Raw genomic sequence first — 57,671 nt, forward strand, 5'->3', positions numbered from 1 at the left:
TCCCAGTGCTGAAAAGAGTCTGTAGTCTGGTGTTACTGCTCACCAGTAGTCTTGCCAATGCCGCCGTTCCCGATCCTTTGGTACGGGAGTTTGAGCAGTTTTTTCAACAACAAATGGCGGAGCAAAACATTCCCGGCGCCGCCTATGCCATCGTGTATAAGAACCGCATTATCGCTGCCAATGGTTATGGTGTGCGTGAAGTGGGCTCGAATTTGCCGGTAGATGCCTATACCGTATTCCGGATTGCTTCCGTATCCAAAACCTTTGCTGGCGGTCTGGCGGCAATACTGGCAGCGCAAGGCCATTTTCGCTGGGACGATCCGGTGGTGCGTTATGTACCGGAACTAAGCTTTAAAACCCGCTCCTTTAACAATAAGCTGAAGGTTGAACACCTGTTATCGCAAAGTACCGGGGTGATAGCCAATGCCTACGATAACCTGATTGAGGCTAATTACCCGCCAGAGCGGATTATTCCGCATTTTAATAAGCTCGATCCGCTGTGTAATCCGGGGCAGTGTTATGGCTATCAGAATGTGTTATTTAGCCTGATTGAGCCGGTGCTGCAGCAAACGACCAAGCAGGACTATGCCACCTTGCTGAAGCGAAATATTTTTGAACCGTTAAAAATGCCGACCGCATCGGTGGGGTTACAGGGCTATCTGGATAGCCCAAACCGGGCCACACCCCATGTTAAAGCACGGGGCCAGTGGCACGCCCGCGCGGTGAATGAGAGCTACTATCGCTTTGCGCCGGCAGCCGGTGTTAATGCCAGTGCGGTTGATTTAGGCTACTGGTTGATTGCCCAACTGGGATATAACCCGGACGTGCTGCCTGAACCCTTGTTGGAGCAAATCACCAGCCGTAAGGTCAGGACACCGCGCTACTTAAATCGCCAGATGTGGCGGCCTCACCTGAAGGATGCACACTATGGTCTGGGTTGGCGCCTGTATAAGTTTGGACAGGAACAGCTGGTATTTCACGGTGGCTGGGTGCAGGGTTTTCGCGCCGAACTGGCCTATTCCAAAGAGCGCGAATTGGGGTTGGTGATCCTGATGAATGCCGAGTCCAGAGTGATCACCGAATTAACGACCCATTTCTGGTCCACGATGTTTACGGCTTTGCAGCAGCAGGACCGGCAGCTGATGCTGGCCGGGTGCAAAGCGCCAGCTTCGCAATCTCAAGCCTCGCCACCTCAAGCCAAAGCGGCAGATTGTTAACTGTTAAAGCGCTGCTGCCGGTTCAGGGCAGCGGTTTTTGATAGCGATCCAGATAAAAGTCACAGCTTATCGCCGGTGCGCCGGCGATAAAGTGCTCCAGCGCCGGCGGACTGAATTTCCAGCCCAGTGGTACCATGGTAATCAGCGCCTTCAGATCATCGGTCGGCAGCTGTAAGCTAAAACTTAGCCGCTGTCGCTGCACATGTTGTAAGCCGTCGATGGCGACCACCTCAGCGCTGTGTAACCGTACCTGCGGGTAAACCGCCGCCTTGACTTCCTTTAGATGCTCCGGCGCCGGACTGACACTAAACAAAGCGCCACCGTCACGCAATACCCGGCATAGCTCTGCATCCAGCGAAGGGGCGTAGATGCGCAAAATAGCATCAAAACTGGCGGCTGCGAAAGGTAACTGGTAACTGCTGGCAACGGCAAAGCTAACTTGCGGATACTGTTTGGCAGCGGCTTTAATTGCTGCTTTAGAAATATCTACGCCATTGATTGCCAACGCCGGCAGTGCCTGCTGCAGTTGACCGCTGTAATAGCCCTCACCGCAACCCAAATCCAACAGTTCGCTTACTGCTAAGGCTGACAGCTGCTCAATCAGAGCCGTCACGACAGGCCGATACCAGCCGGCTTGCAGGAACTGACGTCTGGCCTGCATCATTAACTGATTATCACCGGGATCTTTGGATTTTTTTTGCTGTACCGGCAGTAAGTTCACATAGCCTTCGCGGGCCAGATCAAAGCTGTGGCGCTGTGGACAGCAAAACTGCTGTGCCTGTTGTAGCAGTGGCGCCTGACAAAGTGGACAGATATACATAACCAAGCCTGATTCTGGGATCTGACCCTCAACCTCGTTGAGGGTCAGATCCCCAAAGTTACCCAAAGTTGGCTGCAATTATACACTTATTACCTGTCTGATAATGCGTTGTTTGGTGGCAAAAGCTGTTTGCACCGGGCAGCAGTGTTATACTGAGGTACACCAAGCAGGAGACAAAGATGCAACACCTAGAACTCTGGTCGCTGGATGAATTGTGCGACCATGCCTTTGATATTTTTGATGAACTGGCGCCGGATAATTTAAGCGCCAGTGATTATCAGACCTATCAGCAACACTATGAAGACCGTAGTTATGTCGATTTGCTGCCGCCGGGTGCCGGCTGGGAAGAATTAGCCGGCGGCGAGCTGGATCCGGAACTGCATTTTGAGGCGCAAATTGGTCTCAGTGGTGAAGCAGGCGCGGAAGATCAGATATTGGCGCGCATTCTGCTAAGCCGTGATAAAGACGAAACCCTGTGTCATGCCTTATGGCGCGGTCAGTTTTAAGTTAGCTGTTTTAAGTCAGCCGAATCAGTTCAGGAGTACTTCATGTTACTTAACGCCGGACAATGTCAGCTACTAGTGATCGATTTACAAACCAAACTGGCACCCGCTATAGATTTGACTGATGAAGTGGAACGCGCAGCGATTTGGTTGTTACAGGTCGCCGGTTTATGTCAGGTGCCGGTACTGGCTACTGAGCATTACCCCAAAGGCTTGGGACACAGCTTACCTTCGGTACTGGAATGGCTGACGCCCGATGCGGTGCTGGAGAAAATCCATTTTAGTGCCTGTCGCGAAGCCCATATTCAGCAGCGCCTGGCAGAGAGTGGTCGCCGTCAGGTGGTGGTAATAGGCACTGAGACCCATGTTTGTGTGCTGCAAACTGTTATGGATTTGCTGACGGCGGGCTATCAGGTATTTGTGGTGACGGATGCGGTAGGCTCCCGTACGGCTGAAAACAAGCAACTGGGGTTAAACCGGATGCAGCAAGCGGGAGCAGTGCTGGTCAGTCGTGAAATGGTAGCCTTTGAATGGCTGGAGCGGGCCGGCACCAAGTTATTCCGGCAAATTAGTAAAGGCTGGATCCGCTAACAGCGACACTAACAGCGAAACCAAAGGTATCTGACCCCGAACCAGGGTTCGGGGTCAGATACGCCAAGTTATTCACCGAAAATCAGCTCCAGAACCAGCGCCAAGCGCACTGCTGCCTGCTGCAAGCGGGTTAGCAGCACCCCTTGGTATTGTTCCAGATAGGCATCGTCAATCAACATGCCGGGGCGGTAATGTTGATAAATATCATAGGTAATGGCCGCCGACTCATTGGCCCAATCGAGTACCTCGCCCTGTTGCCAGCTGGCGCGCTGCTCAGCGGTAATTTGTTCAAATAACTGCTCCTGCAGCAGAAAATCTTCGTCATAGCCAAGCTTATGCAGCATATTGCTATCCCAGACGCCATGCAGATTGGTTGGCAGTTCATGGCTGTAGAAATAGACTGCAGTGCGGTTGCCGCCAAGGTCATCAGCATAGCTGACATGCAATGGCTGATGCAGATCACCCAGGTGGTGGGCTAAAAAAAGCAGTGCTTGCCAGTCGCTGCTATCGGCGCTCAGGCGCTGCTGCATCATGCTAATCGCCGATAAAATGCAGCCATGCTCCGGGCAATATTCGGCCTTCACCTGTTTTTCGCCGCGTGGCATATTGACGTAGTGGTGCGGTGCCGTCCAACGAAACTCCTCCTGACTACGCACTTCATCCGGCCAGGCACAGGCGGCACCAAACTCATGGTGCGGCGAGGCTTCAACCAGGCTGGCGACTTGCTGCTGTGCCTTAGCGGACAACAGCTGCAAGGCCATATCACACACCATGGCATGACCGGTGCGGCCAAAGCCATAGCTATAGCTACTCAGGGTTAACAATAAAACGATAAGCGCCAGGCGCATGGTTATTCTCCAACAAGTTGCATAATCTGATAATGACTGGCTGGGTTGCCCAGCTGTTGCTGCACTTCGGAAAGTGCCGGCGCCAGGCTTTGCGCCAGGGTATAGGGCGGATTAATCACCAGCATACCGCTACCGGTCATACCATGGCCTGGGCTGTCGGCATGCAGGTTAAATTCAATCCGCAGCTGATTCTTAATGCCGGTGGCGACAATGGCCGCGATAAACTGTTCAATACTATGGCGCTCAATCACCGGATACCAGATAGCATAGGTTGCTTGTGGGAAGCGTTTATAGGCTTCCTGCAGGCCTTTAATCAGATCCTGATATTCGGTTTTCAGCTCATACGGCGGGTCAATTAATACCAGGCCGCGTTTAACTAAAGGTGGCAGCATCGCCTTAATACCGGCGAAGGCATCAATATTCTCAATCCGTGTTAAACGGCGCTGTAAAAACTGGCTTTGCAGCAGCGGAAAATCACTTGGATGCAGCTCGGTGGCCTGCAGCTGATCGCCGGCGCGCAGCAGCATGGCGGCAATCTTAGGTGAACCGGGATAGAAATTCAGTTCGCCATCCGGGTTTAACTGCTTTACGACATCCAGATATTTGCCAAGTAATGGGCTTTGCGGCTGATAGTGCCACAGCTTGCCGATACCCTCAGTATATTCGGCAGTTTTCTGCGCCTGGCTGCTTTGCAAGCTGTACAGGCCGGCACCGGCATGGGTGTCGTGATAGCACAGCGGTTTATCTTTTTGCAGCAGGTAATCCAGAATGGCAACTTCGGTCAGATGTTTTAACACATCGGCATGATTGCCGGCGTGAAAACTGTGGCGGTAACTGAGCATGCATTAACCTTAGAACGGGTTCAGGCTGGCAAGGATACTGCGTTAGCGTAAAAAAACAAGTATCATAGCCGCCGGTCTTAAGCTTAGTTAATCCGTCAGGACTCCGCATGTCTGTCAGCAACAAGAAATCATCCGCCGCCAAAAGCCGCGACCCACTGCAAAAGCCCTGGCAGCGCCAGACAAAAGCGAAAGCCGCAGTTAGCCAGAGCGCTACGGTTGGGCTAAGTTCGCCAAAAGCCGCTGCTAAAGAAACGGCAAAGGCGCCGCGGCAGGAGGAAACCAAGGTATATGGCGAAAATGCCTGTCGCGAGCTATTCCGCCAGCGCCCGGAAGCGATTATCCGGCTTTATATCAACAGCGAGTTAGCGCCCAAATTTTCGGACTTAATGAAATATCTGGCGCAGCAAAAGCGCGCCTATCATCTGGTGGATGAGACTGAGCTGGAAAAAGTAGCCGGCAGTCAGCACCACGGTGGCATAGTGCTGCTGGTGAAGCGCAAGCCGGTCACCAGCCTGGCGCTGTATTTGCGGGAAAAGCGTAAACAGGATTGTTTACTTGCCTTAGATGGGGTCGGCAATCCGCACAATCTGGGCGCTATTACCCGTAGCTGCGCCCACTTTGGCGTAAACGGCATTATTATGCGCGAGCCGCAGTTATTACAATCCGGTGCCGCTTTACGCACAGCTGAAGGCGGTGGTGAGTTTGTCGATGGCCTGGCATGTGATGATTTACCGCTGGCGCTTAAGCTTTGTAAAGACGCGGGCTATACGCTGATTACCACCTCCAGCCACGGCGGCAGCTCACTTTATAACACGGCCTTGCCAGCCAAAGTGGTGATTGTATTTGGCGAGGAGATGTTTGGCGTATCGAAAAATGTGGCTAAGAGTGCCGATATTGCGCTGCAAATTCCGGGCTCGGGCAAGGTAGAGTCACTGAATGTCAGTGTCGCGGCCAGCCTGATTTTAGGCGAGTGGTACCGGCAGCAGCAAGGCTAATGCTGGCGGCCTAATCGGCAACTGGCAGGGTTAAACCTGCCGGCGGCTCAGTGCCGATATACTGAAAACGCGGGATCAGCTCACCGGCAATTTCAACGTTTTCGGCAAACATGGTGGCAGGGCGGGCCCAAAGGCCAAAGTCAGCATACAGTGCCCGGTAGATCGCCAGCCACTCCTCAGTTTCACTGTGCCTGGCCAGGTCCAGCAACTGATAATAAGCGCCTTTATAATGCTGATAATAACCCGGCGCTAACGCCGGTTTAGCCTTGTTGTTCATACCAGCCTTCAAAAATAATCTGCGCTGACAGGCTATCCACCTTATCCTTGCTTAAATTGCGATAACCGCCCTCGGCAAATAAGCGGCTACGCGCATCGGCGGTGGATAAACGCTCATCATGATAAGCGATAGGTAAACCAAAGCGGCCATGTAAGCGGTTGGCAAATTTGCGGGTACGGGCGGTAAACTCCTGCTCGCTGCCGTCCATATTTAGTGGCAAGCCCACTAACAACAGCTGTGGTTGCCATTCCTGAATTAAGCGTTCAATGTGCTGCCAATCCGGGATCCCGTCTTTGGCCTTTAAAGCCGCGAGCAAGGTGGCGCTGCCAGTAAGCTCTGAGCCTACGGCCACGCCGATGCTTTTTATACCATAATCAAAACATAAAATGGTGCGGGCGGTCATCAGGCGTGTCCTGCCTCACCGGTTAGTTGCCATGGTTGAATACCGATACTGGCAGTGGCCTTTTGCCATTTCTCGGCATGGCTGAGATCAAAAATAATCCGGTTGTCGGCCGGGATCACCAACCAGCTGTTATCGGCGATTTCCTGCTCCAACTGGCCGGCAGTCCAGCCAGCATAGCCCAGCGCCAGTAAGAACTTCTCCGGTGCCTGCTCGGTAGTCAGATCCTGCAAAATATCTTTCGAGGTGGTAACCATTAAACCATTTTCCAGCTGTAAACTGCTGTGATAACCGGGTTTGGCGGTATGCAATACAAAGCCACGGTCATGCTGTACCGGCCCACCGGCAACCACCTTGGCCTGTGCCGCCGGACTCTTGGCATCGTAGCTGATTTCCAACTGCTCTAACAGCTCAGCCAGTGACACATTCATCGGATGATTGATCACTATGCCCATGGCGCCTTCTTCGTTATGTTCACACAGGTAAGTGACACTGCGTTTAAACATCGGATCGTCCAGTGATGGCATTGCGATTAAGAAATGATTCTGGAAACCTTGCATACTGTTCTCCTTGATCAACCTGTGGTGCGACCAACTAACTACGAACCTGCTGCCAGGCGACGCTCGATAGCATCAAATAACATACCGGTAATACTGATCGGGAAGGCGGCTTCGATTTCCCGGATACAGGTCGGGCTGGTGACATTAATTTCGGTCAGTTTGTCACCGATCACGTCCAGACCGACGAAGATTAAACCTTTGGCCTTTAAGGTTGGGCCTATGGCTTTGGCAACGGCCCAGTCGCTGTCTGACAGCGGACGGGCTTCGCCACGGCCGCCGGCGGCTAAATTACCGCGGGTTTCACCCGAAGCGGGGATCCGTGCTAAGCAGTATGGCACAGGTTCGCCGTCAACCACTAAGATTCGTTTATCGCCATCGACAATTTCCGGAATATAGCGCTGCGCCATCGCATACTGACTGCCATGGGCGGTGAGCGTTTCTAAAATTACACTGACATTCGGATCTTCAGGTTTTAAGCGGAAGATCGAGGCGCCACCCATGCCATCCAGAGGCTTTAAGATTACGTCCTGCTCTTGCTGATAGAAGGCTTTTAAGCGCTTAGGATCGCGGCTGACCAGGGTTTTTGGCGTAAACTGACTAAACCAGCTGGTATAGAGCTTTTCGTTGGCATCGCGCAGGCTTTGCGGTTTATTGACAATCAGAGTGCCGGCATCTTCGGCACGCTCCAGCATATAGGTGGCATAGATATATTCGGTATCAAAGGGCGGATCTTTGCGCATCAGAATCACGTTGAGCTCGCTCAGCGCCAGATCCTGTTCGCTACCAAAGTGATACCAGCGCTCCGGGTTGGGTTCGACGCTCAGTAAGCGCGTACGGGCGCGGGCCTGACCTTGCAGTAAATACAGATCCGCCATTTCCATATAGTGAATTTCATAGCCGCGGCGCTGCGCTTCCAGCAGCATGGCAAAGCTGGAGTCTTTTTTGATATTGATGTCCGCAATCGGGTCCATCACGATGCCAAGTTTAATTGCTGTCATGCTTATCCTCAGGCGAGATCGCCAAATTGCAGTTGCAGGGCGCTGATCGCGGTCAGCGCTGCCGTTTCAGTGCGCAAAATTCTCGGACCCAGCGTAATACCGGTAAAACCGGCGGCCGCGGTCTGGCTGACTTCAGTATCGGTAAAGCCACCTTCCGGACCTATTACCAACTGAATATCGCTGGCCGAAGTTAGGGTCTTAATGGTGGCGGCAGCGCGCGGATCCAAGGTCAGCCGTAAAGCTTTTGTTGGGGTGGCCAGCCATTGCTGCAGACTAACCGCGGTATGCACTGTTGGCACCACACTACGTCCGCTTTGCTCGCAGGCGCTGATCGCAATCTTTTGCCACTGCTCGGTACGTTTCGCCAAACGCTCGGCATCCAGTTTTACGCCGCAGCGCTCGGTAAACAGCGGGGTGATTTCGGTCACGCCAAGCTCTACCGCCTTTTGAATGGCGAAATCCATCCGGTCACCACGGGAAATGCCCTGACCTAAGTGGATACGCAGCGGGGATTCGACCGGATTGTCGCTGCTGCTGTCGATAGTGACCAAAAGCTGTTTCTTACCGACTTCGCTTATGGTAGCGGTATAGTTTTTGCCATCGCCATTAAACAATTGTAACGGCTGTCCCGCTTGCATTCGCAGCACCCGGCCAACGTGGTTGGCCGCATCGTCACTCAGGGCAAGCTTAGCGCCGGCTGGCAAGGCTGATGGCTGGTAGATTCGTATTGTTCGCATCTTGTGGTTCTGTTTAACTGAAAAAAGCCTGAGGCTAATATTACCAGTGTTTTGTCTTAACCCGGCGCTAATCGATAAAAAAAGGCCCCGCAGGGCCTTAGTCAAAACGCTTGTTGCTTAGCGGTTAGGAATATACTCGTATGAGGCACCTAAGCCCAGCGGAATATCCAGTGCCCAGAAGCCAAGCAGGAAGGCAGTCCAGAGTACCAGCATCGCAATAGAGTAGGGCAGCATTAACGCTACCAGAGTACCAATGCCGCTGTTCTTCACATACTTTTGACAGAACACAACGATCAGCGGGAAGTACGGCAGCAGCGGGGTGATAATGTTGGTCGACGAGTCACCAACGCGGTAGGCTGCCTGGGTCAGATCTGGTGAAATACCCAGTTCCATCAGCATCGGTACCATGATAGCGCCAATCAGAGCCCATTTGGCAGAAGCTGAGCCGACAACCAGGTTAACTAAACCGGATAAAAACACGATACCTACCAATGTCATTGCCAGTGGTAGTCCCATGGCTTTTAACGCATTGGCGCCTTTTAACGCCAGTAATACCCCCAGATTCGACTGGTTAAAGGCATACAGGAACAGCGCACAGAAAAACGCCATCACGATATAGTAGCCCATACCACTCATCGCATTGCTCATACCTTTGATGATATCACGGTGAGTTTGTACCGTGCCGGCGACATAGCCATAGACAATACCTGGTACCAGGAAGAACACAAAGATCAACGTTACAATCGACTTCATCAGTGGCGAGGCAGCAACCAGCAGCGGGTTCATCCCCTCGGCAACTTGCTCAGCGGGTGCTGCCCAAGGCGTTGCGGCAGGTACAACAATACTCAGAGCCAGCAGGGCTGCCACGACAAACATCGAAATCACCGCAGCGCGTAAGCCTTTCCGCTCTTGTGCACTTAGTGCATCCATTTTCACCATCTGTGACGTATCGCCATCAACCTTAGTGGCTTGCAGGCGCGGTTCAATCACTTTATCCGTTAAAAACCAGCCGACTAATACGATCAGGAAGGTAGATGCGGTGGTAAAGATATAGTTATTTAGCGGGTTGATGGTAACAGTTGGATCCAGCAACTGAGCCGAAACCTGAGTCATACCGGCCAGTAACGGATCCAGGCTGGAAGGGACAAAGAACGTTGCCGAGAAACCACCGGAAACGCCGGCAAAGGCTGCTGCTATACCGGCCAGTGGGTGACGGCCTGCAGCGTAGAAAATCACGGCACCCAGTGGGATCACCAACACATAGCCGGCATCCACCGCCACATGGCTGAGTACACCTACGGCAATCAGTACCGGGGTTAATAACATCTTTGGTGTGACGGCCAGAATAGAACGTAAGCCGGCATTAATAAAACCGGTATATTCCGCCACACCTAAACCTAACATCGCGACCAGTACCACACCCAGCGGTGGGAAATTAACAAAGGTTGTTACGATATTGGAAGCAAACTGAGTAAGAGCAGCCCCGGATAGCAAGTTAACAATTTGCACCTGCTGTCCGCTGCGAGGGTCGATTTCGGTAAAGGTCATTCCGGAAAATAACCAGGACAGGCCCCAGACGATCACCATTAACAGTGCAAAGAGCACGGCCGGATCGGGTAATTTATTCCCGATCACCTCAATGGTATTGAGCGCACGGTTCATCCAGCCGTTATTCACGGCGGCGGTTTGTTCTGACATAGCAGTTCCTTTCTCTTTCTTTTTTATTGTGTGATTGCTAAACGCAATCAGACCCTGGAGGCGAAAACGCCCTAATAATACACAAAAGCGCGCTTCGGGTAAGCGGCAAATCGGTTGTGGCAGCAAATTAAAACAAAAAAGGAGAGTCACCTCTCCTTTTTACGGCATTTAACCCGCTATCGGTTATTTGGCGTACTGACGTAACAGCTCAGCTTTATCGGTTTGCTCCCACGGGAACTCGTTACGGCCGAAGTGACCATAAGCCGCCGTCGGCTGATAAATTGGCCGCTCCAGATCCAACATTTGGATCAGGCCATAAGGACGCAGATCGAAATGTTCACGTACCAGTTTGATCAGCTCGTCTTCACTCAGTTTACTGGTACCAAAGGTTTCCAGGCTGATTGAAGTAGGTTCTGCAACACCGATAGCATAAGATACCTGCAGCTCCAGACGCTCTGCAAGGCCAGCCGCAACCAGGTTTTTCGCGACATAGCGGGCAGCGTACGCCGCTGAGCGGTCAACCTTGGATGGATCTTTACCAGAGAAAGCACCACCACCATGCCGTGCCATACCACCGTAGCTATCTACGATAATCTTGCGGCCGGTTAAACCACAGTCACCCATTGGGCCGCCAATCACGAAGCGGCCGGTTGGGTTGATAAAGAACTTGGTTTTGCTGCTTAACCACTCCGCCGGTAATACTGGCTTAATGATTTCTTCCATTACCGCTTCACGCAGATCAGCGGTGCTGATGGTGTCACAGTGCTGGGTAGATAATACTACGGCATCGATACCGACCGGCTTACCATCTTCGTAAATAAAGCTTAACTGCGACTTGGCATCCGGGCGTAACCACGGCAGGGTACCGTCTTTACGCACCTGGGCCTGACGCTGTACCAGACGGTGGGAATAGGTAATAGGGGCCGGCATCAGCACGTCGGTTTCGTTACTGGCGTAGCCAAACATTAAACCCTGGTCACCTGCACCTTGCTCGCGCGGGTCAGCTTTATCGACACCCTGATTGATATCCGGCGATTGTTTACCAATAGCGTTTAATACGGCGCAGGAGTCGGCGTCAAAACCCATATCAGAATGGGTATAGCCAATTTCACGTACGGTTTTGCGTACCAGCTCTTCGATATCAACCCAGGCAGAAGTCGTGATTTCGCCACCGACTAACACCATACCTGTTTTAACGAAGGTCTCACAGGCAACACGCGCCTTGCTGTCTTGTTCCAGGATCGCATCCAGTACCGCATCGGAAATCTGATCAGCGATTTTATCCGGATGCCCTTCAGATACAGACTCAGACGTGAAAATATGTTGTGCCATCTGTTAGTTTCCACCACGTTAGTTAATACATAAAGCGCCGTGACCCTGTCACAGCGCTGTGATTAAGCAAGCGCCACTATTGCCAACTCACAATTTAACTCCAAATGTATAGCCGGCAGGCGCCAAAAAAATAGCCGCTTATTTTAGTGAAAGCCCCCGGCGATTACCAGTAAAATTTACGCCCAGACGTCTTTCATGCCGGAAATTACGTAAACGCTAGCAGCCAGATCACCGCGCTGCAAAAAAGGCCACAGATAATCATTTGCCATCTGGCGGCGGCTGGGTGAAAATACGGCCATCTAAACCCCCACAGTAATCATTTTGGTAACAGCCTGTGTCGGGTTACACTGCAAACCTCAAGTCTGAATAATCAGCGCAATTTGTCAGGAGTCTGCATGCCATCTCGTAAACAACTCGCCAATGCCATCCGTGCCTTAAGTATGGACGCGGTGCAAAAAGCTAAATCTGGCCACCCAGGCGCCCCAATGGGGATGGCCGATATTGCCGAAGTGTTATGGCGTGACTATCTGAAACATAACCCGCAAAACCCGGGCTGGGCCGACCGGGACCGCTTTGTGCTGTCTAACGGCCATGGCTCGATGCTGATTTACTCTTTATTACATCTGACCGGGTATGACTTATCGATAGAAGATTTAAAGCAATTCCGCCAGCTGCACTCGAAAACCCCGGGTCACCCTGAATTTGGCTATGCACCCGGTGTTGAAACCACCACAGGGCCGCTGGGGCAGGGTATTACCAATGCCGTGGGCATGGCGCTGGCCGAAAAAGCGCTGGCGGCGCAGTTTAACCGCCCCGGTTTTGACATTGTTGACCACTATACTTATGTGTTCCTGGGCGATGGCTGTTTAATGGAAGGGATTTCGCACGAAGCCTGTTCCTTGGCCGGTACCCTTGGCCTGGGTAAGCTGATTGCATTCTGGGATGATAACGGTATTTCGATTGATGGCCATGTTGAAGGCTGGTTTACCGATAATACCCCGGCGCGCTTTGAAGCCTACGGCTGGCATGTGCTGGCTAATGTTGATGGCCATAATCCGGAAGCGATTAAAGCGGCGATTGAACAGGCACGCGCCGTGACCGACAAACCGACACTGATCTGTACCAAGACCGTGATCGGTTATGGCGCACCGAATAAAGGTGGCAGCCATGACTGCCATGGTTCACCATTGGGTGAAGCGGAAATTGCCGCTGCCCGCGAATTTTTACAATGGCCTTACGCCCCCTTTGAAATCCCGGCGGATATCTATGCTGACTGGGATGCCAAGGCGACTGGCGCGGCAGCAGAGCAAAGCTGGCAACAGCGCTTTGCTGCATACGAAAAAGCTTATTCGGAACTGGCCGCCGAATTTAAGCGTCGTTATGCCGGTACCTTACCTGCCGATTGGGCGGCGCAAAGCCAGGCGTATATTGAGCAATTACAAGCTAACCCGGCAACTATCGCCACCCGTAAGGCCTCACAAAATGCACTGAATGCCTTTGGCCCGCTATTACCGGAGTTTATGGGGGGCTCGGCCGACTTAGCCGGCTCCAACCTGACCATTTGGTCTGGCTCTAAGCCGCTGACCAGAGAGGATGCCGCCGGTAACTATGTTTACTACGGAGTGCGCGAATTTGGTATGTCTGCCATGATGAATGGTATCGCGCTGCATGGTGGCTTTGTGCCTTACGGCGCGACCTTCCTGATGTTTATGGAATATGCCCGTAATGCAGTGCGGATGGCTGCGCTGATGAAGCAAAGAGTGATCTTTGTTTATACTCACGATTCAATTGGTTTGGGTGAAGATGGCCCAACACATCAACCGATCGAGCAGCTGGCCAGCTTACGAGTCACCCCTAATTTGATGAACTGGCGCCCTTGTGATCAGGTGGAGTCAGCGGTGGCCTGGCAGCAAGCGATTGAACGCCATGATGGCCCAAGCTCGCTGATCTTTACCCGCCAGAATCTGGTACAACAGGCCCGTACCGCAGAGCAACTGGCTGCCATTAAACGCGGTGGCTATGTGCTGTTGGACTCTGCCACTACGCCTGAGCTGATTATTATTGCCACCGGCTCTGAAGTTGAACTGGCGATGCAGGCCGCTAAAACGCTGCAAGCCGAAGGTAAAGCCGTGCGCGTCGTGTCTATGCCATCGACGGATGTGTTTGAACAACAGGATGCCAGTTACCGTGAAGCCGTGCTGCCAGCCAGTGTCAGTAAGCGGATTGCGGTGGAAGCCGGTATTATGGATACCTGGTATAAATATGTCGGTTTAAATGGCGCCGTGATTGGTATGCAGACGTTTGGTGAGTCGGCACCGGCGGAGCAGCTATTTGAACACTTTGGTATTACCGCCGCTAACGTGCTGGCGACTGCCAGAAACTTGCTGGCGTAATTCTGGTTTTGTAACGGGCCCTTACCGGGCCCGTTTTTTCATGCTGAGCTTATGACAATTAAACTGGCAATAAACGGCTTTGGCCGTATCGGTCGCAACATTTTGCGCGCCATTTATGAAAACGGCTGGCAACAGCAGTTACAGGTGGTAGCGATTAATGAGCTGGCGCAAGCCGAAGGTGTGGCGCATCTGTTACGTTACGACAGTGCCCATGGCCGTTTTCGCTATCCGGTTGCGGCGATCCCGGGTGGCTTGAGTGTCGCCGGCGACAAGATTGCGCTCTTTAATGAACCTGATCCGCTGGAGTTACCCTGGCGCGAGCTTGGGGTGGATATTGTGCTGGAGTGTACCGGTGTTTTTCACAGCCGGGAGCATGCCAACTGGCATTTGCAGGCCGGTGCCAAAAAAGTGTTATTTTCGCACCCGGCGGACGCCGATATCGATGCAACAGTAATTTACGGCATTAATCAGCATTTGTTAGACGCGCAGATGCAGGTGGTATCGGCCGGCTCCTGTACCACTAACTGTATTGTTCCGGTGATCCAGGTACTGGATCAGCACTTTGGTGTTGAAAGCGGTACTATTACGACCATTCATGCCTCGATGAATGACCAGCAGGTGATTGATGCCTATCACCCGGATTTACGCCGTACCCGCGCTGCCAGCCACTCCATTATTCCGGTGGATACCAAGCTGGCACTGGGGATCGAGCGGATTATGCCGCATCTGGCCGGGCGTTTTGAAGCCATAGCAGTGCGGGTACCCACTATTAATGTTACGGCGATGGATCTTAGCGTTACCCTGCATCAGGACGTGACCATCTCCGAAATTAACCGGGTATTGCGTGCAGCCGGTCAGACCGCACTGAGCGGCATTTTAGATTACACTGAAGCGCCATTAGTGTCGGTCGACTTTAACCATGATCCGCACTCCTGCATTGTCGATGGCAGCCAAACCCGAGTCAGCCACAAAAGATTAGTGAAATGCCTGGTGTGGTGCGATAACGAATGGGGCTTTGCTAACCGGATGTTGGATACGGCCAGAGTGATGAGCCAAAATTTTTAATTGCAACCTTAATTCGAGTTTAATCCCAGGGAGAGAAAGATGTCTGTGATCCGTATGAGCGACTTAGATTTGCACGGCAAACGTGTACTGATCCGCGAAGATTTAAACGTACCGGTTAAAGACGGCGTGGTAACCTCAGATGCGCGCTTAAAAGCCGCAATTCCCACCATTGAACTGGCGCTTGCCAAGGGCGCGAAAGTGATGGTGATGTCACATCTGGGCCGGCCGGAAGAGGGCGTATTTGACGCCGAATCCTCAATGCAGCCGGTAGCAGACTATCTGGCTAAAGCGTTAACGGCACCGGTGCGGCTGGTGGCAGACTATCTGGAGGGTGTTGAGGTTGCGCAGGGCGAAGTAGTGGTGTTTGAAAACGTACGCTTTAATAAAGGCGAAGGCAAAAACAACGATGAGTTGGCGCAAAAATTGGCCGCGCTTTGCGATGTGTTTGTGATGGATGCCTTTGGTACAGCGCACCGCGCTCAGGCATCAACTCATGGTGTCGCCAAATACGCTCAGATTGCTTGCGCCGGCCCATTACTGACCGCAGAGCTGGATGCGTTAGCCGCGGCACTAAAAAATCCAAAACGACCACTGGTCGCGATCGTCGGGGGTTCGAAGGTTTCTACCAAGCTGACCGTACTGGAATCGCTGTCTGGTATTGTGGACCAATTGATCGTTGGCGGCGGTATTGCCAATACCTTTATTGCTGCTCAGGGCCACAATGTCGGTAAATCCCTGTGTGAAAACGACCTGATCCCGGAAGCACAGCGCCTAATGGCGCAGGCGAAAGCCCGGGGTGGCAATATCCCGGTACCGACCGATGTGGTAACAGGTAAAGCCTTTAGCGCCGATACGCCTGCCGAGCTGAAGAGTGTGGCTGCCGTAGCTGCTGATGATATGATTTTTGATGTTGGCCCGGCCACCATCGCTGAGTTAACGGCTATTTTGAAAAACGCCGGTACCATTGTCTGGAATGGTCCGGTCGGTGTGTTTGAATTTGACCAGTTTGGTGCCGGTACCAAGGCGCTGGCTGAAGCTATCGCACAAAGCGAGGCGTTTTCAATTGCCGGTGGCGGTGACACTTTGGCGGCGATTGATAAATATGGTGTAGCCGAGCAAATTTCCTACATTTCGACCGGTGGTGGTGCATTTCTGGAATTTCTGGAAGGAAAAACCCTACCAGCAGTGGCAATTTTAGAAGAACGCGCTCAGAATTAAACAATAACAAAAAAGAAAACTTTTTACCTAAAACTGTACCTTAGTATAAAAGAGAGGACCTCATGGCTCTGATATCCTTACGGCAAATGCTCGATCACGCCGCCGAATTCGGCTACGGCGTGCCGGCGTTTAACGTAAATAACCTTGAACAGATGCGTGCCATTATGCTGGCTGCCGATAAAACGGATAGCCCAGTAATAGTGCAGGCATCAGCCGGTGCCCGCAAATACGCCGGTGCGCCTTTCCTGCGTCATTTAATCCTGGCGGCAGTGGAAGAGTTTCCGCATATTCCGGTGGTGATGCACCAGGATCACGGTACCTCATTAGCCGTATGTCAACGCTCAATCCAGTTGGGCTTTTCATCCGTGATGATGGATGGTTCCCTCGGCGAAGATGGCAAAACACCGATGGACTATGCGTATAACGTTGAAGTAACCCGTCGGGTCGTAGAAATAGCGCATGCCTGTGGTGTCTCAGTAGAAGGTGAGTTAGGTTGTTTAGGCTCACTGGAAACCGGTGAAGCCGGTGAAGAAGATGGTATTGGTGCGGATTGTAAGCTTAGCCATGATCAGATGCTGACCGATCCGGAAGAGGCGGCGCAGTTTGTGCGTGAAACCCAGGTTGATGCCCTGGCTATTGCCTGTGGTACTTCACACGGTGCCTATAAGTTTAGCCGGCCACCAACAGATGATATTCTGGCGATTGACCGGATTAAGGCAATTCACGAGCGGATCCCGGATACCCATCTGGTGATGCACGGTTCCTCTTCGGTGCCGCAAGACTGGCTGGAAATTATCAACGAATATGGCGGTGCCATCCCGGAAACCTATGGCGTGCCGGTAGAGCAAATCCAGCAAGGGATCAAATACGGGGTGCGTAAGGTCAACATTGATACCGATCTGCGTCTGGCGTCGACCGGTGCGATCCGTCGCTATCTGGCGAAGCACCCGGCCGAATTTGATCCGCGTAAATATTTACAGGAATCCGTAAAAGCAATGGCGGATATCTGCGTTGCCCGTTATCAGGCCTTTGGCTGCGCCGGGCAAGGCAGTAAAATCAAGCCGTTGTCATTGGATAAGATGGTTGATTTATATGTGGCAGGCAAATTAACGCCGAACATTAAATAACCAGAATTTTTAATGCGCGTTAAACAAGGTAAGCGCTCTGTTTAACGCAGCTTAAAATTGGTGCTAAACCTTCCGTGCAGGACAGGTGGCGAAAGCCTTGTCAGCGCTGGCTGTCTGTTGACATCCGGCGTTTTACCTGTAATGATGCGGGCGGTTTACCCTCTAAAACGAGGGCTGCTGCCGTGCTATACGGCGACCCCTTACAACATCAGGTTACGTTAATCAGCAATAATTGGTTGGGAACTATGTTTAATAAAAAAATCCATATGAGCCTTGTTGCTTCTGCACTGGCGGGCAGTTTTGCCCTGGCTGGTTCAGCTGCAGCGACAGATTTAAAAGATCTGCATCAGGCAAATGCACAAATCCAGCGTGCAGCAGTACAGTCTCAGGAAAAAATCAATACTATTTACGAGCAGACTCAGGAACTGCTGGGTGAATATCGTGTTGTCGTTGACCAAACCGACAACCTGAAAGTTTACAACGACTTCCTGGCTACTCTGGTTGCTGACCAGCAACGTCAAATCGACCGTATCCAGCGTCAAATTGACGGCTTAGAAAAAACCAACCAAGGCACAGTGCCACTGATGTTCCGCATGATTGACTCATTAGAGCAATTTATCCAGGCTGACATCCCACTGCGTACCGACCGTCGTTTAGAGCGCGTACAACGTTTGCGTGATCTGATGGCCCGTTCAGACGTGCAGCGTTCTGAGCAATTCCGTCAAATTTTAGAAGCCTATGAAATCGAAATGGGTTACGGCACAGAGCTGGCTGCCTTCCAGGGCACACTGAGCACTGGCGGTAGCGACATTACTGTTGATTTCGTGCATCTGGGCCGTTTAGCGCTGATGGCGCTGGCATTAGATGGCAGCTCAGGCTGGGTGTATAACAAGAGCACTGGTAGCTGGGATAAGTTAGCGGATTCATACTTACCGTCAATCGGTAACTTTATCAAGATGGCACGTCGTGAAGCCACGCTTGAAATGGATCGTGTACCACTTTTCGCAGCGGAGTAAGAATAGATGAAATTGGCAATTAAAAGTTTAGTCGTCGCTGCGGCAGTAACACTTTCTGCATCAGTAGCCTTTAACGCGACTGCAAATACTCAAAAGCTGGATCAGTTATTACAGCAAATCCAACAACAGCGCACTGTGGAAGGCCGGATCAACCAAGAGCGCGAGCGTGCTTTCCTGGCTGATCGTGCAGACAAGCAAGCGTTGTTAAATACCGCTAAGCGCCAACTGGCTGAAGAAGAAGCCCGTGGTAAGCGTTTACAGCAACAATATGCCCAAAACGATATCGCCATTGCTCAGAAACAACAGGAGCTGCAAAGCGCCCTGGGTACTATGGGTGAGGTATTCGGTGTGGTTCGTCAAACAGCGAACAAAACCGTTGGTACTATTTCAAGCTCCATCGTTAGCGCTCAGTATCCAGGTCGTGACGTAGTACTGCGTGATATCGCTGCTGCTACTGAACTGCCAACCATTGAGCAAATGGAAGAGCTGTGGGTAGCGATGTTAACTGAAATGACTGAATCAGGTAAGATCGCTAAGTTTGATGCCGAAGTGGTTGAACTGGCTGGCGGTACTTCTACCCAGCGCGTAACCCGTTTTGGTGCTTTCCACCTGACGACTGCTACTGACTATTTAATCCGCAACGTAGACACTGACCAGATCCAACCACTGGGCCGTGCTCCACAGTCAAAAATCCACAGTTCAGTCGCCGCCTTCCACAACGCCCGCGCTGGTGAATTAACCAGCCTGTACGTTGACCCGACTAAGGGTAACTCACTGTTACGTCTGAACCAGCAACGTGCAACACTGATGGAATACTACCACCAGGGCGGCACTGTAGGTTACCTGATCACGGTATTACTGTTCATCGGCTTACTGATCGCGTTAGAGCGGGTACTGGTACTTTCAGCTGTTGGTGCCAAGATGCGTGCTCAGCTGAAAAACCTGAACAACCCGTCTACTAACAACCCGCTGGGCCGGATCCTGAAAGTTTACCACGACAACAAAGATGCTGACGTGGAAAACCTGGAACTGAAACTGGACGAAGCTATCCTGCGTGAAACGCCAAAAGTTGACCGTGGTATCGGCTTAATCAAACTGTTTGCTGCGGTAGCGCCGCTGATGGGTCTGTTAGGTACTGTTATCGGTATGATCCTGACCTTCCAGCAAATTACGCTGTACGGTACCGGTGACCCGAAACTGATGGCTGGTTCAATCTCTCTGGCGCTGGTAACTACCGCTCTGGGTCTGATTGCTGCACTGCCACTGTTATTCGTACACAGCATTGTACAATCTCGTGCTAAATCAATTCTGCAAGTTCTGGATGAGCAAAGCGCTGGTATCGTAGCGGCTCACGCGGAGAAGGAGAAAGCCTAATGATGCTCCAGCTAATAGGGCTGTGGGAATCGGTACAGGATTTTATCCATACGGGTGGCAACGTCTTGTACGTTGTCGCCGCGGTGCTCTTCATTATGTGGGTATTGATGATTGAGCGCTACTGGTATGTCACTTCGATTTTTCCGAAAATGAAACGGGAAATTGTTGCGAAGTGGGATGCCCGGGAAGATACCACTTCCTGGTATGCGCATAAGATCCGTGACTGCTGGATTTCTGAAGCGACGGATAAACTCGATCAAAGAATGTTACTGATAAAGACACTGGTTGCAATGTGCCCATTAGTGGGCCTGCTTGGAACGGTAACAGGTATGATTGCGGTGTTCGATATTATGGCCACCCAAGGTACCGGTAACCCTCGCACTATGGCGGCGGGTATTTCCATGGCAACTATTCCAACAATGGCCGGTATGGTTGCTGCCTTGTCGGGTGTATTTTTCAGTTCGCGGCTGGAAGTGAAAGTCAAACGGGAAAAAGCAGATCTCGTTGACAGCTTACCGCATCATTAAGAGAGAATTTTTATGGCACGTAAACGTATACGCGAAGACGAAGAGGCCGCAATCGACATTACGCCGATGATGGACATCGTTTTCATTATGTTGATCTTCTTTATCGTGACGACCTCTTTCGTGAAGGAAGCCGGTATTGATGTCAACAAACCAGAGGCCACCCAAGCTGTGAAAAAACCAAGCGCTACGATCTTTATTGCGATCCGTGCCAATGGTGAAGTGTGGATGGACAAGCGGCCGGTTGATGTGGAGCGGGTTTCTGCCAACATCGAGCGTTTAAGAGCGGAGTCACCAACGGATACCATCATTATCCAGGCTGACAAAGAAGCGAAACACGGTGTAGTTATGGAAGTAATGGATCAGATTAAAGCTGCTGACCCATCGCTGGTCATTACTGTTGCCGGGGAGAATAACTAACTATGGTACGTTTCCTAACATCGTTAATTATCGGTGCCGTGGTAACGTTCCTGTTGTTTCTGATTATGGCGCTGCTCATTGAGGGCAGCGGCGACCGCCGGCCTCCTGAGCAGGAGCGTATTGTCATTGAGATTAATACGACGCCGCCGGACTCAGATACACAGACGCGGACACCACCGCCACCGCCACCGCCGCCACCACCGGCTCAGCCGCCGCAGCAGCCACAGCCGGAGCCGGAGATGACCAATACTGCCGGTGCAGTATCGTTCAACCTGCCAGGTCTGGACTTAGGCGCTAACACTGGTTTGGGTGATCCTGGCTCGCTGTTACGTGACGGTGATGCTACGCCAATCGTGCGGATTGAACCACGTTATCCGGTTCAGGCTGCCCGTGATGGTCTGCAAGGCTGGGTTCGTTTACGGTTTACCATTATGGAAGATGGCAGTGTCGATGAAGTTGAAGTCATTGAAGCTGAACCACGCCGTGTGTTCGACCGTGAAGCTATCCGTGCGCTGCGGCGCTGGAAGTACAGCCCGAAAGTGGTAGATGGTAAGCCGGTGCGTCAGCCTGGCCAGCAAGTGCAGCTGGACTTTACCCTTGACATGGCTCAGGGAGGCTAACAGATGAAAAAACTGTCTTTAATTTCTTCTGCGTTATTGGTCGCCGCCAGCGTCAGTTTTTCGGTACCCAGTTTTGCTCAGGTTACCCTGACTGATGCTGACCGTGCCCGGATTGAAGAGCGGAAAAACCGCCGCACCACACTTCCTGGCGAACGTGTGGGGCGTGGTGTGACCCGCGCTTTCGAGCTGTATAACGAAGAAAAGGTCGATGAAGCATTAAAAGTATTGCTTGAGATCCGTGGCGGCAATGATTTCGATAACGCCTTTTTAGCGCGTTTTATCGGCAACCTGTACGCTCAGAAAGATGCCAAGCAAGCTATCCGTTATCTGGAACAGGCAACCAAGCCCGATGTACTGAGCTTTACTGATCAGGCGTCGTCATTGAAGTTGGTCGCTGACTTGCAGCAAATGGAAGGCATGCATAAGGATGCCATTCGTAATTACGAGGCCTGGATCCGTTTTACTGGTGAAAACGACCCGGATGTCTATCTGCGGATAGCTAACTCGTATTACCAATTGCAGGACTATAAAAACGTTCTGGTACCAATTGATAATGCCATCCGTTATTCCAAAACACCCAACAAAAACCACTATATGTTGAAGATGGGTGCCCTGTATGAGTCGCGTAATTATCCGAAGACAGTCGAAGTGGTGGAAACCATGGTACAACTGTTCCCGGAAGAGCGGCAGTTCTGGGTTTATCTGGGTAACTTCTATACGCTGGTAGAGGACTACCAGAAGTCGTTAAGTGCGTTCCAAATTGCGTACAACAATGGCTATCTGGAGAGCGAAGCTGAGTTGAAAATGCTGGGCCAGATGTATGCGAATAACAATATTCCATACAAAGCGGCAGCAATTTACGAGAAATACCTGAAAAGCGGTAAAATCAAAAAAGACCGCACTATGTTAACTGCTATTGCATCTAACTTTCAGGCTGCCCGTGAATTTGCTAAAGCAGCGCAGTACTACGGCGAGCTTGCTGCCCTGACCAACGACGCAGATGCTTACCGTCGTCAAGCGATGGCCTTTATGGCAATTCAGCGTTATAACGATGCACTGAAAGCCTTTGAAGCTACGCTGGCACGCGACTCGAGCAATGCCGGTCGTGTACATATGAGCATGGTTGAGGCCTACCTGAATCAGGGTAAACTGCGTGAAGCTTATGCCTCACTGCAGCAGGCAAAACGTGACTCGGCGACTGCCCGTCAGGCGAATAGCTATGAAAACTATATCAGAGAGAAAGCCCGGGTTAAGGGTATTAATCTCTAATAGTAGCGCTTGAACAAAAAGCCCGCTTAATAGCGGGCTTTTTTATATTTGTTGTATTACAAAGTGAAGCTTAATAAGCGCTAAAAGGCACAGAGATCCTGAGAAGGGCGCTTTTCTCCTCCCTTTAGTTGTCAGCTCTGAGCTGATTTAGGACTCGGTTGTTTCGCTTTCAGTACCCTTCAAATCGTATAACTTGTATTTATCAATCAGAGCATATAAGGTAGGGCGGCTTACGCCCAGTAAGTCAGCCGTTTTCGATAAATTACTGTTTGCCAGCACATAAGCCTGACGAATACCTTCCGACTCGGCCTGCTCGCGGATCTGGCGTAAGGTTTGAAAGCTGCTCTTATTTGCAGTGGGGCGAAACCCAAGATCCTCAGCATTAATCAGCTTACTTTCCGATAAAATCACCGCTGACTTCAGCTTGTTTTGTAATTCGCGGATATTTCCAGGCCAGTTGTGGCTAAGCAGCGCTTCAGTTGCACAGGGAGTGAAGCCCTGGATTTGGGTTTTGTATTCCTGATTAAAACGATGCAGTAAAGCTTTAGCAATCAGAATAATGTCGTGACCGCGATTGCGCAGTGGTGGGATCCGCAACACAATCTCGCTGATCCGGTAGTAGAGGTCTTCGCGGAAGCTTTGCGCGGCCACCATATCCTGTAAATCACGATGGGTCGCGCAGATCACTCTGACATCGACTTCTATTTCGCTGCGGCCACCAACCCGCTCAATAACCCGTTCTTGTAAAAAGCGCAGCATTTTAGCTTGCAGCGAAAGGGGCATATCGCCAATTTCGTCCAGCAGCAAGGTGCCACCATTGGCGCACTCTATTTTACCAAGGGTGGTTTTTACCGCGCCGGTAAAGGCACCTTTTTCATAACCAAACAGTTCGCTTTCCAGCAAATTTTCCGGAATAGATGCACAGTTAATCGCGACAAAAGGTTTGCCGGTACGCGGGCTTTGCCGGTGAATAGCCCGGGCAAAAACTTCTTTACCGGTACCGCTTTCGCCTAACAACAAGGTGGTGATTTCTGTAGGTGCAATTTTCTCAACAGTGCGACAGGCTTTCTGGATAGCTTCACTATTGCCAATAATATCCGCCTGCTGATAGCTACTGGCTTTTAAAGCTTTGTTTTCCTGCTCTAACTGACTTAGCTTAAAGGCACGTTGCAGAATAATGTTCAATACATCGGCATCGATGGGTTTCTGATAATAATCGTAGGCGCCGAGCGCTATGGCCTGCAACGCATGATTATTATCGGTACTGCCTGTAAGTACTATGACCTTGGTTTCCGGTTTAGCAGTTAAGATTTCGGTGAGGCAAGCCAAGCCCTCTGAGGCATTGGCGGCATCAGGTGGTAAGCCCAGATCCAGCGTAACAACGGCTGGTTCAAAGCGGCGCAATTGCGTCATGGCTTGTTGCCGGTCGGCAGCAAAGACCAATTCGTAATCACTGAGGCTCCATTTTAATTGTTTCTGGATACCCAAATCATCTTCAATTACCAAAACGGTATGCATCTTACGATCCTTGTAGCAAAGCGATTGCTGCTGGCTGAATATTGTTAGCTAAGTGTAACGGAAGTTCCAGTTGAAAGGTAGTGCCAAGCCCCGGTTGGCTTTGTACTTTGATGCTACCGCCGGCCTGTTCAATAAAGGTTTTGGCGTCATAAACGCCTATGCCCATACCGGCATTACCTTTAGTGGTATCAAAAGGTTTGAACAGCCGGTGCTCAATAAAGTCGGCTGTCATACCGCTACCGGTATCGCTGATTTCAATCTTTAACTGTTCCCCGCTGGCATCAAGGGTTAAGCGGATCTGGCCATCATCTGCAGTGGCGTGCTGGGCGTTATCCAGCAAGTGGAAGATAATATTAGCAAAGCGCTCTTTATCCAGGGTTAAACTGGCATCCTGTTTTACGATAAGTTCAGGTGTCGGGAGCTTATTCGCACAACGTTGGCTGATCACCTGCTCTAGTAACGAGGCGACAGTAAAGCTGCGCAGTGGATGAGTCGGGCTTTGTTTGCTGGTCAACTGTGACAGCATATGATCCAGACGTTGTTGCATTGCCGCCAGAGTAGTAAAGCTATCTTCGATAAACTCGGGATTATGCTTATGCTTAACGGCATTGCGTAGCAGCAAATCCAATTGCGCCTTTACGTTTTTCAAATCGTGCACCACAAAGGCAGACATCCTGCTAAAGGCCGCGAACTGGGCATTCTCACTGAGCTTGTCGCTATGTTGAATCAGCTGGAGCAGGGCGGCAATTTGCTCTGAAACCACCGACAAGTAATCCCGCAATTCCCAGTTGAGTTTCAATGGCTGCCCGGCATTTGCCTGCATCAAACAAACGCCCCAGAGTTGATCTTTAGTCCTGATTGGTAACAGCAGCTGGAATTTTAGCTCTGCCAGATCCAAGCCGGTGGTCAGCTCATCGCTTTCGCTTAAGTCAAGTTGCCAGGCATCATTCTGATGTTGCTGATAGTAACGCTCCAGCAGTGTGAGTTCGGTTTCTGTTAGCGCCGGGCGTTGCTGCAAGGCCAGGACCTTGATCTGGGTTGGCGTTTGAAATTGCAGTAAGGCACCTTGCTGGTAATGAATGGAATCCAGCCACACCCCCAGGATCTGTTGAAAGCGGCTGGGTTGATTCAGATCGACCTGTCGCAGCCCTTGAGTCAGTTTTAACCATTGTTCACGATAGTCAAAGCGGTTGGCAAAAAAATGCTTTTCAATAAATACCTTTACTTTGCGTCTGACGGTGGCTGATAGCAACAACAACAACATCAACACAAAGCCCAGTACAATAAAGCTGGTTTGTAACAGTTCGGACCAGCTACCGCCGACATACCGCAGGTAAAATCCGGTCAGTGCCAGCAAACATAAATACAGGCCGGCAGCCAGTACCAGAGTGCTCTGCAGCACGACATCGCGGGAGATATAGACCTTGATTTCCCAAACGGTAATACGGCGAATGGAGAGCGTCAGCACAGGTACCAGCAAGGCAAAAACAAAGCCCCTGGCTTGCCATAGCTGTAAATCAACCCGGGCGAACAGTGCCGATTCTGCCAGCAGCACAAAATCAAATACGGCGGCAGCACCCAGCGCGATAATCAGTGGCTTATATTGCCATTTCTCGGCATCAGAGGCTTTACGGTATAGCGCTTCTAGTAGTGCCAGTTGCACGACACAAAATGCCAGAGAGCCGGTATACAGCAAGCTATTGGATGCAGGTAGGAACAGCGCAATGGTCAGCCAGAGAGCGCCCAACAGCAGTGTCAATAAGGTGTGCGGCTTTAATAGAAACGGTGTGATGCCCGACTGAGGCTGCAAAGCGGCCAACAAGAACAAAATCAGTAGCAACTGGCGTAACCATTCCAATACCTTGGACATCGGCTCGGCATAGGGGATAGCCAGGGTCGTGGCGTACCAGAAGGCCCAGAGCAGGCTACTGACGGTAAAGGCTAGCAGCAGTTGCTTAGGAACGTTATTCGTTCTGGTAGTTAAAATCAGCAGTGACAATATGCCATAAGCCAAAGCCGCCAGCGCAAAGCCAATTTGTTCAGGAGTAAAGGCCAACATAGCAGCAACCATTATTCAGTGCGGCTTAGCAGGGCTAATAAATGTTGCACCGGGATCGCATAGGTAATGCCGCTGGGATCACTTAACACTGCCTCACGGGTGCTTTTTACATGCACCTGATTAATCACGCCAATAACCTGCCCGGAATGAGGTAAATAGAGCGGACTGCCGCTATTACCGGGATAGGCTGTCGCATCTAACTGATACACCAGATAGGGGGCGCCTAAGCGGCGAATCGCCGCAGCATGTAAATTAGCTGAGTTATCGGCCGGGATCGCGACAGGCGTTTGCGCGGCAATAATACCCCTATGAGTTGCCGGATGCAGGCCCAGTACCTGAGTGATCGGAAAGCCGGTAAAGGCAATGTCCGTACCCTCAGCCACTAATTCTGGCGTACTGAGTAACGTGAGGGCGGGTAAGCGTTGCTGGATGGTTAGTACGGCTAAATCATAAGCCAATGCAGAGCGTTGCTGCAGTACTTTATGCTGTACAATCTGATTGCCCTGGCCCGACAATACAACGTATTCTTCCTGGCGATTAGTATCCAGCGGACTGGCGATAACATGGTAGTTAGTGACAATCTGATTACCCGGTGGCACCACAAAACCGGTACCAACCAGCCGTGTTCTTGGAGAGCCGGTTGGGTTATGAATGCCAATAGCGACGATTGCCGGCTTAACCTGTTGGATTGTGGTACTTAATGGCTGTTGAGCCTTTAAAGCGCCGGCTTGTAACAAAAATAAAATGATAAAAAATATGCGCATATCAATTGCCTGCCTTAGCGTAATCCATCATCTTGTATTAATCTTAACTTATAGTACTCGAAAAGGTACCTGCTGGTTAAGATTAAATATTTCTACTGGAAAGTATTGTAATTTAGCAGGCAATAGTAAAAAGTGTGATGCCAGTACTTTAGGGTACTTACGACAATATGGGCAGAGGGATTTATGAAACAGCTTAGAGCTTTAGCGGATAAACCTATTATCGGCGGTATGGTAAAAAAGGCCATTTCCACTCTCGCCAGCAATGATGCGAAACATATCTCTGAACACTTCTCGCAATACCTTAAACCTCAGGTTGCCTCAACGGCAGATCTAAAACATGAAGTTTTTAAACTGCGACACAATGTGTACTGTGAAGAATTACATTTCGAAGATTTAAAACCCAATCACGAGGAATTTGATGAGTTTGATAGCCACTCGATTCACTGTTTTATCAGGCATCTTGGTACTAGCCAGATGGCTGGCACGGTGCGATTGATAACTTCAGATCATCCACAACAATTACTTCCAATTGAAAAGTTTTGCTCTCATGCCATTGAGGATTTAAGTTTAAGCCCGGCCAATTTTGCCAGGGAAAATATTTGCGAGTTTTCACGCCTTGCCGTGCCGGCGATGTTCCGGAAGCGGGCAATAGATAAATTTGCCGGCGCCGCGACCGGTGCAATCGATGAAAGTACCTTTTCAGCTAATGAGTTACGTTGCTTTCCCTACATTGCGATTTGCTTGTATATGGCGGCGGCGGCTATGGCTTTTCATACCAACCGGCTGCATGCCTTTGTGATGATGGAGCCGCGATTGGCCCGCAGTTTAAGCTTTGTTGGCATTAACTTTAAGCAGCTTGGTGAACCGGTGGAATATCATGGTAAGCGGGCAGCGTACTACATTAACTCTGATATGTTCCGTAAAAACATTTCATCAGGCTATATCAAACTGATGAAATCGATTGAGAAAGAATTATTTAGTCATCAGCAAGTCGCTGCGCGCGAGAGTCAAAGCAATGGGATCCAGCTGCCGAATGGCCCGCTGTTTAGCGGAGGCTAGGGTGCAGTTAGCAGAACGTATCACACAGTGCCTTTCTTCGGCCTGTGAGGTGATAACGGGCAGTGATGCACTGCTTGCCTATCAACAAAATTGTGAAGCTCAGGCAACGGCCACGTCTTTAGTCGTCAAGGTGGCGACAGAGCAAGACATACGGCAACTGTTACAGCTGGCCAGCCAGTTAAGACATACCGATGATGCCTTCGTCATTTTCCCAATCAGTACTGGCAAAAACTGGGGCTATAATTCAGCAACACCCAATAGTCCCGCGGTACTACTCGATTTAAGTGGTTTACGACAAATCAGGGTGATTGATGCGACCCTGGGATTATTTGCAGTGCAACCCGGTGTAACGCAGCAGCTATTACGTGACTTTCTTGACCAACAGCAATTAGCTTTTATGGTGCCGGTAACAGGTGCGGGTCCGGATTGCAGTATTTTGGGTAATGCACTGGAACGTGGCTATGGTATTACTCCCTATACCGACCATTTTGGGGCAGTAACGGCTATGCGTGCCATGCTGGCTGATGGCAGTATCGTGCAGTCAGCGGTGGCCGAGTTAGATCAAAGCCAGGAAGGACTTATCGATCACACCTATAAGTATGGTGTAGGGCCCTATCTGGATGGCTTATGGACCCAGAGTAATCTGGCTATCGTTACCGAGATCACCGTCCGGCTAAAAGCTAATCCTGCCGCCTTTGATGCATTCTATATCCAATTTCAGGATGACCAGCAGTTTGAACTGGCGCAACAGATTGTGTTTCAGATCCTACGCGATTTGGAAGGGGTAGTTGGCTCAGTTAATATTATGGATCGCAGGCGGGTTGCAGCCATGATGGCAGTAAATCCAAATGGTGCCGCTGCGCATCAGGTGATGACAGAACAGCAGGTGTCTGATATTGCAAAAGCCTATGATATACCGGCCTGGACTATTGCCGGCACCCTTTATGGCCGACCGAAGGTGGTGGCAGCTGCCAAGGCTGAAGTAAAGAGCATTATTGGTGGTAGGGCGAATAAGGTGCTGTTTTCCAGCAGCGCCCTGATAAAAATAGGACGTCTGGCGGTTAAACTACTACCGGCCTTATTAGCCAAACCGGCAAAAATGCTGGCATCGCTGGATGCCGGTATTCAAATTATGCGAGGGGTGCCTAACCAGGTTGCTCTGCCTTTAGCCTACTGGCGCAATCCCAGAGTGGAACCTGCTGCCAGTGTCAGATTAAACCCCGCTGCAGATCAATGTGGTTTGCTCTGGTATGCCCCCCTGGTGCCGATGCGTGCCGAGGCAATGCGGGCTTTTATCCAGCATATCCGCACGCTTTGCCCCAAGTATGGTATTGAGCCGATGATTACTTTCACCAGTCTGCGGCACGATACGGTCGATAGCACTATTCCAATTGTGTTTAACCGCTTGGATCCGGATGCGGTGGCGCAGGCTAAGGCTTGCCTGGACGAGTTGGTTAAGGTTGGATTGAAGCAGGGTTGGGTACCGTATCGGTTAAATCTGCAGCAGCAGGCAGAGTTGTTACATGCCGATAGCACATTCTGGCAAGTGGTACAGCGCATAAAGCAGGCGCTGGATCCTGAAGCGTTACTCTCACCTGGGCGCTATTGTCCAAAGCCCTAGCTAAGATACAAATAAAAAACCTCAGCTCAGGCTGAGGTTTTTGTGAGGCAATAACAGCGTTTTTCTGGTTTCAGTTAAGCTTTTCTGCGACGCGCCAGTAATAGTAAGCCACCCAGAATTAACAGTAAGCCAGCAGGTGCAGGAACGCTTGCTGGACGGATATAGCTGTAGATCCAGTCTTGTAATGCACTTACCCGGGTAGAGGCAAACAGGTCGCCGTAGTCTGAGCGAATATTGTTACCGTTGATGTTTGAACCCAGTGAGTGTACACCAGCTAACAGCCATTCTCCGTTTTCGAAAATGAAGGCACCACCACCTGAGTCACCACCTGCGATAGCATATTCAAAAGGTAAAGCTGCATTTTCAGAGGTAAAGCCGTAACCAAAGTAGTTATACCAGAAATTAACCCAATCGTTATGCACATCGCCCCAAGAGTCAACAGCAGTTGGATCTGGATGATCAAAGTCAGACCACAATAACTGGCCACCAGTACCTTCAGTTGAGTAAGCTCCGTCTACCACATTCTGACCACCACGACGGGTGCCGGCGGCCTGATTAGCACCAGTTAAACCTGTACCTGTTGCGCCATAACCAACATGTGTTGTTATCGCACCCGCTTCGTTAGAACCAGTGTAAAGATTAGCGATAGGCGCATCGATACCATTTTCAAAGTACATTAGGCCAATATCCCACCCAGCTAACAGGTTGCCAGTCCAATTCTCGTGCCACACCCATGAAGTCGCTGTGTAGGCCTGATGATAGTATCCACTGCGGTCCTCGTTAAAGACCGGGCTGTAGAAAGTCATAGTGGTGGCTTCATCAACACAGTGTGCGGCGGTCAGTACCCAGTTTCTGGCAACTACGGTGCCGCTACAAATAAAGCCACCAGCTGGTGTATCGAACAGGATAGCGCCAACACTATCAAATTGAGGTAAAACACCGATAGTGCGATATAAATTATCGTTAACGTCATGACGGATTACACCGGCAGTGGCAAAGTGGCTGGCGAATAAGCAAGCAGCCGTAATTAGAATGGATTTTTTCATGTTAGGTCCCGGATATTATTTTAATATAACTCTGTCGCGAGTTATTTTAATTACGCAAAGTATGGGCCAATAATTTTTATCAATTTAAACAGTGATTTGAGGTTATTGCGTTGTTGCAATGTAAATTTTTCTGACATTAATTTACATTGTAAGATCTAGGTGTTCGATAGTCAGTTGCTAGGAAATACAGAGTTGCTAAACAAAAAAAGGCGGAATCTTCCGCCTTTTTATAATACAGACTATCGATTAAGCTTTTTTAAAGCGACGAGCGCCAGCTAAACCCAGCAGACCTAAACCAAGCAACGCAATTGAGGCTGGTGCTGGGATTAATTCAACACGACCAGAACCACCGCTGCTGTAGTTACCATTTGTGCCAAAGGCTGCCTGGGTGTTGATGTAAATGTCAGACATACCGTTTTGGCGATCTAAAGCTGCTACTACATCTGGCAAACCACCAGTTACACTTAACATGGCTTCGAAGAAACCACCAGAGCCTGTCAGGGCTTGTGCTCTTAAGATTGCACTATCAAAAGCAAACGAGGCCCACAATGTACCATTTTGAACATTAGCAAACTGGTTGTTGTAGTTATTGTTGCTAGAGTTGTTCACAGCGGTTGCAATAGCTGGCGATTGGAAATAAACATTTAACCAAGCCGCAGATGTGTCAAAAATAAATTCACCAGGCGTCAGACTAGCTACTTTTAAACCACCGAAGGCAAAAGTCAACGCGCAAGAAACTTCACCTGCGCAGTACTGATTGCCAAACACTAAACGGCCATCATTTAACGAGGTAAATACACCAATACCATTTAGGTGTGCATTTGGGGTAAGAATCGGAACGGCTGTGTTCGAGGTGATAGTTTGTTGTCCTTGGCTACCAACACCATAAGCGGTTGTTGAATACCACTGTTGGAAATTGAAATTGCCCAGTACGCCACCGTTTGCAACTTCATCCCAAACTACACCACCCGCACTAACAGTTGCTGCACTAGCATTAAAGCTGGCTACAGCCAGTGCCGCAGCACCGATAAAGCTCGTTACATATTTCATCTTCTGCTCCTTGATAAATCTTCAAATACGAAGTTTCCATTGATTATGCTGGAATCATGCCATCTTTTAATTTTTTTTATGCTGTTGTTTTTATTTGGTTTTTTATTTTCTTGCAGGTTAAGGGATTTAGCTGTGTAAAGAATGCTGACAGCGAAAGCTGTCAGCATTAAGTGTTATAAAGAGGCTGATAACTGTTGTTGGCGAGCTTTATGTTCGGCAGATTCTGCGTTGACACTGCGCAATACTTCGCGTGCTTTGGCTTTATTGCCGGTTTCGATTAGTGACTCGGCATAATTCAGCTGTACTTCGGGGTGGTTGGGACGCACAGCCAGCGACTTTTCAAACTGGGCGATAGCTTCCTTATGTTGGCCCTGTAGTTTCAGGATCTTGCCGTACGTATCCAGGATATCCGGATGCTGCGGCAGCTTGCTTAAGGCCTTTTCGGCATAGGGCTGGGCTTTCTTGGCTTCGCCACCGGCAGCCAGGATCCAGGCATAATTATTTAAAATCAGCGGGTTTTCCGGGTCGCTTTGGAAAATATCAAAGTAAATTTCTTTCGCTTTTTCAATATCATCCTGCAGTACCAAGCTACCGTAGAAACTATAGACTCTTGGATCCTGCCCGTGTTTAGCAAAATGCTCCTCCAAAAAGCGGATCGCCCGCCGGAACGACACGTCTTTGGCCAGTGCTTCAGCAATGGCAATCGCCGTAACCGGATCAGGGACTGCATTGTAAGATTCCTGTAATGTTGCCAAGCCCGGTGTGATCTGACCATTTAACAGCTGTAAACGACCACGCTGAAATTGCATTTGTGGGGTAGCGGAGAGTTCTTTTGGTAACTGCTCGAAAGCGGTTAGCGCATTAGCATAATCACCTGATTCAGCCAGCAGCACAAAACGAATAAAACGCAGGTCGTTATTATTTGGCGTACGGCGCAATAAGTTATCGATAATTTGTAGTGCGTCTTTATGTTTGTTACTTAAAGCCAGGGCATTGGCGTAGGCCAGAGCCGCCTGCTGATTCCGCTCATCCTGCTTGTACCAGCGCTCGGTGATCGCCAGAGTTTCCGGCAGTTTACGCTGCACAGCATAGGCGGTTGCCAGTGCGCTCATCACAAAAGGCGTCAACTGCTCAGGTTTGCTAAGCATCGGTTCCAGCAGTTTTACTACCGCATCGTGGTTATTCTCAAACTGATACACATTTACCAGCAAACCTAAAACAGCCGGATTATTAGGGAATTTTTGCTGTGTGCTGCGAATTAGCTCAACCACTTTTGCCGTATCTTGCTGCTGCGCCCGCTGCAAACCATATAAACCTAAAAGTGCCGGTACATACTCAGGTTGATTGGTCACTGCTTTGGTTAGCAGGTTGATGGCTTTAGCAGAGTCTTGTTGCTGCTGGGCAATAGCGGCCTGCAGATAATGTGTAAAAGGACTCTTCGCATCAGCCTGTTCTGCACTGGCTAATAAGGTACTGGCTTCATCCTGCTTACCGGTTAATAGTGCTGCCAGAGCTTTTAGGTTATAACCGGCGTTGGCGGTATCCGGTTGTGTTAGCCATTCATCAGCTAAGGCTGACGCTTTGTCAAACTGTTGCTGCCGGATATAGCTGGCTGCCAGTGTCAGGCGCGCATCGTGCCGCGACGGGTCCAGTAACAAAGCTTGCTCTAAATCGCGGATACCGGCAGTCATCTGCTCTGGGATCCCCAGGCGTAACTGCCCCAGTGTCGACAGATTGGCACTGCTCTGATTCAGACCCGCTTCTTCAATCCGTTTTAAAATATCATTTGCTAAGGTTGTCTCACCGGCCTTTAACAGCTCAAAGGCGGTAACGGCAGCGAGGTTAACATCCTGCTCAGTCAGTTCAACATTGCCGATAGAACCTGCAGCCTGGGTTAGCTCACCCGCCTGTAACTGCAGCGCAGTAAGCAAGCGCTGAGCCGGCGGATAAACACCCAGCTGGGATTGCACACTGGCCAGATGCGCCAGCGCCTGGGTATTTAATCCCAGTTGATGGTGGATCAGCCCCGCCATAATCCGACTGGCTGTGGTGTTAAAACGACTACCGATAGCTTTATCGATATGCTCCTTGGCTTTGTTGAAGTCTTTATTTTCAAAGGCTACCAGTGCCCGCAAATAGTTGGTTAAACCATGCTCCGGAGCGAAGCGCAGGATCTGATCAAGCTCTGCCTGAGCTTTATCTAAACGCTGTGCTTTTAATTCCAGCTGTGCCACAGTCAAACGGGTGCGTAGGGCAGTCGGTACTTGTTGCAGGTATTGATAAAAACCAGCGAGTGCTGCTTCGTCATCGCCCAGTGCCAGCGCCAGTTGCGCTTTGTAGTAGTTAATTTCGAGGATAGCAGGGCTGTCCGCAGCGGTTTGTTGCAGGGTCGCGAGGGCTTCGGCTGGCGCATTATTTTTAATCTGTAGCATCGCCCGGGCAAAAGCCTGAATATCCGGTTGCGTTGACTCAACCAGACTATCGAATAGGGGCATCGCATTGTCAGCTGTGCCCATTTCGATTTCGGTCAGGGCCCGGTATAGGGCTGCGTACTGCTGCCGGCTTTCATTTAAGCGGGCATCGTCTTTAAACAAGCCCAATACCTGCTGGTAGTTTTCGGCGCGGAAACTGGCTTGCAGTAAATCCAGTGCGACTTCATTTAAATCAGCACCGTTTTCCAGGGCTCGGGCCAGCTCTTTCTCGGCCGAAAAATAATCACCGCTTTGCATATAGAGGCGCCCCAGCAATAAGCGGTAGTCCGCATTATCCGGTGCTGCCGCGACGGCAGACTTCAGCTCGATAATGGCTTCACCCAGTTTTTGTTGTGCGGCAAAGCTGGTGCCGGCATTAAAATGCTCTTCGGCAGATTTGCCGCCGCAACCACTAAGCAACAGGCTTAGGGCGATAGCGGCTGACAGGCAGGTCTTTTTCATGTGAACATTCTCCATTGCTCAGGATAGCCTGGCCAACATAAAGCCGGGCCGCAGAGTTTAAGTTTAGAACAAGCGGTGACAGGTATGACGAATTACACAACATCATATTGCCCGACGCATGAAAATCAAGCATCATATTAAATAAAGCGTCAGCAGAATGCTAACCGGGTTAGCCGAGATGTTAGATTGCAAGCTTGGCCCAAGGTTATCTCAGGAGTTAAAGAGTGTCATGGATGGCAGTAAAACCGACATTTCAGTCCGCACTTACCCCCTGAACAATCTGCCGCTGTTGCAGCAACATTGGCAGGCTTTAGAGCAAAAAAGTCAGGCCTCGTTTTTCCTAAGCTGGCACTGGATCGGGTGCTGGCTCAGGGTGTTTAAACCCACCGCTATTGTTGTCGAAGCCAGGCTGCATGACGAGCTGCTAGGGCTGGGTATTCTTTGTCAGCAAACAAGCAGACGCCGGCTATTTCGGAAAGAGCAATTATTGCTGCAACAAACCGGGCAGCTGGCACAGGACCAAATCTGGATTGAATACAACGATTTTCTGCTCAGTGAGCTGGCTCCTGAAGCAACCCGGGCCGCGATGATTGCTTGTATTAGTGCCGAGCTAACCGATTGGGATGAATGGCAGATCAATGGCTTGCCACAGCAACAATGCCCGGCCTGGCTCAACGCCAGTGGTCTTTCTTACCGGCTTGGCTGGGAAGCGCCTTGTTATGCTGTGGATTTAGTGGCGCTCAGAGCCAGCGGCAAAGACTATCTGGATACCCTATCGGGCAACACCCGGTATCAGATCCGCCGTGCGATCAGGGTCAGTGAGCAGCAAGGTAAACTGCAATTGGAACAGCCCAATTCCCTTGAGCAGGCTCTGGGTTGGTGGCAGGCGATCAAGCCGTGGCATCTGCAGCGGTTCGGCGCCAATCTCGATGGCAGTGGTTTTGCTAATCCGGATTTTCTGGCCTTTCATCAGACATTGATTACTGATAACTGGCCACAGGGCTCGTTGGAATTGCACTGTTTAAAAGCTGGCGAGCAAGTTCTTGGTTACTTTTATAATTTTATCCATCGGCAGCGTGTTTATTTTTATCTGGCCGGGTTAGCACCTGTTGCAGATAAACAGCAAAAGCCAGGGCTGGTTGGTCACAGTTTGCTGATTGCACACTATGCCGCCCGCGGGTTAGATTGTTACGACTTTATGGCCGGAGATGCCCGCTATAAGGCACAACTGGGGCGGAATACTGGCAAGCTGTGCCAATTGATTTTGCAACGGGATAGTCTCAGTCTGAGGCTGGAACAGCTGGCGCGGCGAATAAAAGGCGCGTTAAAGCTCCCACAGTCTTACCATAGCCGGGGCGCGGAGCAAGGATAGTCAGGAAAACGTCATGACACAGTTACAGCTTGAAGTAGTACAAGCGTCAGACAGTGAAGCTGACGATTTAGTAACAGCGACGGCTGATGCCAGCCCATATTTTTTAAGTGGCTGGCGCCGCGCGGTGCAAAAAGTTTATGGTCATCAGGCGGGTTGTCTGCTGGCCAGAGAGAGTGCGTCAAAGCAAATTATCGCTTTGTTACCCTACTCGGTCTTCAAACGTCCGTTACAAAGGCCGCGCGTGATTTCACAGCCCTTTGCCGATTACAGCGGTGTATTGACGATAAATAGCGAACTAAACCGTTCGCTTGAGGCTAATTTCCGGGCGCAGTTGGGGCAGAACGCGGTTGAATTGCGGCATTCAGCACAGGAAATCAGCCCACAGCCAGAACAACTGGCGAAAGTAAGGATGATAACCCAACTGCTTGCCGGGCAGGATGCCTTACTTGCCAGTTATAAGCCTAAACTACGAAGCCAGATAAAGAAGGCAACTAAAAATGGTTTGACCGCCGAGCTAAGTACCGATAGAAGCGCAATACAGGCGTTTTACCAGATTTATGCCAGCAATATGCGCCGGCTCGGTTCACCGGCGCACCATCCCGACTGGTTTCAGTACCTGCTTGAATATTATCCACCTGGCAGTTTGCAGGTGGTATTGGTCCGCTTGGCTGAGCAAGTTACAGGTGCCGCCATCATACTGATAAACGGTAATCAGGCCGTAATCCCCTGGGCGTCCACTTTGGCTGAGTATAATCATTTAGCACCAAACATGCTGTTATACTGGACGATACAAAGCTATTTGGCAGATCGGGGAGTTACCACCTTCGATATGGGGCGCTCCACGCCGGGGGAAGGCACTTATCGCTTTAAGCAGCAGTGGGGTGCGCAACCCTATGCCCTGGACTGGCAGTTATATCAGCCCGGCTCTGCAGAGGGGAGTGCCTTATTGCAAAGCGATAAGGCTACCAGTGGCAGCCGAAAAGTTCTGGAACAGCTCTGGCGGTGTCTGCCGCAGAGCCTGGCAAATCAGCTGGGCGGGCAGTTGCGCGGGTATATTTCATTATGAGTTTGCAACTAGCTAAGCTGCAGCTAACGGAACGGCATTATGTCTAAGTTTGCCATATTTTTTATTCTGCTCTACGCCGGTGGTCTGTTGGCTGTGCTAGCCTATAACGGTGCTGCCGCCTTTTTTCTGTACCAAATCGTTTATATGATGAATCCGGAAGATCGCTGGTGGGGTTCTGAAATTCCGGCGCTTCGTTATTCCTTTATTACTTCGATAATGATGTTGCTGACGCTGGCCTTCAAATATCAGGAGTACAGCAAACTTAGCCCCTGGCGACAGCAGCCGGTTTTTCGCTGGATGCTGGTGTTTTTGTTACTGCATTATATTGCCTATTTTTATGCACTTGACCCCATCGCCCATGATCGCTTTACCGGCTATTTCTGGCGCCTGGTGGTGGTAATGTTTGTAGCCTATAAACTACTGAATACCGAGAAGTTATTAAATATTGCGATCTGGATGTACCTGCTTGGCGCATCCTATGTCGGCTACTATGGCCACTCTATGGGCCGGGATAACCGCGGCCGCTTATCGGGTATAGGTATGATCGATACCAGTGGCGACTCAAATTTAGCAGCGGCAGCTTTGGTACCGGCGGTGGTGATCCTGATTTATTATGCCTGGCAGGGTAACTGGAAAACCCGGGCTCTGGTGTTTATTTGCAGTGCCTTTGTCGTGAACGTGCTGGTGCTGGCCAATAGTCGTGGCGCCTTTTTGGGTGTACTAGCCGGCGCCTCTTTATTTGTTTGTTTTATGCTGTTCTCAAGGGTGCAAAAAGCCCGGCAGCGGCTAACGGCAGCGGCTATTGTTGTCGCTGGCCTGGCAGGGGCCGTATCGCTAACCGATGATACTTTTTGGCAGCGGATGGGAACATTACAAGCTGATGAACAAGGCCAGCGTGGAGCAGATGGCCGTGGCCGGATCCATTTCTGGTTTGGTACCTTTGATATGATTAAAGATTACCCCATGGGTATGGGGATCGGTGGCTACACTGTGGTCAGTGGTGCCTATCTGGACCGTAGCAAAACCAACTATTCAATTGAGCGTCGGGTACCGCACTCCACCTGGTTTCAGGTATTGGGGGATTTTGGCTGGCTTGGATTAGCTGTTTTTGTCGGGATGTTGGTATCGGTATTCCGCATAAGCCATAAAGCCAAGCAGTTTGTGATAAAACAGGGGCGACCGGAAATTTATCATAAAATTCTAGCACTGGAATGCGGCCTGATTGGCTTTTTGGCGGCGGCTTCCTTTATCGACCGGGCCCGCGCAGAAATTCTGTTTTGGATGATCTTATTTCTGGCCAGTAGTGCCAACGTTTATTACCTGCAACATCTGGCACGCGAAAAGCTAACCCAAGCAGATAAACCGTCGGGCTCAGGGCGGATGAAACAGCCGCAGCGTAGGGCTTTGCTGCCTGAATTACAACAAAACGCAAAAACCATCAAGGAGTAGCACAATGTGTGGATTAGCCGGTTATCTGCGTTTTGCTGAAAGCGACAGTGCTGCACAGCAACTTGCCGAGCAAATGGGCGAGGCCATCTGGCATCGCGGCCCTGATGCTGGCAGCAGCTGGCATGATGAGAAAATTATGCTGGTGCACCGGCGGCTGAGTATTCTGGATTTATCGGAAGCGGGTACGCAGCCGATGCATTCACCCTGTGGCCGCTACGTGATGGTATTTAATGGCGAGATTTATAATTTTCTTGATCTGAAAGCTGAACTTATCGCCAGCGGCGAGCAATTTAGTACCCATACCGACAGTGAGGTGCTGCTGCGTTTATATCTGCTGCGAGGCCCGGCCGCACTCAATACATTAAACGGTATGTTTGCGCTGGCTATTTGGGATAAAGCCGAGCAAAAGTTGTTTTTGGCTCGTGACCGGCTGGGCAAAAAACCGCTCTATATTTACCAGGATGGTGACTACTTTGCATTTGCGTCAGAGCTAAAGGCTTTACTGCCGTTACCATTTTTTAAACGTGAGCTTTGTCTTGAGGCTGTACAGGATTTCTTCTTTTATCAATATGTGCCTGATCCCAAGAGTATCTTTAAACAAGCACGTAAACTTAAGCCGGCACATTATCTCGAGTATCAACATGGCAAGGTCACGGAACACTGTTACTGGCAGCTAAGTTTTAACCATAGCAGCACAGCCCCGGCCGATGAACTGGCCGCAGAGTTACGCACGCTGCTGGACGATGCGGTGAAGATCCGGATGATTAGCGATGTGCCACTGGGGGCCTTTTTAAGCGGTGGTGTGGACTCCAGTGCGGTAGTGGCCAGTATGGCAAGGCAAAGTGCAACGCCGGTTACCACCTGTGCTATCGGATTTGCTGACAAGGACTATGACGAGGTGCACTATGCCAGGCAAATCGCAGAACAATTCGCTACCGACCACCATGAGTTTACGGTAAAAGCCAGTGTGACGGCTAACTTCCTGCGTATCAGTCGTTATTTCGACGAACCCTTTGCCGATCCCTCTTTCGTTCCGACCTATTTTGTTGCTGAGCTGGCGCGAAAAAAAGTCACAGTAGCACTGGCCGGAGATGGTGGTGATGAGAACTTTGCCGGTTACAGCAAATATGTCATTGACCAAACCGAGCAGGCGCTGCGCGAACGTTTGCCCACTGCTGTTAAACCTCTGGCCGCAGTCTTGGCCAAGTTGGCAGCTGCGTTACCGGGTACGGTCGCCCGCAAAGCCAATACCTTGTTACGCAGCCTGGCTCTGACGCCGGAGCAAGGCTTTTTTCTGACCAATAGTTTTTTCTGCCCAAAATTGTGGCAGCAATTGTGTTTGCCAGAGTTTCAGCAGGCTTTAGCAGGCTACGACTCTGCTGCAGTGACGACTTCGGCTTATCAGGCGGCTGACAGTGATAACCATCTGTCCAAGGTGCTTTATACCGATATTAAAACCTACCTACCCGGCGATATCCTGGTTAAGGTGGATCGAATGACTATGGCGAACTCGCTGGAAGCGCGGGCGCCGTTACTGGATTATCGGATGGTGGAGTTCGCGGCCCGGGTGCCTGCGACATTAAAGCTCCATGGTAAAGAGAAAAAGCATTTGCTAAAACTCAGTCAGCAACAACGGCTAAGCAATGATATTCTGTACCGCAAAAAAATGGGGTTCTCAGTACCCTTGGCCAACTGGCTGAACAAAGAATTAAAACCTATTGCCGATGGCTTGTTTGCCGCCAAAGACTCAGGGTTAGGCAACTTCTTTAAGTTGGCACTGGTAAAGCAATTGTGGCAGCAACATCAGGCCGGCGATTTTCGTTATACCCAGGAGCTTTGGAGCTTACTGGTGTTTGCCGCCTGGTGGCAACACTATATGCAGCCTGAAGCGAGCGGGCAGGCAGTATGCTTATGAAACGCGTGTTACATCTTACCTACGATATGGGCATTGGCGGCACCGAGCAGGTGATTAACCAGTTGGTGCGCGGGATGGACCCTGCGCAAGTATGCCATCGTATTTGTGTAATTGAAGGCTCGGTAGGTGCTATTGGCCAGGCATTACAGCAGCAAGGCATTGCTATTGATGTATTGCAACGGCAACCCGGCTTTGACTGGCGGCTAATTAAAGCGATTCGAACATTAATCAAGCAGCATCAGATAGATATTGTGCATTGTCATCAGTATACGCCCTGGGTCTATGGCTGGTTTGCCGCTATAGGTACACAAGCCAAAGTGATCTTCACTGAACATGGTCGTTTTTATCCGGACCGCTACCGTTATAAGGCCTGGCTGATTAACAAACTGATGGCCGCGACCACTTATAAGATTACTGCCATTTCCAAGGCAACAAAGGCCGCTTTAGTAAAGTATGAATTTATTCCGGAACATAAAATTGATGTTATCTACAATGGTATTGAGCCATTAGTTAGCACGGAAGAGGGCAGGGCCAAAGCGCGGCAAGAGCTGGGTATCAAGCCCGGACAGCGGGTGATTGGTACAGTTGCCAGGCTCGACCCCATTAAAAACCAGGCTATGATACTGGAAGCTTTTGCCTTACTGGCGCCGGAGTTTCCCGATTTGGTGTTACTGTTGGTCGGAGATGGGCCAGAACGTCAGAATTTAGAGCAACTCACCAAAAAACTTAAAATTGATGATCGTGTTATTTTTGCCGGTTTTAAAAGCCCGGCCACTGATTATATGGCGCTAATGGAGTTGTTCTTACTGCCGTCACTTAGTGAGGGTACATCGATGACTCTATTGGAAGCGATGAGTTTGGGAATTCCATGTATTGTTTCAAATGTTGGAGGGAATTCGGAAGTAATTGACAATAATTATTTAGGGGTTGTGATTTTAGAAAATAATAAAGAAAATTTGTCTGAATCAATTAAGTCTGTATTTTCCGCAGGTTCTGAGAATAAATACTATTTTAAATGTATTGATAACTTTAATTTGAAATACGAATACAGGATAATGGTTTCTAAGTTCTGCTCTATTTATAGATCTTTTATTATTAAGTATTAGACAAACCTTTTTTATTTTAAATGAAGTGATTTCGAGTTTTTATGAGTAAAGTAGTAAAAGCAGTATTGGACTCAAGCATGACCTCTATGTTTATTCAGGTCATTACTCTTATCATGTCAATGGTTGTTGCTAGAATGTTAACCCCTGAGGAGGTTGGCATATATGCAATCTCAAGTGCTTTGGCAATGATTCTTGCTGAGTTCAAAATATTAGGTGCTGGAGCCTATCTTATAAGAGAAAAGTTTATTTGTTCTGAAAAAATAAAATCAGCACTAGGGCTTACCATTATCATGTCTTTTGGGCTCGGTTTTTTTATAATTGTTTCTGCCAATTACGTTTCAAGTTTTTATGGCATTGATGATTCCAGGTATTTGCTTTGGATTATATCACTAACTTTTTTTATTTCTCCTTACACTAGTATTCCATATGCATTGCTAACCCGTGATATGGATTTTTCCTCTCAGAGGAAAATAAAAATATGGAGCTCTATTTTAAACTTATTTTCTACAGTTATATTTATATTAAATGGTTTTAGTTATTACTCTATAGCTTTAGGGTATCTTGCTGCAATGATCTGTCAGTTTGTATTAATAAATTTCATTTTTCAGAGTAAAATGATGGAGTATGTTCCTTCTTTTAGAAATATGGGGCCTATTTTTAGATTAGGTATAATGACTAGTATAGGCTCTTTATTAAACAGATCTAATACTCTGCTTCCGGATATCGTTATAGGGAAGCTGGGAACACCAGTTCAAGTTGGGATATTTTCAAGAGGTCTTGGATTTGTACAGTTTATCTCACATACTCTTGGAAATGGCATCTCTGCAGTTTCTTTTTCTTACCTCTCATCAGTTCGTAGAAATGGAGGCAATCTTGAAAATGCCTACGTTAAGTCAAGCACACTTTTTAATTCGATCGCTACCCCAACACTTCTTGTTGCAGCCCTTCTATCTCTGCCTGCGATAAGACTTCTTTTTGGAAATCAGTGGGATGAAGCCGCAGAAATTGCAAGTTATTTAATGATATGGGCAGCATTAAGAGCTTTTCATTATCAATTTTCTGGTTTGTTAATTACTTTGGGAAGGACAAGTTTTTTACTTGCTAGAGAGGTTTTATGTTTTACGTTAATAATTTCCTCATGTTTCTTTTTATATGATCTCGGCATTAAGTATATTGCGATTGGTTTCATGGCGTCTGCACTTTTTGAATTTATTTTTTTAACTTTACTACTTAAATATCTTATAAATCTTAGTGTGATTGATTTCTTAAAAGGAGTTTTTTTAAACTTAACTTTAGGTGCGCTTTGTGCTGCGCCCGTGCTAGTTTTTAAAAGTGTATTTAACTTAGAGGATTTTAGTGAGCTTTTAATTGCGGCTTTAGTTTTTTTGTACCTTCCATTCGCTATATTTTTATTTGTTACTATAACAAAGCATCCTATGAAAGAAAGTTTAGATTTTTTAAAATTAAAAATTTTTAAATGATTTATGTTAAGTGTTTTACTAATGCTATTAAATGTATATCTTGGGTTTTAACTCATATATTTTATTATTGTAATTTAAATTAATTTAAAATTGCGCTTATCTATTTTTTCTTGGTTTATCATTTGATTTTAGGCTTATTTATCGATTTTTAATTTTTTATTTAAATATGTTGGGTTCGTATTTTATTAAGTTTCTTATTCTATTTCTTTCCAAAAAGAATTGATATTAGGTTTTTAAATAGCCGAATATTTACTCTTCCCGTAGTGATTTGCTGTAGAGTAATTTTAAATAATGCTTTATTGCTACCATTTTTTCTCAACACGTAGCCAGCTTGACAGACATCTCTCAATCTTCTATCAATGATTTTCTTTCGGTAGATGTGAAAATCTGTGTTCGACAGTAAGCGATCTCTAAGTTGTACAATCCCAAGCATAATCTTTTCTTGGTCCTTACTCGCACTCCCTGAGCGACTGCGGTAACCAATAGAAACATCCTTAGAAAAGAGCAGTTTTTGATCAATACTTAGCTTAAACCAAAAGTCGGTATCTTCACAATGTGTTAAGCTTTCATCAAAAAAACCAATTCTCTTGACATGCTTGCTTTGTACAATCAACGTACCTGTCAACATTAAGCAGGTAAAATCAAGATAGAAAGAAACTGGGTTTTCAATAATATAAACTGACTCAGAATGCTTATATGATTGTAAAGCTTTGTTTATTTTTACATTGCCTAGTATTTTTCCTTTTGTATCTAATGGTTTGCCATCTTCAAAAGTTGTATAATCCCAGCAGAAATTTTTAAATTCTGGATGCATCTTCACTAGTTTAATTCTTTTTTCTAAAGTATTAGGCAATAGTATATCATCTGAATCTAAAAAAGTTATGTAAGCTCCATTGGCATAATTAATGCCGGTATTCCTTGCTCCAGACACACCTTTACTTCTTTCATTATTAACTAAGCGTATCCAGTCGTATTTTATACAATAATTACGGACCACATCTGCGCCTTTGTCGGTTGAGGCGTCATCGACAACAATAACTTCAATATCATTAACTTTCTGGGTTACGACAGATTCAAGCGTTTCGGCTATATATTGCTCTGTATTGTATAGAGGGATTATGATGGATAAGAATGTCATCTTTAGCTCCTTTTAATTCTTGGTCATAAAAAATCGTCTAAAGGGAGCTGTTACTAAGTAAAACAAAACAACAGGATTTTTAGCGGCTATTCTGATAAATGAAAAAATTGATGAAAACTGGCCTTTTCGTAAACAAGAATAAAGGTTAAGTGCGCAAGCTCTACGTGTTCGCTCGATTTGTGCATCAAATGAATGCGCAAGCTCCATTTGAGTCTGCATAAGCAGCCTTTTCATTTTCATTCTTCCATTTAGTTTATCTCTAAGAGTATTGAAGTTACTAAGGGTCCCGTAATCAACACTCTCATAGATATTGACGCCCCGGCCTGCTTTTACTTCTGGTACAAGCGACAAGAACACTTTTGGTTTTCGTATAGCAAGTGTCAGAATAAAAAGTCTATCTTCGCTAGCATAGCGTAAGTAACTATCAAACCGAGTCGTTTGTAGAAATTTTGCTGTTACCACCAAAGCTGACAATTTTATTGTAGAAGTAGAGCACTCCTGCTCTACAAGACCTTGCCTCAAAAATCCGCCATTTGGAATGGCCTCATGCTTTTCAAGTTGTGCCACTGTCACTCCTCGTTCAGCAAAAGCATCCGTATCGTCGGTTAAAATCCAATTGGATGAATAGATGTCAGCATCTAATGCGAAGGCCGTTGCAGCTCGCTCTAAGTGTTCAGGTTCCCACATGTCATCAGAATCTAACAACGCAATAAAACTTACGCCGCGCTCCACTAAGTAATCAAAGCCTTTATTACGAGCAATGCCAGGACCTGCATTTTTCTGACGTAAGATAACGATCTCTATGTTTTCCGGGAATAAAGCTGCGTTAACCTCTTGAACAGCTGGAAGCGGCGAGGAATCATCGACAATAACAAGCACTACCTTGTCCGAAAATGTTTGGTTTCGAATTGAGTCTAGGCAACGGCGCAAAATTCCAGCTTCTTTTTGATAGAAAGGGATTACGATGCCTGCAGTGAAACTTCTCTTGTCCATAAGTATTGAGTGCCATGTTCTATTCCAACCAAAAGCGCTGTTTGTTTAGGGCGCAATTACGAGGCTCTGGTTGGAAAATTTAGTGGTAGACAAAGTATTTTGTTAGCATTGATTATGCCATACAATTGTGAATATTGTCTTTATTGTAACGGTGTCAGCTTATTGACACCAAACTAAGCTGCATAAATTAGGGATAAATGATGGGAAAAGTTGCACTAATCACCGGTGGCACCCGAGGTATCGGCAGGGCTATTTCCGAAGCTTTTTTACAACAAGGTTATCAGGTTGCGGCTGTATACGCTGCCAATGAGGATGCCGCGCAAGCTTTTCATCATGAAACAGGTATTCCGGTATATCAGTGGGATGTCAGTGATTTTAATGCTTGCCAGCAAGGTATTGCGAGGGTGGAAGCAGACCTTGGGCCGGTGGATATTCTGGTTAATAATGCTGGTATTACCCGGGATGGCATGTTTCACAAAATGACCTTTGAGCAGTGGCAAGCGGTCATTAATACCAACCTTAGCTCTTTGTTTAATATGTGCCGCCCGGTGATTGAAGGCATGCGTGAGCGTGAGTTTGGTCGCATAATTAATATTTCATCGATCAATGGCCAAAAGGGGCAGGCTGGTCAAACCAATTATAGCGCTGCCAAAGCTGGTGAGCTTGGCTTTACCAAGGCGCTGGCAATGGAAAACGCCCGCAAAGGTATTACTGTTAATGCGATTTGCCCTGGCTATATTGCCACCGACATGGTCAACGCTATGCCGCCAGAAATTGTAAACGAGAAAATTGTGCCGCAGATTTTGGTTGGCCGCCTGGGGTTACCAGAAGAAATTGCGCGTTGCGCCGTATTTTTAGCTTCGGCCGATGCAGGCTACATTACCGGGTCGACTATTTCGGTAAACGGTGGTCAGTACATGGTTTAGCCAAAGCTGTACGAGTTTATTAAGCCGCCTTGACTGGCGGTTTTTTATTGACCTGAACCTGCTTCATCTTTCTGTCATTTAACTTCAATCAAACTGCAATCAAAGCCACTTATGCTCAGCCCTAACATGGGTATGACAACAGGATGACAGCGCTGCCTTGCTGCTGATTATTGTTGTCGGGAGCAAAAGACAGTGATGAAACAGGCAGTAATTCGACTAGGCCAGCAAGCCAATATTTCGCTGGCACCAACCACCATCGAACGTCTAGTCGGGATGCAGCAGATTGTGGTACCAGACCTGACCATTCACAGCAGCACTCTACCACTTCGGCATGGCGACAACCTGTTACTGGTGTTGGGAACACCTCTACCTGCCATTGCGACCATGCCAGCCAATTGGCAAGATGCCATACAACAGCTACCCCAACGCGAAGGCGTTTTTGCTGCACTATTTTGGGATGCGCAGGCAAAAAAGTTGGTGATATGCACCGACGTGCTGGGCCTGCAACCCTTGTATTGGCAACACTGTTCGGGTGAGGTTCTACTCTCTGATAAAACTACCGCTTTTTTGGGCTCGCCCGATTTGGCGGGGTGGGGAGCGTTTTTGGCGCTGGGCTACCCGCTGGGGGCCGATACTCTAACCCATGGCGTTAAACGGTTGGCGCCAGCCTCAGTGTATGTGCTTGAGCGCGATGGTGCAGTGAGTCAGCAGCACAGCTATTGGCAGTTTGATAACGCTGCAGCAGCGGCTTCAGTCGGTGAGGTTGCAGCCGCTTTAGAGCAGAGTGTCGACTTAGCACTGGCCGCGGCGCCAGATGCTGAACATGGCATATTACTTAGTGGTGGCTACGACTCGCGGTTAATTGCTTTTTTGCTGCGTAAACGCAAATTGCAGCTACAGGCAACCATCGTATCGCATTACGATGAAAACCTGGATGCCGATGCCCGCTTTGCCAAAGCGATTGCCAGGCATCTACAGATCCCTTTTCGTATTCAGTTACCTGAACAGAACTTTTTTTCAAGCCCGACTTATCTCGATTATCTGGAATGCTCTGATGGAGAAATACCGAGTCTGTACCTCTTTATTAGTCAGGTAGGCCAATTTATCGATGCGCCTGTGGTATGGGAAGGGCTCTTACCCGGCAAAACTTTAAAAGCCAGTGAAGCCAATTTTGCCGCCTTTTGGACTGCCAATGTCAAAGACTTCAATCATCCGCAATGGCGTGCTGCCGAGTTGGTATTTGGTACTGAGCAAGCGGCTGCAATGTGGCAAGCCTTTACCCAGCGCTGGCAGCACGAGCAGGCTACTTTTCCTGACACCGGTGAAGGTACTGCCCGCTTTAATCTGGCGCATCGTGCCCGCAACCGGGTTGGGCCCAATCCGTTTAAAGTCTATCAGCAAAAAGCGACGGTCTTGATGCCGGGGATGAGTCGGGACTATCTGCAAGCTGCCATGTCGGTTCCGCACAGCAGCAAGCAACAGCATCAATTTTATCAGCAGCTCTTTGCCTGCCACTACCCTGATGCGCTGCGGTTTCCGGTTGCACATGGCTCTGTGGTCTCACGGTTACAGAGCCGGTCTTTGGTTGATTATGGTTTCTTGGCCACACTGGCGTGCTTTAACCGTCTTAGTCGGTATCCACGTTGGATGAAACGTTTGGGATTACAACCAGCGGTTGGTTTTGCGAAGTCTGGTTTTCTCGAATCCTGCCAGCTGGTTGGACAAGCGGATGCAAACCTTAACCCCGCTTTGTTAAACGCTATTGCAAAAGGAAGCGAACTACCTGAGTCAGCGCTTAGGCTGCTATTTTACTGGCGCTGCTGGCAGGCTTTGCGGCAAAAACCTTTGGGGGCATTATGGCAGAGTTAACGACACACAAAGCTTCGGTTTCCCTGCGAAACACGGCGCTAAAAACCGGTCGGCGCGATGATTTTTTGCTGCGTTTGGATTGGCAACAAGAGCCTGTATTGCTGGAAGGTGAGCCAGAAGGCTTTTATGGCTATCATTTGGCAGGTGACACGCCGGATGATGGAGCCTTTGTAAGCTGGTCTCTGAAGCAGGGGCGTTTTGAACTGGCGGGCGACCGGCTAGGCTTGTACCCGCTGTATTACTTTCAAATAGACTCGCAGTTAGTGATCAGTAATTCGCTAGCGCTGTTGGCAGAGCGTTTTCGCCTTGAAACAGACAGCGAGGCAGTGGGGATTTTCCTGCGTCTTGGTTTTTATCTGGGAAGTGATACCGCCTTTGTGGGGGTAAAACGAGCTGAAGGTCAGCTAAAGGTGTTGTTAGATGAAACCGGCCTGGCAATCGAAAGCCGACGGCCTGTAATAAGAAGGATGCTGCAAACCTCCAGCACGGCTATGTATCAGCAGTTGTTTGCCAATGCTTTACAAAAGCTTCGCGGCTGTCGGTTGCCTTTGTATGTGCCCTTAACTGGCGGTAAAGACTCGCGTCATATTTTATTGACAGCTTACAAACTGCGTTTACCGATTAAAGAAAGTTACACCACCCGTGTTCTGTCGCCTCACAGCAACGATGATGTGACCATTGCCCGTGAACTCTGCAAACGGTTGCAGGTTCCTCATCAGGTATTGGCGTCAGAACAGCGCCTGCACAATGCTGAACAACAAAAAAATATCCGCACCAACTTTGAGACGTACGATCACTTTTGGATCAATCAGGCTGGCCAGTATATGGCACAAAAATCGTCGGGCTTGGTGCTGGACGGTTTTGGAGGCGATGTACTCAGCCAATCTAAAATCGTTACAAAACAGATGCACCGCTGCTATCAGCAACAAGACTGGACTACGTTAACCTCTTTGATAGCACCAAAAGATCCCTATTACGAGGCCTACTTTCAAGCCCGGCCAGAGTTTTTAGTGTCCCAACAGCGGTTGCAGACGCGGTTGCAAGTCGAGCTGCAAAAATTCGCTGACGAAGTAATACCGGTGAAAAGTTTTTATTTTTGGAATCGTAGCCGCCGCGCCATTGCAATTAGCAGTTTTCGGCAGTTAAACGGCAACAGCCAGGCTTTTTTCCCCTATATGCAAGCCGATCTGTTTGATTTTCTTATCGCACTGCCTGAAGAACTCTATTTTTCGCAGCAATTCCATGCCAGCTGCATCGCGCAGGCTTTTCCTGACTTTGTTGATATACCCTATGCCAGCAACATGGCGCAGGGCGATGCTTTAGCTGCGAAACGTACTCTGTACAATGTGTTTGCCATGATAAAAGAAATTGCTCAGGCAGATTTTATTGCTGCGCCCATGCGCTTGCGCGCGATGTTGTCTTGTTTGCGCTCCAGTACTGTTAAAGATAGCGTGGTGACCTTTTTTTATTTTTTCCGGCCGATGATTTACCTGAATCAACTGCGCCATTTGCGTTTTCCTAAGCAACAGACTATGGGGCATGGCTAGCGGTCGTGTATGAGTAAAGTCAAACAGGCCATCATCAACGCCTCTATTACCTCGGTATTGCTGCAAGGCATTGCGCTTTGCTCTGCCATTGCCGTGGCGCGCTTGCTTACACCAGAGCAAATTGGTACCTACGCCGTGGTGGCAGCTTTGGTGATGATTTTATCCGAGTTTAAGGCGCTGGGCGCTGGAGTTTATCTGGTGCGGGAAGAACAGATAGATTGCAGCAGTGTGCGCAGTGCCCTTGGCCTGACCCTATTGATGTCTTGGTTGCTTGCTGTGCTTATCCTGTTGCTGGCCTTTCCTATAGCGCGCTATTACCGGATTGAGGAAGCACCACTGTTGTTGCTGATTCTGTCATCGACCTTTGTCATCACACCCTACGTTAGTATTCCCTATGCTTTGTTGGTTCGGGCGATGGATTTTGCCGCCTTACGCACTATCAAGCTGGTAAGTGCTCTTGTCTCTTTCGTTGCGACGATAATAGGGATTGTGTGGGGATTGAGTTTTTATGCGCTGGCGCTGGGTTACGCCTTGGGTTTTGCAACCCAGTTGTTGTTACTCAATATGCCGTATCGGCCTGCCCAGATGCAGTACCGTCCTAAATTTCGACAGATGCAGGGCATTGCCAGTATGGGATTGCTGACTACGGCTGCTGAATTTTTGAAACGTGCCAGCCAGGTGATGCCGGATCTGGTGATTGGGCGTGTTGGCTCGACCTTTGAGGTTGGTATTTTTTCCCGGGGCCAGGGCTTTGTGCAATTTTTATCTGATGGATTGCGTATGGGAGTGGGGATAGTGTCCCTGCCATATCTTGCCGAAATCAAGCGCAGCGGCGGCGACTTGGCTGCTGCTTATATTCGGGGCAGTGCTTTATTCAATGCTTTGGCATGGCCGGTGCTGGCAGTTGCTGCGCTGACCAGTTTGCCGGTGATCAGAGTGTTATTTGGTGAGCAATGGGATGCCGCAGCCCCAATTGCTAAGGTATTAATGGCATATGCGGGCTTAAAAACAGTTCATTTTCAGTTTCATAGTTTTGTGATTGCGTTGGGAAACCCCAAGCTGACTCTGCTACGGGAAGGGCTTAATGTCCCGGCTATGGCTTTAGTCTGTATACTATTATACCCCTATGGCATGGTAACCATAGCGTTGGGCTTTGTCGTTGTTGCTTGCCTAGAAGCCTGCTTACTAACACTCTTGCTGCGACAGTTAACCGGGCTTGATATTCAGAGGTTTTGCATAGCCTTGTTGCACAATCTGGCGATGACCGTACTTTGTGCGCTGCCCTGCTGGCTGTTTTCGATATATTACGATTTCCAGCAAGGCAAGCCCTTGTTAATCGTTGGCTGTCTTGCTTTGGTTATGCCTCTTTGGTGGCTATTTTGTTTAAAATTTCTGCGCCATCCGTTGTATTCACAGCTTTGGAGTTCTCGAAAAGCCATCGCTGAGTGCTGAGGCTTAGTTCAAGGCAAGTTGGCCGCTTTTTGCGCTAACTCCGCCTCAGGGGTATAAATTGTAATGCCACGCTCTGCCAGCCACTGCAGATGTGTCAGAAAGCCTGCCGCTGGGAGCAACCAGCTTTGACTGTCTCCAACCTGAGCTTGTTGCAATAGACCGGCTTGCTGCAGACTCTGCCTGAAAAACTCCCGCAAATCTGCTCTGGAAGGATGATCGATCCGCTGTTGTGTCAGTTCAGGCTTGTAGGATTTAACCGGTACCTGCCAAATCTGGTTATCCTGATCGATACAGGGTAACCGGTACTCCTGATGCCAGACGTTGAGCGGAAAAGCTTCGCCAAGCTGATCTTCAAGCAGGTGGTAAAAGGTAACAGGCCCCATACTGATGCCAAGGCCTAATACCTTGGCTTGTGGCAAGGCGGTAAAGCGTTGCCAGGGAGAGCCCTCGCCAAAGACCGAAGGGGCCTGATGATGGCCATTGGTCAGATAGTCTGCCTGAGCCCCCCAAACCGCCACCGAATGCGTTGGATGCAGACTGCGTTTTACGCCCGGGAGTTGCAGAAAGGTCTCCGGCAACCGTCCCATATGAGTGCCATGGATCCTGGGATCGAACTGATAGTCTGTCAGTTGACAGGTGGCTTCAATGGTGCCCCCGGGCAGGTAGTAGGCCGGTAGCAGGATATTGCCTTGTTCACCAACCAGCTGCTGCAGTACCTTAATCACAGTAGCCGGGCCGCCAACCACATAACCCAGACTTTTCAGTGATGAGTGTAAAAACAGGGTATCGCCCTGTTGCACGCCCAACTGCTGCAAGTCATGTTGTAGTTGTTCAGCACTGATATGGTTAGCCTGCTGCTTAAGCTTTTCGGCAGCCCTGTTGCGTTGCAGTCGTTGCAGAATCCGTTTTAGTTGCTGCTTTAGTGAGTTTAACATCGTGCTTCCTTGTATCGGTAATAGGTTTAGCTGTTACAGTTCAGGCTATAGCTAAAGCATGCCAGATGGCGCGCGCCACAGTTTAGTGTGGTAAAGAGTAACTGCTTGGCCGGCACAGTACCTGCGGGCAAGTACAGCATGCCATAGCGGCTGACTGTCGGCATCTGACTGTCCCGGTAATCCAGAGCCAGTACTTGTTGCCAGCGGCCATCAGGGCTGCGATACCAAAGTGCAGCCTGCTCTGGAGTGTCCTGTAATCTGCCGGGTTCATAGGTGGTTGCCATAAAGGCGCCACCATCTGCACACTGAACTGCCGCATAGGCCGGGTTACCGATAGTTGCTACCTGTACTCTTTGCTGGCTGGCAAACTCATAGCGATAGATATGATTGATCGCACTAGCCGGGGCATCTTTACCCGCATCCATCCCCCATTCAATCGCATCGGGAAAGAACAGCAGGCTGATAGCCCGCCAGCTCTGATCACCGCCGGCAAATTTATGCACGCTTTGAAATTCGTCGTCGGTGTAGTAAAGGGCAGATTCATGGTCCGCATCACCAGTCGTGATCCAAAGCCGGTTGCGGTAAGGATCATAGCTGATGGCATGGATATGTTTGATGTCTGAACGGGGGAAAGCCCAGCACACTGTAGCGACATTTTGCTGGCTATCAATTCGAAGCACCCGGATATCGGACTGATGGTTATTCAGATATTCACCAAAGTACACCATATCTGAGCCCGGATGCAGCGCCATACCACCGCGTAAGGGGCCGGCAAAGCTAGTCAGGCCTTGTAGTTGGCAGACACTGGTATCTCCTGACTGTGAGGAATGAATATAAATCTGATCATAAACAATGACCATATCTTGTTTACCCGTCGTAATCAGATGTTCAATACCTAACTGTGGTTTTAACCATTGTCTCAAACGGCTTCGTGCCAGACGATATTTTAAGCTTGCCAGTAAGCCATTATTTTTGGCTGGTAAGGTGAAACATTGCTGGAGCCGCTTACTCTGGTTCTGCAGCAGAAAAACACTATGATCACGGCTACACAGATAACCCTGGGGCGTGACACAGTGCACAATTAAATTTTTGTAAAGCAATTCCATTTTTTCAAGGCTCCGTAACAGTGTTGGTATAGCCGAGTATCTACCTTAAAGATTGAACGATGGTCGTCGGTAATGCATAATCAACACGTAAAAATTGTAAACCACGGTTAACTAAGCGTACATCCATTACTATTTATAATGGCGGTAAGCTTGTTCCTTTATTCAGCACTGTTGACTCGTTGTCAGAGGTGCAGGGTATCTTGATCATAGAGCAAAAGGACTTGGTATTGAAGCAGGCGAAAGTATTAAAACTCAGTCAATATAAGGATGTGTATCAGATCCCCGGAGAAAACGGTAAGCCTTTTATTTTAAAGCGCTTTAAAGGCTGGGCGAAAATCCATTGTTATAACAATGCGAGCTACACGCTGCATGCTCTTAAGTTATTATCGAGGACCCTTAGCTCGGCAACAGTTCCGACCTGGGCCGAACTGGGGGAAGATGATGTGTCCGTCAAAATGGAGTTTCTACCTGGCCTTGCTACCGGTCGTCCTGTTTTCCCTGCGGATTATCGGTTTTATCACCGGTTTTTTAGCGAGCTATATCAGTTGCCATCAATTCCGGAGTGGATTAAAAATATTCGTTCATCGCAGGTTATACCGGCGCACATCTTAAATCGAATTCCTGATACACAGCCGATGGCTTTAGGTTTTAAAGGCGATGCTTGGCTGAACCTCCTATTACAGGATCAACGTTTGATCTTGGCTGATGTCGAAGACCTTTGCCTCGAACCTCTGGGATTGAGTGAGGCTGTGGCTATTTTAGATATGACAACAGCCGCCACTAGTGCTAATTTCAGGGCATTGAGAGGATTATTTGCGCTGCAGCAGATCAAGCCTGCTTTTGCGAATCAACTGACCATTGCCCAAGCGACGCTGGTGATTGAACTGGCGCGGCAGATCTGGGAAACCAGACTCGTACACTGCGGTAGTATAAGAAAATGGTGTAAATTAAAAATTGCTGACTGGCTAATCGTCAAACTGCTTGCAAAGTTGCGATCTGGAGCCTTGCAATGATATTCACCTACCCTTTTTTTCAATTCTTCCGCCAGCTACACCAGTGGCTCTCTGGGAACCGCCTGACCATTCTGACATACCATCGTGTGGCACCTGAAGGCCAGGTTACGTTTCAGCCAGCTTTGACCACCGAGCAGTTTGAGCAGCAGCTAATCTGGATCAAGCGTTATTTTACGGTGCTCACGCTGGCTCAGGCGGGGCAACTGGCGGCACAGGGGACTTTGCCGGCCAATGCCGCGGTAATTAGTATTGATGATGGTTACAGTGATTGCTACGAGCATATCTATCCTTTACTGCTAAAACATAACCTGACAGCGAGTTTTTTTATTACCACTGCCGGTTTAGCGGAAGGGCAGCTGTGGGAAGAAAGTATTGCTCAGGCGGTGATCGATGCTCGATTAGCCCGCACTGAGTTGGTGTTCCGCAACCAGAGTTATCCGCTGCAAACCTATCAGCAGCGCTTGCACTGCAGTCAGCAGGTTATTGAAACTCTGAAATATTTGCCACTTGCTGAGCGACAAACTGAGCTTAAGCAGTTATGGCAGTTAGCCGATGCACCCTCAGCTGCCCAGCAGTTTCTGACCCAGGCGCAGATCCGGGAAATGGCTTTGCAGGGTATGGAGTTTGGTGCCCATACCGTAAATCATCCGATCCTGGCGTTGGAGCAGGACGATGTTGCCTTAGCAGAAATCGTGCAGAGTAAGCAGCAGCTCGAGGAAATTTTGCAGCAGCAGGTGGTTAGCTTCGCTTACCCGAATGGCCAGTATGGCCGAGATTTCTCAGACCGTCATCAGGCAATGGTGGCGGCAGCGGGCTTTCACTATGCGGTATCAACAAATGCCGGTAGCAATAGTGACCTTAAACAGCAGGCGCTCTGTTTGTGCCGGATCTCGCCGTGGCCCACGTCGGAAGGCCGGTTTCTCTATAGTTTATTAAATGGCAGTGGAAAGCACTATGATGCCAGCTGAAACACGCAAAACCTTGTTGATGGTGGCACTGGATTATCCCCCCTGTCAGAGCGCCGGAGTACAGCGCACCTATAAGTTTGCCCAGTACCTGCAGAGCTATGGTTGGGATGTGGTGGTATTAACGGTTAAAGAGCAGGTCTACGAACGCTGTGATCATTCTGCTGGTACGCCTGACGTGTTGCACGTAGAACGCTGTGCTGCTATTGATGCCGCCCGTGATCTGGCCTGGCGCGGCAAGTACCTCGGGTTTAGTTGTGTACCGGATCGCTGGTGGAGCTGGGCATTAACTGCGATCCCAGCCGGTAAAAAACTGATTGCCCGTTTTAAGCCCGATGTCATTTGGAGCACCTACCCGGTATCGACCGCACATTTTATTGCCTACCGGTTACAGCAAAGCAGTGGTTTACCCTGGATAGCTGATTATCGGGATCCGCTGCAGTGTCGTTACGACCCCAGTGCCCGGCGCTACAGCGGCCTGGCGAAATGGATTGAAAAACAAACGATTAAACACTGTAGCCTGGCGGTATTTACCACAGACAATGCTGCCAAGTTATATCAACGGTTATATCCACAACAGCTACTGCGCAAGTTCCGGGTGATTGAAAACGGTTTTGATGAGGAGAATTTCCGGCAGTTAGCAGCGAGTGGGCCGGTTAGCGCTGAGCGGTTCCGGTTATTACATAGCGGTGCCTTATATGGCGATGGCCGGGATCCAACACCGATTTTCAGAGCATTATCGCTGTTAAAACAGCAAGGTAAGTTGAATGCTCAAAACTTTGTGCTGAGTTTCCGTGGTTGTCAGGCACAGCCGGGGATTATGGCTCTGCTGTCAGAGCTGGCGATTAGCGAGCTGGTTGAGTTTTTACCCGGCGTGAGTTATCTCGATTCGTTAACAGAAATGCTCAGTGCGGATGCGCTATTGTTGTTACAGGGGCCTTTGTTTAACAATCAGATCCCGAGTAAGTTATACGACTATATCCGTGCTGGCCGCCCGATCCTGGCGATGACGCCCGCACAAAGCGCCACGGCGCGGGCGCTGGCTGCTTATCCGCAGCAATACTGTGCCATGGTTGCGGATGAGCTTGCTGCTGCGCTGGCAAGCTTGCTGGATGAAAGAACTCCGGCTGCGCTGGTCACTCCGACTCAGGCTGCGGTGTATTCGCGCCATTCCCGCACGGCAGAATTAGCTGCCTTACTTACTGAGGTCTGCGCTGCAAGTACCTCTGTCACCCTGTCTGAAAGCGGACAGGGTGTGGCCTAGCTGGGAGACGATGGTGTTGAAACGTCTTGGGTACTGGTTGCTGTTACCGCTGTTGCTGGTGGCGTTACTGTTTTACAGCCTAACCATTAAGGGCAGTGTGCAACCCCGTAAGATCAGTAGTCAGGATGTGCGGGAATCTCACCAGTTATTGAAAAGTAGCTGGCAACGCCTGGTGGCAGATGATCAAACCCAGGTTTTGGCGTTAGACGAAAAACATCTGGATGCGCTGCTTAATGTTGCCACGCAAAGCCTGCGTCCTATTACCTTTCACGGCAGTCTGACTGACTTTGGCTTAGTGATCCATGGCGCCCGTAGTTTGCCGGCACCTTTCTCCGGACGCATTTTCTATTTTTCCTGCGTGCTGGCGGAGCAACCCGCCGGTTTTGCGATTGAGTCCTGCAAACTGGGTAAACTGCCGTTATCGGGTCGCTTAATGATGCAGTTAATGCGGTTTTCCTTGTGGGCCTTTATCCAGGCACCGGAGGATAAACTGATCTATGAACTGTTTCAAAGCGGACGGGTAGAGCAGCAAACACTCAGTTTCCATAAACAGCAGGCGATGCGGATCCGTCCCGAACTCGCCGCTGTGGTGTCGGGTGGGATTAATCTGGGAGTGGGGACGGTACAGGGGCGGGGCGCACCTTTGCCGCTGGAGCCCTATTTTGAGGTATTAACTGAGCTGGCAAAAGCGCACCCTGAGCAACGTCAATTGGCGTTCTATCTACAGCAGATGCTGCGTGAAGCCATGCGCAGAGGCGGAGATAGTTTTGAGCGCGAAGCATCAACCGCGCTGTGGGCCCTTGCCATTAGTGCCGCAGACCGACGTTTTCTGCGTTTTAGTAACGGTACAGTCAGTGCGGAGCAGGTCCCGGAATTACCGCCATTGCTGCTGAGCGGGCGTCGCGATCTGGCATTGCACTTTCTCTACTCCGCTGTGATTAAAATGGTTGGTAATCAGCAATTGGCCATACAAATTGGCGCCCTAAAAGAGTTATCGGATGCCGGTTCGGGGGGCAGCGGCTTTAGCTTTGTCGATATGGCCGCCAACAAAGCTGGCATTTGGATGGTGCAGCAGCTTGGTAATATTGACCGGCAGCAGGTTTTTACGTTGGATGTTGATGACTTTGAGGCTGCTTTTATGCCGATCTGGCATGATTTGCCAGAGGGGCTATCCGAGCGA

At 49.3% G+C, this 57,671-nt stretch carries 51 protein-coding genes (1 of these 51 only partly in view); 30 read left to right on the forward strand and 21 right to left on the reverse strand.

The window, feature by feature from the left end; genetic code table 11:
* Nucleotides 1-5: 5 nt before the first annotated feature.
* The gene (locus tag AEST_RS14850) at nucleotides 6-1,217 is read left to right on the forward strand and encodes a serine hydrolase domain-containing protein (RefSeq protein ID WP_238534618.1); all 1,212 of its coding nucleotides are present in this window, start codon (nucleotides 6-8) and stop codon (nucleotides 1,215-1,217) included.
* Between the two features lie 22 nt (nucleotides 1,218-1,239).
* Here AEST_RS14850 and rlmA read toward each other — a convergent pair whose 3' ends face one another.
* Nucleotides 1,240-2,115, reverse strand: a complete 876-nt coding sequence (gene rlmA / locus AEST_RS14855; protein WP_238534619.1) for a 23S rRNA (guanine(745)-N(1))-methyltransferase — start codon at nucleotides 2,113-2,115, stop codon at nucleotides 1,240-1,242.
* A gap of 101 nt (nucleotides 2,116-2,216) precedes the next feature.
* On the opposite strand from rlmA, the gene AEST_RS14860 reads away from it, so the two are divergent.
* Both AEST_RS14860 and AEST_RS14865 read left to right on the forward strand, forming a co-directional pair.
* A complete protein-coding gene (locus AEST_RS14860; RefSeq protein ID WP_008610029.1) occupies nucleotides 2,217-2,543 on the forward strand; it encodes a DUF440 family protein in 327 nt (108 codons plus the stop codon).
* Nucleotides 2,544-2,585: 42 nt separating this feature from the next.
* The gene (locus tag AEST_RS14865; protein ID WP_008610031.1) at nucleotides 2,586-3,131 is read left to right on the forward strand and encodes a hydrolase; all 546 of its coding nucleotides are present in this window, start codon (nucleotides 2,586-2,588) and stop codon (nucleotides 3,129-3,131) included.
* 68 nt (nucleotides 3,132-3,199) lie between these two features.
* Here the strand turns inward: AEST_RS14865 and AEST_RS14870 are convergent, their stop codons facing one another.
* A complete protein-coding gene (locus AEST_RS14870; protein ID WP_008610032.1) occupies nucleotides 3,200-3,979 on the reverse strand; it encodes a S1/P1 nuclease in 780 nt (259 codons plus the stop codon).
* Nucleotides 3,980-3,981: 2 nt separating this feature from the next.
* Nucleotides 3,982-4,821 (reverse strand): 23S rRNA (adenine(2030)-N(6))-methyltransferase RlmJ, encoded by an 840-nt coding sequence (locus tag AEST_RS14875; protein WP_008610033.1) that lies wholly within the window; start codon nucleotides 4,819-4,821, stop codon nucleotides 3,982-3,984.
* 107 nt (nucleotides 4,822-4,928) lie between these two features.
* Here AEST_RS14875 and AEST_RS14880 point away from each other — a divergent pair, with 107 nt between their 5' ends.
* The gene (locus AEST_RS14880) at nucleotides 4,929-5,816 is read left to right on the forward strand and encodes a tRNA/rRNA methyltransferase (RefSeq protein ID WP_008610035.1); all 888 of its coding nucleotides are present in this window, start codon (nucleotides 4,929-4,931) and stop codon (nucleotides 5,814-5,816) included.
* A 10-nt stretch (nucleotides 5,817-5,826) separates the two neighbouring features.
* On the opposite strand, the gene AEST_RS14885 is transcribed toward AEST_RS14880, so the two are convergent.
* The 8 genes from AEST_RS14885 to AEST_RS17540 form a co-directional block, all read right to left on the reverse strand.
* The gene (locus AEST_RS14885) at nucleotides 5,827-6,093 is read right to left on the reverse strand and encodes a DUF1653 domain-containing protein (RefSeq protein WP_008610037.1); all 267 of its coding nucleotides are present in this window, start codon (nucleotides 6,091-6,093) and stop codon (nucleotides 5,827-5,829) included.
* Nucleotides 6,077-6,496, reverse strand: a complete 420-nt coding sequence (ruvX, locus tag AEST_RS14890) for a Holliday junction resolvase RuvX (protein ID WP_008610039.1) — start codon at nucleotides 6,494-6,496, stop codon at nucleotides 6,077-6,079. The genes AEST_RS14885 and ruvX overlap by 17 nt, the downstream gene beginning before the upstream one ends.
* Complete coding sequence (locus AEST_RS14895; protein ID WP_008610041.1) at nucleotides 6,496-7,053, reverse strand: YqgE/AlgH family protein; 558 nt, start codon at nucleotides 7,051-7,053, stop codon at nucleotides 6,496-6,498. Before AEST_RS14895 ends, ruvX begins: the two co-directional genes overlap by 1 nt.
* A 38-nt stretch (nucleotides 7,054-7,091) precedes the next feature.
* Nucleotides 7,092-8,051 carry a glutathione synthase gene (gene gshB / locus AEST_RS14900; RefSeq protein WP_008610042.1) on the reverse strand — a complete coding sequence of 320 codons (960 nt, stop codon included), beginning with the start codon at nucleotides 8,049-8,051 and terminating at the stop codon, nucleotides 7,092-7,094.
* Nucleotides 8,052-8,059: 8 nt separating this feature from the next.
* On the reverse strand, nucleotides 8,060-8,788 hold the full coding sequence (rsmE, locus tag AEST_RS14905; RefSeq protein WP_008610043.1) for a 16S rRNA (uracil(1498)-N(3))-methyltransferase: 729 nt from the start codon (nucleotides 8,786-8,788) through the stop codon (nucleotides 8,060-8,062).
* A 117-nt stretch (nucleotides 8,789-8,905) separates the two neighbouring features.
* A complete protein-coding gene (locus AEST_RS14910; protein ID WP_008610044.1) occupies nucleotides 8,906-10,486 on the reverse strand; it encodes an AbgT family transporter in 1,581 nt (526 codons plus the stop codon).
* Nucleotides 10,487-10,669: 183 nt separating this feature from the next.
* On the reverse strand, nucleotides 10,670-11,818 hold the full coding sequence (gene metK, locus AEST_RS14915) for a methionine adenosyltransferase (RefSeq protein ID WP_008610045.1): 1,149 nt from the start codon (nucleotides 11,816-11,818) through the stop codon (nucleotides 10,670-10,672).
* A 176-nt stretch (nucleotides 11,819-11,994) separates the two neighbouring features.
* Nucleotides 11,995-12,117 carry a hypothetical protein gene (locus AEST_RS17540; protein ID WP_008610046.1) on the reverse strand — a complete coding sequence of 41 codons (123 nt, stop codon included), beginning with the start codon at nucleotides 12,115-12,117 and terminating at the stop codon, nucleotides 11,995-11,997.
* A 96-nt stretch (nucleotides 12,118-12,213) separates the two neighbouring features.
* On the opposite strand from AEST_RS17540, the gene tkt reads away from it, so the two are divergent.
* The 10 genes from tkt to AEST_RS14965 all read left to right on the forward strand — a co-directional run bounded on the left by tkt (nucleotide 12,214) and on the right by AEST_RS14965 (nucleotide 22,844).
* Nucleotides 12,214-14,211 carry a transketolase gene (gene tkt / locus AEST_RS14920; protein ID WP_008610047.1) on the forward strand — a complete coding sequence of 666 codons (1,998 nt, stop codon included), beginning with the start codon at nucleotides 12,214-12,216 and terminating at the stop codon, nucleotides 14,209-14,211.
* Nucleotides 14,212-14,262: 51 nt separating this feature from the next.
* The gene (epd, locus tag AEST_RS14925) at nucleotides 14,263-15,276 is read left to right on the forward strand and encodes an erythrose-4-phosphate dehydrogenase (RefSeq protein ID WP_008610048.1); all 1,014 of its coding nucleotides are present in this window, start codon (nucleotides 14,263-14,265) and stop codon (nucleotides 15,274-15,276) included.
* 39 nt (nucleotides 15,277-15,315) lie between these two features.
* On the forward strand, nucleotides 15,316-16,494 hold the full coding sequence (locus AEST_RS14930; RefSeq protein ID WP_008610049.1) for a phosphoglycerate kinase: 1,179 nt from the start codon (nucleotides 15,316-15,318) through the stop codon (nucleotides 16,492-16,494).
* A gap of 62 nt (nucleotides 16,495-16,556) precedes the next feature.
* The gene (fba, locus tag AEST_RS14935; protein ID WP_008610050.1) at nucleotides 16,557-17,621 is read left to right on the forward strand and encodes a class II fructose-bisphosphate aldolase; all 1,065 of its coding nucleotides are present in this window, start codon (nucleotides 16,557-16,559) and stop codon (nucleotides 17,619-17,621) included.
* A 245-nt stretch (nucleotides 17,622-17,866) separates the two neighbouring features.
* Entirely contained in the window at nucleotides 17,867-18,637 is a 771-nt protein-coding gene (locus tag AEST_RS14940; protein WP_008949635.1) for a DUF3450 domain-containing protein, read from the forward strand.
* 6 nt (nucleotides 18,638-18,643) lie between these two features.
* On the forward strand, nucleotides 18,644-20,011 hold the full coding sequence (locus tag AEST_RS14945; protein ID WP_008610052.1) for a MotA/TolQ/ExbB proton channel family protein: 1,368 nt from the start codon (nucleotides 18,644-18,646) through the stop codon (nucleotides 20,009-20,011).
* A 2-nt stretch (nucleotides 20,012-20,013) separates the two neighbouring features.
* Nucleotides 20,014-20,538 carry a MotA/TolQ/ExbB proton channel family protein gene (locus tag AEST_RS14950; RefSeq protein WP_039925623.1) on the forward strand — a complete coding sequence of 175 codons (525 nt, stop codon included), beginning with the start codon at nucleotides 20,014-20,016 and terminating at the stop codon, nucleotides 20,536-20,538.
* A gap of 12 nt (nucleotides 20,539-20,550) precedes the next feature.
* Complete coding sequence (locus AEST_RS14955; RefSeq protein ID WP_008610054.1) at nucleotides 20,551-20,955, forward strand: ExbD/TolR family protein; 405 nt, start codon at nucleotides 20,551-20,553, stop codon at nucleotides 20,953-20,955.
* A 2-nt stretch (nucleotides 20,956-20,957) separates the two neighbouring features.
* Nucleotides 20,958-21,575: an energy transducer TonB gene (locus AEST_RS14960; protein ID WP_008610055.1), complete on the forward strand. Its 618-nt coding sequence runs from the start codon at nucleotides 20,958-20,960 to the stop codon at nucleotides 21,573-21,575.
* Between the two features lie 3 nt (nucleotides 21,576-21,578).
* Nucleotides 21,579-22,844: a tetratricopeptide repeat protein gene (locus AEST_RS14965; RefSeq protein WP_008610056.1), complete on the forward strand. Its 1,266-nt coding sequence runs from the start codon at nucleotides 21,579-21,581 to the stop codon at nucleotides 22,842-22,844.
* Between the two features lie 147 nt (nucleotides 22,845-22,991).
* Here the strand turns inward: AEST_RS14965 and prsR are convergent, their stop codons facing one another.
* The 3 genes from prsR to AEST_RS14980 are packed head-to-tail and all read right to left on the reverse strand — an operon-like array spanning nucleotide 22,992 to nucleotide 27,185.
* Nucleotides 22,992-24,362, reverse strand: a complete 1,371-nt coding sequence (prsR, locus tag AEST_RS14970; protein WP_008610057.1) for a PEP-CTERM-box response regulator transcription factor — start codon at nucleotides 24,360-24,362, stop codon at nucleotides 22,992-22,994.
* A gap of 1 nt (nucleotide 24,363) precedes the next feature.
* Entirely contained in the window at nucleotides 24,364-26,421 is a 2,058-nt protein-coding gene (prsK, locus tag AEST_RS14975) for an XrtA/PEP-CTERM system histidine kinase PrsK (RefSeq protein ID WP_039925625.1), read from the reverse strand.
* Nucleotides 26,422-26,432: 11 nt separating this feature from the next.
* The gene (locus AEST_RS14980) at nucleotides 26,433-27,185 is read right to left on the reverse strand and encodes a S1 family peptidase (protein ID WP_008610059.1); all 753 of its coding nucleotides are present in this window, start codon (nucleotides 27,183-27,185) and stop codon (nucleotides 26,433-26,435) included.
* Between the two features lie 183 nt (nucleotides 27,186-27,368).
* Here AEST_RS14980 and AEST_RS14985 point away from each other — a divergent pair, with 183 nt between their 5' ends.
* Together AEST_RS14985 and AEST_RS14990 are read left to right on the forward strand one after the other, a co-directional pair.
* Nucleotides 27,369-28,244, forward strand: coding sequence for a PEP-CTERM/exosortase system-associated acyltransferase (locus AEST_RS14985; RefSeq protein ID WP_008610060.1), 876 nt, complete (start codon nucleotides 27,369-27,371; stop codon nucleotides 28,242-28,244).
* A 1-nt stretch (nucleotide 28,245) separates the two neighbouring features.
* Complete coding sequence (locus AEST_RS14990; protein ID WP_008610061.1) at nucleotides 28,246-29,865, forward strand: FAD-binding oxidoreductase; 1,620 nt, start codon at nucleotides 28,246-28,248, stop codon at nucleotides 29,863-29,865.
* A 74-nt stretch (nucleotides 29,866-29,939) separates the two neighbouring features.
* Here the strand turns inward: AEST_RS14990 and AEST_RS14995 are convergent, their stop codons facing one another.
* The 3 genes from AEST_RS14995 to prsT form a co-directional block, all read right to left on the reverse strand.
* Nucleotides 29,940-30,911 carry a trypsin-like serine protease gene (locus tag AEST_RS14995; RefSeq protein WP_008610062.1) on the reverse strand — a complete coding sequence of 324 codons (972 nt, stop codon included), beginning with the start codon at nucleotides 30,909-30,911 and terminating at the stop codon, nucleotides 29,940-29,942.
* A gap of 246 nt (nucleotides 30,912-31,157) precedes the next feature.
* Nucleotides 31,158-31,961, reverse strand: a complete 804-nt coding sequence (locus AEST_RS15000) for a PEP-CTERM sorting domain-containing protein (protein WP_008610063.1) — start codon at nucleotides 31,959-31,961, stop codon at nucleotides 31,158-31,160.
* Between the two features lie 173 nt (nucleotides 31,962-32,134).
* Complete coding sequence (gene prsT, locus AEST_RS15005; RefSeq protein WP_008610065.1) at nucleotides 32,135-34,894, reverse strand: XrtA/PEP-CTERM system TPR-repeat protein PrsT; 2,760 nt, start codon at nucleotides 34,892-34,894, stop codon at nucleotides 32,135-32,137.
* A gap of 178 nt (nucleotides 34,895-35,072) precedes the next feature.
* Between prsT and AEST_RS15010 the strand changes: the two genes are divergently transcribed.
* The 6 genes from AEST_RS15010 to AEST_RS15035 are packed head-to-tail and all read left to right on the forward strand — an operon-like array spanning nucleotide 35,073 to nucleotide 43,283.
* Entirely contained in the window at nucleotides 35,073-36,266 is a 1,194-nt protein-coding gene (locus AEST_RS15010) for a GNAT family N-acetyltransferase (protein ID WP_169313981.1), read from the forward strand.
* Between the two features lie 13 nt (nucleotides 36,267-36,279).
* The gene (locus tag AEST_RS15015) at nucleotides 36,280-37,332 is read left to right on the forward strand and encodes a GNAT family N-acetyltransferase (RefSeq protein WP_008610067.1); all 1,053 of its coding nucleotides are present in this window, start codon (nucleotides 36,280-36,282) and stop codon (nucleotides 37,330-37,332) included.
* A 39-nt stretch (nucleotides 37,333-37,371) separates the two neighbouring features.
* Nucleotides 37,372-38,781 carry an O-antigen ligase family protein gene (locus AEST_RS15020; RefSeq protein WP_008610068.1) on the forward strand — a complete coding sequence of 470 codons (1,410 nt, stop codon included), beginning with the start codon at nucleotides 37,372-37,374 and terminating at the stop codon, nucleotides 38,779-38,781.
* A gap of 4 nt (nucleotides 38,782-38,785) precedes the next feature.
* On the forward strand, nucleotides 38,786-40,696 hold the full coding sequence (gene asnB / locus AEST_RS15025; protein ID WP_008610069.1) for an asparagine synthase (glutamine-hydrolyzing): 1,911 nt from the start codon (nucleotides 38,786-38,788) through the stop codon (nucleotides 40,694-40,696).
* On the forward strand, nucleotides 40,693-41,802 hold the full coding sequence (locus tag AEST_RS15030) for a glycosyltransferase (protein WP_008610070.1): 1,110 nt from the start codon (nucleotides 40,693-40,695) through the stop codon (nucleotides 41,800-41,802). The genes asnB and AEST_RS15030 overlap by 4 nt, the downstream gene beginning before the upstream one ends.
* A 41-nt stretch (nucleotides 41,803-41,843) precedes the next feature.
* Nucleotides 41,844-43,283 (forward strand): oligosaccharide flippase family protein, encoded by a 1,440-nt coding sequence (locus AEST_RS15035; protein WP_083840455.1) that lies wholly within the window; start codon nucleotides 41,844-41,846, stop codon nucleotides 43,281-43,283.
* A gap of 199 nt (nucleotides 43,284-43,482) precedes the next feature.
* Here the strand turns inward: AEST_RS15035 and AEST_RS16860 are convergent, their stop codons facing one another.
* Nucleotides 43,483-44,421 (reverse strand): glycosyltransferase family 2 protein, encoded by a 939-nt coding sequence (locus AEST_RS16860; protein WP_008610072.1) that lies wholly within the window; start codon nucleotides 44,419-44,421, stop codon nucleotides 43,483-43,485.
* Between the two features lie 12 nt (nucleotides 44,422-44,433).
* On the reverse strand, nucleotides 44,434-45,414 hold the full coding sequence (locus AEST_RS16865) for a glycosyltransferase family A protein (RefSeq protein WP_008610073.1): 981 nt from the start codon (nucleotides 45,412-45,414) through the stop codon (nucleotides 44,434-44,436).
* Nucleotides 45,415-45,614: 200 nt separating this feature from the next.
* Between AEST_RS16865 and phbB the strand changes: the two genes are divergently transcribed.
* The 4 genes from phbB to AEST_RS15065 all read left to right on the forward strand — a co-directional run bounded on the left by phbB (nucleotide 45,615) and on the right by AEST_RS15065 (nucleotide 51,208).
* Nucleotides 45,615-46,340, forward strand: a complete 726-nt coding sequence (gene phbB / locus AEST_RS15050; RefSeq protein ID WP_008610074.1) for an acetoacetyl-CoA reductase — start codon at nucleotides 45,615-45,617, stop codon at nucleotides 46,338-46,340.
* A gap of 195 nt (nucleotides 46,341-46,535) precedes the next feature.
* On the forward strand, nucleotides 46,536-48,209 hold the full coding sequence (locus AEST_RS15055) for an asparagine synthase-related protein (RefSeq protein ID WP_008610075.1): 1,674 nt from the start codon (nucleotides 46,536-46,538) through the stop codon (nucleotides 48,207-48,209).
* Nucleotides 48,197-49,756, forward strand: coding sequence for an asparagine synthetase B family protein (locus AEST_RS15060; protein WP_008610076.1), 1,560 nt, complete (start codon nucleotides 48,197-48,199; stop codon nucleotides 49,754-49,756). Before AEST_RS15055 ends, AEST_RS15060 begins: the two co-directional genes overlap by 13 nt.
* A 9-nt stretch (nucleotides 49,757-49,765) precedes the next feature.
* Nucleotides 49,766-51,208, forward strand: coding sequence for an oligosaccharide flippase family protein (locus AEST_RS15065; protein WP_008610077.1), 1,443 nt, complete (start codon nucleotides 49,766-49,768; stop codon nucleotides 51,206-51,208).
* Nucleotides 51,209-51,216: 8 nt separating this feature from the next.
* Here AEST_RS15065 and AEST_RS16870 read toward each other — a convergent pair whose 3' ends face one another.
* On the reverse strand, nucleotides 51,217-52,143 hold the full coding sequence (locus AEST_RS16870) for an AAC(3) family N-acetyltransferase (RefSeq protein ID WP_008610078.1): 927 nt from the start codon (nucleotides 52,141-52,143) through the stop codon (nucleotides 51,217-51,219).
* Between the two features lie 26 nt (nucleotides 52,144-52,169).
* Nucleotides 52,170-53,249 carry a hypothetical protein gene (locus AEST_RS15075; RefSeq protein ID WP_008610079.1) on the reverse strand — a complete coding sequence of 360 codons (1,080 nt, stop codon included), beginning with the start codon at nucleotides 53,247-53,249 and terminating at the stop codon, nucleotides 52,170-52,172.
* 227 nt (nucleotides 53,250-53,476) lie between these two features.
* On the opposite strand from AEST_RS15075, the gene AEST_RS15080 reads away from it, so the two are divergent.
* The 4 genes in view from AEST_RS15080 to AEST_RS15095 are tightly spaced (at most 10 nt apart) and all read left to right on the forward strand, a layout consistent with a single transcriptional unit that may run on beyond the window.
* Nucleotides 53,477-54,262, forward strand: a complete 786-nt coding sequence (locus AEST_RS15080) for a hypothetical protein (protein WP_008610080.1) — start codon at nucleotides 53,477-53,479, stop codon at nucleotides 54,260-54,262.
* Nucleotides 54,259-55,230 (forward strand): polysaccharide deacetylase family protein, encoded by a 972-nt coding sequence (locus AEST_RS15085; protein WP_008610081.1) that lies wholly within the window; start codon nucleotides 54,259-54,261, stop codon nucleotides 55,228-55,230. The genes AEST_RS15080 and AEST_RS15085 overlap by 4 nt, the downstream gene beginning before the upstream one ends.
* On the forward strand, nucleotides 55,217-56,491 hold the full coding sequence (locus AEST_RS15090; RefSeq protein WP_008610082.1) for a glycosyltransferase: 1,275 nt from the start codon (nucleotides 55,217-55,219) through the stop codon (nucleotides 56,489-56,491). The genes AEST_RS15085 and AEST_RS15090 overlap by 14 nt, the downstream gene beginning before the upstream one ends.
* 10 nt (nucleotides 56,492-56,501) lie before the next feature.
* Nucleotides 56,502-57,671: the beginning of a CehA/McbA family metallohydrolase gene (locus AEST_RS15095; protein WP_008610083.1), read on the forward strand. The gene runs 1,305 nt beyond the window's last position; only the first 1,170 of its 2,475 coding nucleotides appear in the window; it begins with the start codon at nucleotides 56,502-56,504; its stop codon lies off the right edge, out of view.

This window comes from Alishewanella aestuarii B11, from assembly GCF_000280055.1.
Classification (GTDB): domain Bacteria; phylum Pseudomonadota; class Gammaproteobacteria; order Enterobacterales; family Alteromonadaceae; genus Alishewanella; species Alishewanella aestuarii.

Coding starts and splice junctions, on each gene's coding strand:
- AEST_RS14955 (WP_008610054.1), top strand. CDS start 20,551: ATGGCACGTAAACGTATACGCGAAGACGAAGAGGCCGCAATCGACATT.
- AEST_RS15060 (WP_008610076.1), top strand. CDS start 48,197: ATGGCAGAGTTAACGACACACAAAGCTTCGGTTTCCCTGCGAAACACG.
- AEST_RS15030 (WP_008610070.1), top strand. CDS start 40,693: ATGAAACGCGTGTTACATCTTACCTACGATATGGGCATTGGCGGCACC.
- AEST_RS14945 (WP_008610052.1), top strand. CDS start 18,644: ATGAAATTGGCAATTAAAAGTTTAGTCGTCGCTGCGGCAGTAACACTT.
- AEST_RS15020 (WP_008610068.1), top strand. CDS start 37,372: ATGTCTAAGTTTGCCATATTTTTTATTCTGCTCTACGCCGGTGGTCTG.
- prsT (WP_008610065.1), bottom strand. CDS start 34,894: ATGAAAAAGACCTGCCTGTCAGCCGCTATCGCCCTAAGCCTGTTGCTT.
- fba (WP_008610050.1), top strand. CDS start 16,557: ATGGCTCTGATATCCTTACGGCAAATGCTCGATCACGCCGCCGAATTC.
- prsK (WP_039925625.1), bottom strand. CDS start 26,421: ATGTTGGCCTTTACTCCTGAACAAATTGGCTTTGCGCTGGCGGCTTTG.
- AEST_RS14985 (WP_008610060.1), top strand. CDS start 27,369: ATGAAACAGCTTAGAGCTTTAGCGGATAAACCTATTATCGGCGGTATG.
- ruvX (WP_008610039.1), bottom strand. CDS start 6,496: ATGACCGCCCGCACCATTTTATGTTTTGATTATGGTATAAAAAGCATC.
- tkt (WP_008610047.1), top strand. CDS start 12,214: ATGCCATCTCGTAAACAACTCGCCAATGCCATCCGTGCCTTAAGTATG.
- AEST_RS15055 (WP_008610075.1), top strand. CDS start 46,536: ATGAAACAGGCAGTAATTCGACTAGGCCAGCAAGCCAATATTTCGCTG.
- AEST_RS17540 (WP_008610046.1), bottom strand. CDS start 12,117: ATGGCCGTATTTTCACCCAGCCGCCGCCAGATGGCAAATGATTATCTG.
- AEST_RS14860 (WP_008610029.1), top strand. CDS start 2,217: ATGCAACACCTAGAACTCTGGTCGCTGGATGAATTGTGCGACCATGCC.
- AEST_RS14880 (WP_008610035.1), top strand. CDS start 4,929: ATGTCTGTCAGCAACAAGAAATCATCCGCCGCCAAAAGCCGCGACCCA.
- AEST_RS16860 (WP_008610072.1), bottom strand. CDS start 44,421: ATGACATTCTTATCCATCATAATCCCTCTATACAATACAGAGCAATAT.
- AEST_RS14910 (WP_008610044.1), bottom strand. CDS start 10,486: ATGTCAGAACAAACCGCCGCCGTGAATAACGGCTGGATGAACCGTGCG.
- AEST_RS14980 (WP_008610059.1), bottom strand. CDS start 27,185: ATGCGCATATTTTTTATCATTTTATTTTTGTTACAAGCCGGCGCTTTA.
- phbB (WP_008610074.1), top strand. CDS start 45,615: ATGGGAAAAGTTGCACTAATCACCGGTGGCACCCGAGGTATCGGCAGG.
- AEST_RS14995 (WP_008610062.1), bottom strand. CDS start 30,911: ATGAAAAAATCCATTCTAATTACGGCTGCTTGCTTATTCGCCAGCCAC.
- AEST_RS15035 (WP_083840455.1), top strand. CDS start 41,844: ATGAGTAAAGTAGTAAAAGCAGTATTGGACTCAAGCATGACCTCTATG.
- AEST_RS15085 (WP_008610081.1), top strand. CDS start 54,259: ATGATATTCACCTACCCTTTTTTTCAATTCTTCCGCCAGCTACACCAG.
- AEST_RS14875 (WP_008610033.1), bottom strand. CDS start 4,821: ATGCTCAGTTACCGCCACAGTTTTCACGCCGGCAATCATGCCGATGTG.
- AEST_RS14865 (WP_008610031.1), top strand. CDS start 2,586: ATGTTACTTAACGCCGGACAATGTCAGCTACTAGTGATCGATTTACAA.
- asnB (WP_008610069.1), top strand. CDS start 38,786: ATGTGTGGATTAGCCGGTTATCTGCGTTTTGCTGAAAGCGACAGTGCT.
- AEST_RS14870 (WP_008610032.1), bottom strand. CDS start 3,979: ATGCGCCTGGCGCTTATCGTTTTATTGTTAACCCTGAGTAGCTATAGC.
- rsmE (WP_008610043.1), bottom strand. CDS start 8,788: ATGCGAACAATACGAATCTACCAGCCATCAGCCTTGCCAGCCGGCGCT.
- AEST_RS14930 (WP_008610049.1), top strand. CDS start 15,316: ATGTCTGTGATCCGTATGAGCGACTTAGATTTGCACGGCAAACGTGTA.
- AEST_RS14950 (WP_039925623.1), top strand. CDS start 20,014: ATGCTCCAGCTAATAGGGCTGTGGGAATCGGTACAGGATTTTATCCAT.
- AEST_RS15000 (WP_008610063.1), bottom strand. CDS start 31,961: ATGAAATATGTAACGAGCTTTATCGGTGCTGCGGCACTGGCTGTAGCC.
- AEST_RS14940 (WP_008949635.1), top strand. CDS start 17,867: ATGTTTAATAAAAAAATCCATATGAGCCTTGTTGCTTCTGCACTGGCG.
- epd (WP_008610048.1), top strand. CDS start 14,263: ATGACAATTAAACTGGCAATAAACGGCTTTGGCCGTATCGGTCGCAAC.
- metK (WP_008610045.1), bottom strand. CDS start 11,818: ATGGCACAACATATTTTCACGTCTGAGTCTGTATCTGAAGGGCATCCG.
- prsR (WP_008610057.1), bottom strand. CDS start 24,362: ATGCATACCGTTTTGGTAATTGAAGATGATTTGGGTATCCAGAAACAA.
- AEST_RS15010 (WP_169313981.1), top strand. CDS start 35,073: ATGTTAGATTGCAAGCTTGGCCCAAGGTTATCTCAGGAGTTAAAGAGT.
- AEST_RS14960 (WP_008610055.1), top strand. CDS start 20,958: ATGGTACGTTTCCTAACATCGTTAATTATCGGTGCCGTGGTAACGTTC.
- AEST_RS15075 (WP_008610079.1), bottom strand. CDS start 53,249: ATGGAATTGCTTTACAAAAATTTAATTGTGCACTGTGTCACGCCCCAG.
- gshB (WP_008610042.1), bottom strand. CDS start 8,051: ATGACAGCAATTAAACTTGGCATCGTGATGGACCCGATTGCGGACATC.
- AEST_RS14895 (WP_008610041.1), bottom strand. CDS start 7,053: ATGCAAGGTTTCCAGAATCATTTCTTAATCGCAATGCCATCACTGGAC.
- AEST_RS14885 (WP_008610037.1), bottom strand. CDS start 6,093: ATGAACAACAAGGCTAAACCGGCGTTAGCGCCGGGTTATTATCAGCAT.
- AEST_RS15015 (WP_008610067.1), top strand. CDS start 36,280: ATGACACAGTTACAGCTTGAAGTAGTACAAGCGTCAGACAGTGAAGCT.
- AEST_RS15090 (WP_008610082.1), top strand. CDS start 55,217: ATGATGCCAGCTGAAACACGCAAAACCTTGTTGATGGTGGCACTGGAT.
- AEST_RS16870 (WP_008610078.1), bottom strand. CDS start 52,143: ATGTTAAACTCACTAAAGCAGCAACTAAAACGGATTCTGCAACGACTG.
- AEST_RS15065 (WP_008610077.1), top strand. CDS start 49,766: ATGAGTAAAGTCAAACAGGCCATCATCAACGCCTCTATTACCTCGGTA.
- AEST_RS14965 (WP_008610056.1), top strand. CDS start 21,579: ATGAAAAAACTGTCTTTAATTTCTTCTGCGTTATTGGTCGCCGCCAGC.
- AEST_RS16865 (WP_008610073.1), bottom strand. CDS start 45,414: ATGGACAAGAGAAGTTTCACTGCAGGCATCGTAATCCCTTTCTATCAA.